This window comes from Mumia zhuanghuii, assembly GCF_042681565.1.
GTDB lineage: Bacteria > Actinomycetota > Actinomycetes > Propionibacteriales > Nocardioidaceae > Mumia.
In genome coordinates this window covers 332,462-390,132 of sequence record NZ_JBHUFT010000001.1, presented here as the reverse complement: position 1 = coordinate 390,132, position 57,671 = coordinate 332,462, and the positions used below count along the sequence as shown (strand labels likewise).

Sequence of the window (57,671 nt, the reverse complement as noted above, 5' to 3'; positions counted from 1 at the left end):
CCAGCTGTTCACGCCGTTCCTGACGATGTGAGTCGCAGACGCCCCGACCGTCGCCCACGAAATGGCGTTGACGGCGGCCGGGCCAGGGATCGATGGTGTCGCGGTGATGATCCGACGTGAGGTACCCGCCGACATCGAGGCCGTACGCATGGTGACCGCTGCGGCGTTCCGTACCGCCGAGCACAGCGCACCGCCCGTAGAGCCCGGAGGTGATCCGGGCGAGGCGACGCTGATCTCGTGGCTACGTGACGATGCCGGATGGATTCCGGAGCTGTCCCTCGTGGCTGTCGAGGGCGACCAGGTCGTGGGCCACGTCATCGCCACGCGAGCCGGGGTCGATGGCCGTCCAGCTCTGGGCCTCGGGCCCCTCAGCGTTCTCCCGCGCCTGCAGCGCACGGGTGTCGGCTCAGCGCTCATGCACGCCGTGCTCGGAGGCGCCGACGCACTCGCCGAGTCGGTGGTGGGACTGCTCGGCGAGCCTGCCTATTACCGCCGTTTCGGCTTCGTCCCCGCAGCGTCGCTCGACATCGTCGCCCCAGAGCCTGCATGGGGCGACTACTTCCAGGTCCGCACCCTCACCTCGTACGCCGGGCTCGCCGGCCACTTCCGCTACGCCAGACCCTTCGACAGGATAAGCGAATAACCTTTCACACTTGCCCTCTTGATTAAAGTTTAGATACTCTTCCTTTAATCGAGGGCCGAGCGATGAAAGGATATTCCACAGTGGCTGGCTGGTCCGAAGGGCAGTGGCAACCCACTGTCGTCGAGGGCGTTCCGCGTCGCGACCGGCGTACCGGCGCCTACCTGCGCTATATACCCGACCCGCTCGAGGCGCGCCCGCTCACTCTGGACTCGAGACTCGCGCGCACGATCGCTGACGCCGAACGTGCCGTTCGCGCTCTCAACGCCCCCGGCGCCGAGAGCCTGGCCTCGATCGCCCGGTTCCTGCTTCGGTCCGAGGCGATCGCCAGCTCCCGGATCGAGGGCGTCACACCGTCCGCGAAGCAGGTTGCCCTGGCCGAGCTCGGCCGAAGCGAGCATGTCCGCGGCGTGAGCGAGCAGGCACAGCTGGTCGCGAACAACATGACCGTCGTCCGGGAGGCCACGTCTGCCCTCGTCGACGCGAAAGAGGTGACCGTCGACGACATCATCGAGCTGCATCGCGCCCTGATGCCCGAGAACGAGCATCACCATGGCCTGCGCACCGTGCAGAACTGGATCGGCGGCTCGGACTGGCATCCGATCGACGCCGAATTCGTTCCGCCACCAGCCGAGCTCGTGAGCGACCTCATGTCTGACCTGGTCGATGACATGAACGGAGCGGCGCACTCACCCCTCGTGCAGGCCGCACTCGTGCACGCGCAGTTCGAGACGATCCACCCGTTCACCGACGGAAACGGTCGCGTGGGACGCGCTTTGATCCATACCGTTCTCGCCCGTCGCGGGCTGATGACGACCGCGATCCTCCCGATCAGCCTGGTCCTCTCCACATGGCGGGATCGATATGTCGCGGGCCTGGTCGCGTACCGGTACGACGGTGACCCCGCAGAGGCCGGGTCGATCGCTGGCGTGAGGGCCTGGATCTCGACGTTCGTCGAAGCCGCGGAGTCGGCAGCGGCCCAGTCCGCCGATCTCGCTGAGCAGGTCGAGGCACTCCGTGCCGCATGGACCGCGAGGGTCGCCTCCCATCGCGAGTCGATCGGCCGCCGAGCGACCCCGCGGGCCGACTCGGCTAGCGCACGGCTCCTGCGCCTCTTGCCCGAGGCGCCGGTGGTGACCGCGTCGACGCTCCAGCGGATCCTCGACGTCTCCTTCCCTGCGGCCAGTACTGCGCTCGACGAGCTGCGTCAGGCCGGCGTGGTGACCACGTTCACGATCGAGCGCAACGCGACGGCCTACCTCGCGACCGAGGTCCTCGATCTGATCACCGTCGCCGAACGTCGCCTGGCGAGCACCAAGGCAGACACCAGGACGTCGCCACCGAACCGGCCTGTCCCGGCACGAGCGCACCGCCGATCCTGAGTCCCTCAGGGCGGGCCGCGTCAGTTCGTCGACTCCGCCCAACCGTCGGCCACGAAGCGCGCAGCGTCGCTCGGCCGCTGGCCGTTGACCAGCACGCCGCCGCGATCCACCGCGAGCACACCGTCCACGTAGACGCCCCGCCCACGAGACGGCGTCGCGCGCAGGCCGGTGTAGGTCCACCGCACGTGCGTCGCACCCGCGGGGAGGGCAGCACCGGCCTTCAGCCACTTGCGACCTTCGAACCCGGAGAACGTGCCGTCGGTCGACCACCGCGCACCGCCCCCCGCCAGGTCGAGCGGCACCAGCTGCCACGTCGTCCCGCCGTCGACGGAGGCCTCGAGCCGCCCCACGTCGTACCCCTCCTCCGTGTCGTACCAGAGCCGGAACGACAGCCACGCCGCCTCCGACGCCGTACGGGACAGCGGCGCGGTGAGCGTGTGCGTCGTCGCGCTCGGCCGACCGGCGAACCACGCCGTACGTCCCACCGCCGGCCGTACGGGGAGGGCTCGGCCGAGGTTGCGGGCGACCGACTGCCGCGCGCCGTTGTTCGAGCCCCACGCGCGGTTGGGGTGGACGCGGTTGGTGAGCAGGACGGCGAGCGAGCCGGACAGCGGGTCCATGACGAGCGACGTGCCGGTGAAGCCGGTGTGGCCGAACGTCACGGGCGAGTCGACCGAGGCCATGTAGTACGGCTGGTTGAGCTCGAACCCGAGCCCCCGGCGGGACGTGATCGCGGGCGGGATGCCGACGTTCTGGTCGGTGATGGCCTCGCGGACGATGTCCTCGGAGAGGATGCGCTCCTTGCCGTACCGGCCGCCGTTGAGCAGCATCTGGCCGAAGATCGCGAGGTCGCCCGCGGTCGAGAACAGGCCGGCGTGGCCGGCGACGCCGCCCAGCGACCAGGCGTTCTCGTCGTGCACCTGGCCATGGACCATGCCACGACCGATCGACGACATGTCCTCGGTGGCCGCGATGCGGTGCCGCAGCGACGCGGGCGGGTTGAACATGGTGTCGGTCATGCCCAGCGGCTCGGTGACGCGCTCGGCCACGAGCTGGTCGAGGGTCTGGCCGGTGACGCGCTCGGCGAGCTTGCCGAGGGTGATCAGGCCGAGGTCGGAGTAGACGTACGCCGTGCCCGGAGGAGTCACGAGGGTCTGGGCGTAGACAGCGGCGATGCGCGCCTCCGGCGTCGGGTAGGCCGAGTAGAGGTTGATCCAGCTCCGCAGACCCGAGGTGTGCGTCAGCAGGTGCTTGACCGTGACCGCGCCCTTGCCGTTCTGGGCGAACTCGGGGAGGTAGTCGGCCACCGGGGTGTCGAGGCCGACCACGCCCTGATCCACCAGCTGCAGCGTGACGACGACGGTGAACAGCTTCGTGACCGACGCGAGGTCGAAGAGCGTGTCCTCGGTCATCGGGATCTGCTGGTCCTCGGGCAGCTCGGTGCCGTCGGCGCGTGCGTACCGCACCGCGTCGCCCACCGCGCCGTGCTCGACGACGACGCCGTCCTTGGCGACGAGCGCGACCGCCCCGGCGTACATGGGGTAGGTCGGGTTCTCGGGCGTGGTCTGCAGGTACGAGGCGAGGTCGGGCATGATCCGCGCGATGTGCTCGGGGAGCAGGCCTGCGCGCTCCGGCGTCCCGGCGCGCAAGGTGCGATGTGGGGAGAAGCGGACGTCCTCACCGGTCACGGTCGGCGGTCCGGTCTGGTGTCCTGGTGGGTCGACCGCTCCTGCCGGCGCGGCGAACGCTCCGACCACGACCGCCGCGGCCACTGCCACGATCCCGCTCGTACGACGCATGGGTCCCCTCCGTCCTACGGTCGCCGGCCTCGCATCTGGTGATAGATGAGGTACTTCTTGCGCTTCTTCCGGAACTCGGCGAGATCGTCCTGCCAGCCGGCGACGATCTCGTCGACGTCCCCGCCGGCGTCGATGACGAGCCGGGCACGGTCGGTGCCGGTGAGCTTGTCGAGCCAGAACGAGGTGACGTCCTGGGTGCGCCAGCGGTAGTCGGGGAACTCCTGGCGCTGCGTGATGATCATCGCGAGGCCGGTGGTGATCGCGTCGAAGGCGTCTCGGTCCTCGACGTACACCTGCACGCCGCCGCAGACCTTGTTGACCTGCTTGGAGATCGTCGGGGTGAAGTACGCCTCGCGGAAGCGCACGCCGGGGAGATTGCGAGCGTTGAGCGCCTCCGCCCAGCGGTGGTCGATGTTCGGTGCGCCGATCAGCTCGAACGGGCGGGTCGTGCCGCGGCCCTCAGAGAGTGCGGTGGCTTCGAACAGCGCCGTACCGGGGTAGACGATCGCCGTGTCCACCGTCGGCATGTTGGGCGACGGCAGCACCCAAGGGAGCCCGGTCTCGTCGAACCACATGTCGCGGAACCAGTTCCTCATCGGCACGACCGTGAGATCGACCTGCTTGCCGATCGCGGCGGGCAGGAACTCCCCGTTGAACAGCTGCGCCAGCTCGCCGACCGTCATGCCGTGCTGCTGGCTGATCGGCTTCAGCCCGACGAAGGTGGAGTGCTCCGGGTGAAGGACGGGCCCCTCGGCCTGGACGCCGGTGATCGGGTTGGGGCGGTCGAGGACGACGAACCGCAGGTCGAGCTCGGCGGCCGCCTCCATCGCGAGGTACATCGTCCAGATGTAGGTGTAGAAGCGCGCGCCGACGTCCTGGATGTCGAAGACGACGGTGTCGATGCCGGCTGCCGCGAACTGGTCGGACATCCGGGCGGCGTCGTTGTAGGCGTTGTAGACGGGCAGTCCGGTCTTGGCGTCGATGAAGAACTCTTGGCCCTGGCCGGCCTGAGATACGCCACGGAACCCGTGCTCCGGGCCGAACACGGCGACGATGTCGACGTCGGGGCTGGCCGCAAGGACGTCGACCTCGTGGGTGAGGTCGCGCAGGATGCCGGTCGGGTTGGAGATCATCCCGACGCGCTGGCCGCGGAGCTCGCGGAAGCCGGCGGCAGCGAGGGTTTCGAAGCCGGTACGGACCTTGGGGCCGTTGGTGGTGTTGCCTGGGCTGGCTGCGGCTGTGGCGGCGGCCCTGCCGCCGAGGACCGGCACGCTGGCCACGCCGAGCATGCCTGCCAGTACATCCCTACGTCGCATGGTTTCTCTCCCGGTCGGTGGGTGGTGAGGAAACGTTTCGTATGACGAGGATCTAGGCGGAACGAACTTCGCAATTGGCGCGACGGTAGTAGGCAGGGCAGGAGCAGGTCAAGGGGTCGAGGGCGCAGCCGCCGACGACGCCGGGACGCTGAATCGGTCGACTCGACTTACAGAAAGCCCTCGAGACGGTCGAGACGGCGAGCCGCCGCGGGGTTCTGTTCCATCGCCTGCGCCGACGCGCGGGTCAGCGTGATCATCGCGCGCAGGCGCTTCTTGTCCTTCGGTTGGAGCGCGAAGGCGGCGGTGTCATGGGCAGCCATCATGGCGGCCAGTGCAGCGAAGTCGAGACAGTGACGCTCCCGAGCGGCTCCGTTCGTCTCGATCCGAGCGGCGGCCTTCAGAATCATGGCGCTGAGCAGCATCGGTCGCCGGACCATGCCGACCCGGTGGGGAAGCCGCTCGCCGCCCTTCTCGTCGAGGACCGTTCGCCGGTGCCCTCGGGGATGAGGACGTCGAGGACGGCCACGTCACGAACCCACCGATGCTGGACCCGTCGGCGCTGGGCTCTGCGGAGAATCCCAGGTCGAGGAGGGTCGCGGTGACCGCGCGCAGCAGTCCCGGCTCTCGCGCATTGACGACAGTGTCGGCGTCGGTCGTCGGTCGTGCCGGCTCGTACCCACGCTCGGCGCAGTAGAGGTGGACCATCTGCCCACCGATGAGCGTCCACCCCTCACGGTGGGTCTCGTACAGGTCGAGCAGCGCGTGCCACCCCTGCTCCTGGGCAGCACCCATCGCAGGAAGAACGATCACGGGACGACCCCGTCCCTAGCCTTCGGCCCTGAGGCGCCTGCGACTCCTGGAGCGAGTGCGTCGATGGCTTGGTCCAGAAGCTCGCGGGCACGCTGCTCCTCACGCGGCCCGCCGTGCTCGGCGAGGTCCGCAGCGAGCAGCATGGCACCGACCCGAGGCGGGTGTACCGGCGCAACGTGGAGCACGACGTTCGGCCGCTCGTCGACCATCGGCTTCTCGAGCCAGTGGTCGACGACCACCCCGTCGACGTCATCCGCGCCGACGTACGCCTCGACGACACGCGGGTCCTCGATTGAGGAGTCAGCATGCGAGACCCCTGAGAGGACCAGCCTGCTGTCTGCGCGCAGAGCAGGCACACCAGTCGCGGCCGCCACGTATGCGACACGCGCCGCGCGGTTGCTCAACCACACGAGCAGTGCGCTGTGATCTCGCTCCTGGACCGCGTCCGCGAGCCGGCGCACCGCCCGACTGCGCGTCGACCTGCTGAGCCTCATCGCACCTGCGACGGAGACCGACTCGGCAAGCGCCAGCTCCGCCCGTCGCATGCGCGCGAGGAGGGACTCTCGCAGTGCCTCGTCACCATGCACCATCGCCTCCTCGGCACACGCCAGCGACCACCACACGGACTCCGGTGAGACCGGGCGGCCGAGCTGGGCGGGCCGTGGCCATGAGGCGTCGAGGTCCACGAGCCAGCGGCCTCCGACCTTCTCAGCGACGAGGGAGCCGTCGTCCACGCGCTGCCGGATGCGTGCTGGGGAGACTCCCAACCGCGCCGCAGCCTGCGGCACTGACAACTTGGCCATGTTCATAATGCTAGCGCTATCGTAAGCATTATGGAACGGCTGCGGCGTTTGGGCCTCGATACGCCCTCCGCTAGCGGCCCGGGCTACTCGACCATCGGTTGGGACGTTGCTGCAACCGCCACCCCGTGCCCCTGGGTCACGGACAGGATCTCCGCCATCGACGCCTCGACCGGCTGGTCCGCCGGCACCGCGCTCGCGAAGCCGGCGAAGAACCGCCCGGCGCCATCACCGGACGTGACCGCCACGAACCGCGCCGACTCCCCGACGACCCGAACGCCACAGTCATCCTGGACGGCCACCTTCGCGACGTGGTCGCCATCGATCATCGGAAAGTGCTGGCCCTCTCCCGGCGCGACGTAGACCGTGCTCATGGCTCCTCCTCCGGCTTGTACGCCCAGCGTCGGGTGGAGGAGGAGCGGCGACGCGAGTAGTCGGCCACTCGACCCCGAGGACGTCCGCCATCGCGGCGCGCTCGCGTTCACGCGCGGTCAGCGGGAGAGGACGCGCCGATGAAGGCGCTGCTGCCGGCCCGCGGGCTCGATGCGGTGTGGCGGAGCAGCCTCAGCCGTTCCCCAGCACCGCCCACGCGATGAGGCTGTCGATCCTCCGGACGTCGGCACCCTTGCTGAGCTTGATCTTGATGTGGCCCGCCCGGGTCCAAAGCTCGATCTCGGAGCTGAAGTCGAGTCGGCCCGCGTTCTCCGACGACCACATGTTGATCGCGCCGTAAGGCAGGGAGTAGATCTCCACCTTCTTGCCCGTGATTCCCTGTGCGTCACGCACGATCAGGCGCTTTGAGGTGAACACGGCGCTGTCGCGGAAGGTCTTGAACGCGGCGACCGGCTTCTCCCCAGGCGTCAGCAGCGGCGTCACGTCGTCCGGGATCGGGATCTCGTTCTGGAGGGTCCAGCTGGCGATGACAGATGCTTCCACGTGCGCGCTCCTGTTGCTCGGCATTCGGGGTCGGCCCTGAGCATTCCGCAACGAGGGGCCACCCGTCTGCGGAACCCGGATACGGCCAGTGGCCGATCGGCCGACCGTCAGAAGCCTCGCGTCCGAATTCGGTGTGAATGCCTCCGATGCCGACTCAGTCTCGATAATCGAACCTCACTCCTCGTGACATCCGATCCGTCTAGCCTTCGCGACATGACGCACTACCAACCTGGCGAGCACCCCACCCCAAGCGGCCGCGTTCCTGCATGGATGTGGGTCATGACGACCGTCTCCTGCTGCTTCCTTGGCTTCGTCCCCGCGATAGTGATCGCCGCGAAGGCCAATACGCGGAGGGCAGCGTTGTGGGCGACAGGGTTCGCCGTCGCCTATCTCGTCGGACTCGCCTTGGTCGGGTCGCAGCCGGAAGGAGCCAACAATATTTGGTCCAACGTTGGCGGCGTCCTCTTCTTTGGGACAGGCGTTGGAGCGCTTTGCTATGTCGCAGTTGTCGGTCCGAAGCTCCGCTGGGCCCGAACGACGCGACCTTCCCCTGTCCGGACGGCAGCTCCGGTAGTCGACGGCGCGCCTCCCCACGATCCCAACGCCCGCGCAGTCGCCGGCGTGCTCGCGGCACGACAGAAGCGGGCGGAAGCGCGGGCCATGGCAGCCAATGACCCGCAAATGGCTCACGATTTGTGCATCGGTCGACCCGACCTTCCCCGGCACTACGACGATGGCGGGTTGATCGACCTGAACGGTGCACCGGCGGAGGTCATCGCCAGAGGGCTCGGACTGACGCAAGCGCAGGCCGAGCACATCGTCGAAGTCCGGCGGCAACTGGGCAAGTTCGAGCGCGTCGACGACCTCCTGACGCTGGCCGACTTGGAACCGTCCGTGTACGACGCGGCACAGGAGCGCATCATCCTTCTGTGACTGCGGTGGTCGGCCGCACAGCGCATCGACCGGCATACTCGACCAGCGGAGACGCGGCAACTATCGGGAAACCTCGCGTTAGCGTTAGTATTTCCTCAAGGTGGTGGCTCTTGTGGAGATCGTTGTCTCCGAGGCGGCCGAGCGTCTCGGTGTCGGCCCATCCCGCGTACGCCAACTGCTGAACGCTGGCGACCTGCAGGGACGTCGTGCCGGTCGTGACTGGCTCGTGTCAGCAGATGATGTTGCCCGCCTGCAGGGGCAACGTCGTCGGCCGGGCCGCCCGCTGGGCCCGCTGCGCGCGTGGGGCCTCCTCGATCTCCTTGAGGGTGGCGCGGCACCGTGGCTGTCGTACTCGGCGCGCAGTCAGGTCCGCTCGTCCATGTCGCGGCTGCGGGATGTCAGCGCTGATCACTGGCGGAGCATGCTGCGGGGTCGGAGCCGAGTCGTCCGGGTCGTCGCCCACCCGGCTGCCATACCCCGCCTGCTGGCACGCCCCGAGGTCCATGCGGCGGGGGCGGTCGAGGCCGTACGCCGCGGCTTCGACTTGGTTGCCCTCGAGAGTCAGCGTGACGAGGTGTACGTCCCCAGTGAGGAGTGGCCCGCGTTGAAGAAGTCGCTCACCCTCCGAGATGCCGGTTCTGGCGAGGAGGCCAGCCTCGTCGTCCGCATGCCCGAGCGGGTCTGGCCGTTCGACTCACCTGGCGGAGTCTCCGACGCCGCGCTGGCGGCCGACCTTCTCGAGGCGGCCGAGCCGCGAGCTGTCAGTGCGGGCGACCGACGTCTGAGCGAGCTCCTGAGAGAGTGGCAGAGCAAGTGAGTGCCGTCATCACGCTCCCGCCGATGCGCACGCTGCTTGGGCAATGGTGCCGGTGGGGTGAGGGCGAGGGGACAGGTCGCGTACGGAGCCTCACCGCTACGGCAGCACCGCCACCCCGTCGATGCGGACCGGCTTCCGCTTCGTCACCACCTTGAGCGTGATCGGCCCCGCGAACGCCCGCCTCGGGAGCACGACGACCTGCCGGTGACGCATCGCCGTCGAGCGGAGGCTCACCCGCGCGACGCGCCGCGACCCGACGAGCACGTCGAGGCTGCCGCAGCCCTTGCACCGCGTGACGACCAGAGCGATCGCCCCGCCACGAGTCGCGGCGCTCCTCAGCGTCGCGCCCTTGCGGGTGCTCGTGGAGATCGTGCGCTGCATGTACGCCGCACCCTTCGTCCGCTTCCATCCGGCCGACGCCTTGAGCGCACGGTCGTCGTACGGGGCACTCGTGCACACCGCGGGGCTCCACCCGGACACGTTGCCGGCCCAGTCACGCGACCGCGTCGAGAAGCACGCCGTCGTCCCCGCCGTCACGGCACGCGCGAGTGTCGTGGCGCGCGACGCCTGCCACCCCTTCGGCACGGACCATCCGGACGTCGCTCCCGAGCGGGCGACCGTACGGACGCGGGTGTCGTACGACGCCACGCCCGACCCGACGTCCGTCCCCGCGAGCCGTACGACAGCCCGGCCGTCGAGCGTCACCGCAGCACCGCGCGCAGCCTTCGCCGACGGCGCCCGCTTGTCGACGCGCACGCCGCGTACGGGTCCGGCCGTGGCGCAGTTGCCGGCCTTGTCGCAGACGCGCCGCGTGCCGGTCGCCGCGTTCGCGCTCGCTGTCCCCCCGGCGACGGAGGTCCGCAGCGCGAACGTCGCGTCCGACGCGTTCGCGAGCCCGCTGCCGCTGTCGGTCGCGGTGCAGGTGATTGAGACGTCGGAACGCGACCAGGCCGCCGACGGTGTCGCGCACCGGACCACCGGCGCCGCGTCGTCGGGCACCACCCCCTCGCCGCGCAGCGGCACCGTCACGTCCCCGCTCGACGCCGGGACCACGAGCGTCGCCGTACGGGCACCGGCCGCCGTCGGCGTGAAACTCACCGCCACCTCCACGGACTCGCCGGCGGCGAGCGTACGGGGCAGCGTCCCGGCGTCGACCGCGAAGTCCGCCGCGGCGCCACCCTCGAGACGCGGCGCCTCGACCTCGACCGGGCCCGGCGTCCCGTTGGTCAGCGTCACCGTCTGCGCACCGGAGCTCGTCCCCACCCGGACTACACCGACGTCGACGCTGCCTGGATCCGCCGTGAGTCCCGCCGCACGCGCCCCGACACCCGGCCGTGCGATGAAATGACGGAGCTCGCCGCGATACTCGCCGACACCCAGGATCGACCCGTCGTCGGCGATATCCAGCGCGCCGTGGAGCTGGATCCAGTCCTGTCCAGGTGCAAGGAGCGACTCCAGCCGCCGCCCCTGGCCCTGCGTGTGCACGAAAGCACGCAGGTCCTGCGTGCGGCCGACGAAGTCACCGTCGGCATTCACCGACTCGGCACGACCCGGGCCCTCCTGGATGACGGTCCGCTGCCCGTTCATGACCCGTAGCGGGCGGCTCATCAGCTCACCGGCCACCGCGCCGCCGTCAGCGACGTCGAGTGCCAGCGAGACCTCACCAGGATCCATACCCATCGAGTCGATCACGCCGTTCTCCCAGCGGACCGCGTTCTCACGGCCGTACCGCGAGATCGAGTAGCCGACGATCAGCCCGTCGTCGTTGATCGCGGTCGCGACGCCGCCGGCGCTCGGGTGGGTCGGGTCGAGGTCCGCGAGGTGCGTGACCGTGCCGTCGACCCACGTGGCGGCCTTGTTGTACGAGCCGCCGACGACGGTGCCCGCGTCGTTGATCCCGGAGGCGACGAAGTGGTCGGGCAGCCGCACCGACGTGCCGGCGCGCCACACGTACGACACGTCGCCGACCCAGTACACGACCTCGCCGTGCGCGTTGACGGCCTGCACGTTGAGGTCGTCCGATGCCATCGGAAGCGTCGTCGTACGGCCCGCGTGCTCGAGCGTGATCCGCCGCATCCCGGCGCTGTCGCGGTGCAGCATTGCGAGCGTCTCGCCGTCGCGGACCGCACCGACGACGTCCTTCCGCAGCGGCTCGAGCGTGTAGACGAGCTTCGCCCGTACGGCCGCCGACGCCAGGTCGTCCTCGAGCGGGTCGGCGTTGTCCGGGACGGAGTCGCGGTCGTCCTCGCCGGCCGCGACGACCTCCGCCTCGACGTCGAGGTCCACCTCGGAGCGCGTCGGGCGTACGGCCAGGTCGAGCGTCGCGGACGAGCGCTTCGCCAGCGACGGGATCGTCCAGGTGCCCGCGCTTTGGTCGTACAACCCGTGGCTGGCCGTCGCGGACACGGGCGCGAGGCCGTCGGGCAGCCGTACCGCGATCTCGAGGTCCGTCGCCGCGAGCGGGAACGAGTTAGACGCGGTCACGCGCACCGTCGCAGGCGACCCGACCGGCGGTTCCTCCGTCGGCGCCGCCACCGCCACCGACACGTCGCGATCGGCGATGTCGTCGACGCACGCGTCGCCGATGCCGTCGCCGTCCGCGTCCTTCTGTGCCGGATCGGCCTTGAGCACGCACACGTCGGTCGCGTTGGGGACGCCGTCGTCGTCGCTGTCCGAGAGCGACGACAGCGCCGCCGCGTCCTGGACGTCCTGCCCCGCCCGTTCGGCGCCGGCACGCGCGGCGACCTGCGCGGAGACACCCTCGGTCCGGTATCCGCCCGAGCTGCGCAGGTCGTACCGGATGTTCTCCCAGTCGTTGTGCCCCTCCAGCGCGATCGACCGGATCGTCTGGCACGCGGTGCCGCCGCGCCCGTCGGCGGCGATGCCGGCCCGGACACCGGTCTGTGCCGCGCCGCCGACCTGGTTCCAGTCGATGGCCCAGACCGGCGACCCGCTGCGCCAGACGCACTTGCCCTGCGCGGCGTCGTACCAGCTGAACGCGGTGGCCGACCAGCGCCTCGTGATCTCTGCCTTCGTCGCGGCCGACTCGTTCGCGGCGATCCCGGCGGCCTCGTCGAGGCTGTTCTCGTGCAGCGTCGGGAGCTTCCACCGCGAGTAGTCGAGCGGCCGGGTGGGCGTCGAGGCGAGGAACTGGAACGTGTAGTTCATGACGCTCAGATAGTTCGGCTTGTTCTGGACGTCGTCCGCGCCGCCGTGGTCGAGCCCCATCCCGTGGCCGAGCTCGTGCATGAACGTGCCGGCCTCGATCTCGCTCTTGCAGTGCTCGACGGTGACGCAGCGGCTGAGTGTGCCGCCGACCCTGGTGAGGAGGTCGTCGCTCCAGCTGCCGAGGCTGATGAGGACGTCCTGTCCGCCGAGGTCCGCGACACCGGAGGTCTTCGGAGCCTCGTCGAAGCGGTGGGTGAACAGCGCGTACCGGTAGATCAGCCGCTTCGCCCCGAGCACCGCGTGGCAGCGCGGGCTCGACCGGTCCGCCTTGGTCCCGAACGCGCCGTCGCAGAGGTCGCCCGGCGTGCCGTCCTTGAGGTCCCAGTAGTCATCATCGTCGCCCGACCCTCGCGCCATCACCTTGATGTCACCGCTGTGCTCGACGGCGTCGTCGACGCGACCGGCGGAGCCCGGCGAGAGGTGGAGGGCGAGGCCGCCGTTCGGCGCGAACTCGTACGCCTTGATGACCCGCTCCATCGCCAGCGCGGCCGGGCGGTCGCTGTGCAGCGCGCCGTCCATGTAGTCGACGTCCACGTAGACGTCGGGCTTGGTCGGGTCGGCGTTGTACGGCGCAGCGTTGAGCGGCAGGTCGACGAAGCGGTCGCCGTCGTAGTCGATGCCGCTCGTCTCCCAGCTGTCGCAGATCGCGTCGTCGTCGTCGTCCAGCGTGCCGTCGCCGTCGGTGTCGAGGCAGACCATCGAGATCTCGGAGGTGGAGCCGTCGGCGCCGGTCGCGGTCGCCGAGTAGGTGGCGTTCCTCGTCTGGTCGCCGGGCAGCTCGAGGACGAAGTGCGCGCCGGCTGCGGTCGGGTGGAGGGTCGCCGTGCCGACCCACTCCTTCGCCGCGCCGAACCCGCTGACCGGCCCGGGGCCCGCCGCCTTGTAGACGTCGACGACGGTGCCCTTCGGGTCGGGGGTCGTGAGGACGCCGGTGACGAACGTCTTCGTCTTGACCTTGTCGTACGAGGCGGAGACGCCGACCGGGAAGTTGACCAGACCGTTGGGGCCGGTGTCGGCGTCCTGGGCGTCGTTCGGGGTGGGGTCGCTCGCGCCGAGGTCGATCGGGATGCCGGTGTTCTTGTCGACCACGTTGCCGCGGATCGTGACGCCCGTGGTGGCCGCGCCGTCGACGCCGATGCCGGCTCCGGCGTTGGCGCTGACCGTGTTGCAGGCTCCGGTACAGCTGCCGGCGGGGATCGCGTCGGCGGGCTTGAAGCCGATCGTCACCTGCGTCGCGCCGCCGTCGACCTTGATGCCCTGGTTGCGGTTGGGGGCGTTGCCTCCGCCCGGGAGGACGCCGACGGTGTTGGCCGCGACGGAGACGCTCGACGCGCCGCGTACGAGGATGCCGTTGCTGTTGGCGACCACCAGGTTGCCGTGGCCCGGGGTGCCGACGACGTGGCCGCTGCCCTTCTCGACCCAGATGCCGACGCCCTGGTTGCGGAGGGCGCCAGTCCTGGCGAGGTTCGCGCCGACGGTGTTGTCGGTGACGGTGCTCGCCGCGACGCCGTGCGCGACCACGATGCCGTCGCCGTCGTTGCCGGAGACGACGTTGCTGCGGACGTCCCCGTACGCGCCGGCGGTCGGCGCTGACGGCTCGGCGGTGAGCTTGATGCCCCCGACCTTGTTCGGGACGGCCCACACGCCGGTGCTGTCGGTGCCGACCTTGTTGCTGAGGAGCTCGAGCGGCTCGCCCGCGTGGCCCCCGACGGCGAAGATGCCGCCGCCGTCGTTGCCGGAGACGACGTTGTGGCGCACCGACGACCGCTTGTCGCGGGAGAGGAGGATGCCGACGCCCTTGTTGGCGATGCGGGTGGCGCCGCCGCCCTTGGCGAGGCCGATGGTGTTGGTGCTGATGTCGTTGCGGCCGCTCTCGGCCGTACGGATGCCGTCGCGCCCGTTGCCGGAGACCGTGTTGCCGGTGATCTTCGCGTACGCGGCGGGGGTGCTGAAGTCGGTCGGCCCCGACAGGCGGATCCCGTCGGAGGTGTTGCCGAGGGCGGCGGTGCCGGCCGCGTTCGTCCCGATCAGGTTGTCGGTGATCTCGTGGCCGTCGGAGCCCGTGATGCCGTACGCCCACACGCCGGTCTCGCCGTTCCCGGAGATGACGTTGGCGTGAAGGGTCGTCTTGGCGGCGCTGATGGTGACGACGCCTTGCATGCGGTTCGGCAGCGCGGCGGTGCCCGCGGCGTCGGTGCCGATGCGGTTGCGGGAGACGACGGTGCCCTTCGCGGCTTGGGCGACCTCGACGCCGTGGCTGACGTTGCCCGAGAGGAGGTTGCCGTCGGCGTCGGTGGTGCCGCCGATGCGGGTGTCGAGGGCGCCGTCGAGGACGGTGATGCCGAGGAGGTTCGCGACGGTCGCGGTCCCCGCAGCGTTGGTGCCGATGCGGTTGCCGGCGATCTCGTTGCCCTTCGCCGCGGCACCGGTGACCGTGATGCCGGCCTTGGCGTTGCCGGAGATCACGTTGCGGCTGGCGGAGGTGCCGATGACGTTGTCGGGCGACTTCTCGATGACGATCCCGTACGAGTTGCCGCGCCCGGTCGTGCCGTCCGCGGCGATGCCGACGTAGTTGCCGGTGACGAGGTTGCCGCCCGGGCCGGAGATGAAGATGCCGACCTCGAAGTGCGTGAGGACGAGGCCGGACACCGAGCTGGTGCCGCTCGCGAGGCGCAGGCCGTCGCCGCCCGCGCCGACGGTGTCGCCGGCGAGGTGCACGATCGGGGTGCTGCCGGCGCCGGGCTGGGTGAAGCCGTCGATCGTGACTGGCTCGGTGATCAGCGGGAGCTCGGACGTCGGCGAGATCGTGACAGGGCCGGAGCCGATGGCGAAGCGGACCGTGTCCGCGCCGGGGCTTGCGTTGGCTTCCTGGATCGCGGCGCGCAGGGTGCACACCGCGCCGGTCGCTGCGCTCGTACGGCACTGGCCGTCGCCTGGTGTCGCGTCCGTGTGGTCGGCGGCTGAGGTGACGACGTACGGGCTCGCGGCGGCGGCCGGTGCGGTCGTGGCCGCGAGCGTGCCGGCGACGACAGCGGTCGTGGTGGCGAGCATGAGCGCAGCAGTGCGCGCAGCGCGAAGCATCGTGGTGTTCCCCCGTGTGTGCGATCCGCCGAGCGCGGATTGGTCAGCCCGGGCCGTTCCGAGAGGCCGGGCGTTGGACGACCGTACGAGGGCGGAGGTTCAGCGGGGTGTGAGTTTGTGGAGTGGTGCGCGACCGCCGGTCCGCGGTCGCCGACCGGCGTGGCGCCGATGCTGACCTGCATTGCGTGTTCTGACGCGGGCCGATGAGCATCCGCCATCACGAAACTCAATCTGGCTCTCGACCGAGGATGGACATCCCTGCACGAGCAACTCTTTCGCAGGACGATTCTGAACGCCGCATCTCATCCATTCGCGGGACAGGTGCCCGTTCCGTTCCGTAGTTTTGTACGCGCGAGTCGCGACTACTCTTGGAGCCGAGGTCTGTGGACACCGTTGAAGCGCTGGCTAGGAAACTGCGTCCCGAGCACACGATACTTCTTCTGGGGGCGGGTGCCACGGTGCCTTCCGGGGCCCCTACGGGTGCCGAACTAGCAAAGTTCCTGGCGGGGAAACTGTACCCGCGTCCTGAAGTCGACAGCCTGTCCGAGGTTGCGACGATCTTCGAGCACCGCGCGTCGCGACGTGAGTTGGTCGAGGCACTTCGGGAACGTCTGAGTTCGCTTCGGCCCACCGGCGGGCTATTGCTACTTCCTGAGTACGACTGGGTGTCGATTTATTCGACAAACTTTGACCAACTAATTGAGCGCGCGTACCGCGAGGCCACCCGTCAATTGAAAGTTATCCGGTCAAACTATGACTGGACGAAGGAACAAACTACCGCCACTCCGCTGTATAAGATACACGGATGTATCACGCAGGACGTCGGCGTGGGCAACAAGCATCGCATGGTCATCACCGAGCGTGACTACGACCAGGTCGAGGAATACCATCAGACGGTCTTCACGTCTCTCGAGCATCAAATGTACATCTGCGACACACTCATCATCGGACAATCACTCGCGGACCGGCACCTTAAGGAACTGGCCAAGAAGGCGTGCAAGCTAAACGATAAGGCAGGTACGCCGGGCCGAGTCTACTTACTCGCATACAACGCGACGAAAGACAGCGCGCTGATTTACGAGCAATGGGGCATCGACATCACAGTAGGCAGTCTGGACAGCCTTCTCCACGCGTTCGCCGCGGTTCGTCCGCCTGCAACCGACCGCGCTTCGGGGTCTGACGGAGAAAGCGGGGTTCCACTATTGCCAGTGCCCATCCGGGCCGCGACGATCGACTGCGCCCACGCGACCGGCCTTCGGGCCGACGCGCGCAGGCTCTACAACGGTGGCGCGGCCCAGTACCCAGATATCGCCGCCGGGTACACGATCGAACGCGCCGTTGAACAGCGACTGCTCGACTCTCAGGTCGACGCACGAATGTTGTGCACCGTCATTGTAGGCGCCGCCGGTGTTGGCAAGACCAGCACTGCACGCCGCCTTCTCGCCGCACGAATGAAGCAGGACTTTGCATGTTGGGAGCACCGAAACGCGTTTCCGCTCGACATCGCCGCCTGGCTTGAAGTCGAACACAGTTTGCGAACCCAGAATCGCCAAGGCTTCCTATTTGTCGATGATTGCACGGACATCCTGATTGACGTAAATCGGCTTATTGACGGCCTCGCAGTACTTGACCGCTCACATCTAAGGTTGGTTCTAACAGGCAACGCGGGGCAGTGGCAGTCACGCCGAAAGAGTCCAGCGCTGTTCAAACGTGGACACACTGAAAAGATGTCCCGGCTAACCACGATCGACATCGAACGTCTGGTCAATCTGGTCGAACAGCAACCCGACATCCACGACCTCGTCGATGAGACCTTCCTCACCCTCAATCACACGAACCGCATACGCCACTTACGGGACCGCTGCAGCGCCGACATGTATGTATGCCTGAAGAACATCTTCGGAGCGGAAGAGCTCGACGACATCCTCCTTGGGGAGTTTAAGGACCTCGACGACGCGCCCCAAGATGTCTACCGACACGTGTGCGCCATTCAGGCGATGGGCGGGAAGGTCCATCGCCAATTGATTGTGCGTTTGCTTGGGATCGACGGCGGGTTGATCAAGTCCATGCTTGGTCAGCTCGACGGCATCGTCTTCGAGGAGGACATTGACGCCCGGCGCGGGACCTTCGGCTGGTCAGCCCGCCACGACGTAATCGCGGATGTCATCGCTACGTACAAGTTCGGCGACCCGGAGGAGCAGAAGGCGTTGCTTCGTAACCTGATCGACGGACTGAACCCGAGCGTGTCACTGGAGCTCGCGACGGCCAATGCGATGGCGGCCTCAGAAATGGGAATCGGCCGACTCCCTTCGCGCGATGACCAGATCGACCTCCTTACGCGACTCATCGCAGTCGTCCCTGCCGCCAGGACTCCGCAGCGACGCCTGGTCCGCAAGTACCTTGACGCCGAGGACGCCTCGGGCGCGAAGCTCGCAATTGATGCCGCCACGCGTAATCTTGGCCAGGACGATATTATCGACCGATATAAAGTCCGCGTGATCGTACTTCGGTCGGGCAACACCGAGAACCTAATGCTCGAGGACCGCGTCTCCCTTCTCCACGAAGCAAGGTCCCAAGCGGCGAAACTTCTGCTTCGACGGCCTGATGATCGTCACAACTATCGCCTATTGTGCGATGTCGGGGTGGAATTGATGCGAATTAACGGGGACTCAGCGGTTCTCGAGGACGGCATCGATAAGTTTCGTGCCGTGGAGGACGACATCCCTGACCCTGACTTCATTGAAGATCGCAAGCGTTACGAGCAGATGCTTCGGGTCGCGCGCCAGCGACCCTAAGGTCCACGATCGTCTCAGAGCAGAGGATCGGCAATCCGGACACTGGCGACCACGCGGCGTGCCCGTGAGTCGAGCTCCCCACCCGCGGCGAAATGACGCACACAGTCGGGAGGTGGTGATCGGGCGGGTCGACCGGGCAGCTCTGGAAGAATAGCGCGGTGTGGTGCGCCCCCGAGGACGAGGCGGACACGCTCCTACAGGCGACTCGGGAGTGGCAGGGGCGCGGATGGGACATCAGTAGTCCGCTCCGCGGCTCGCGCGGCCGAGTCGGCTTCGTCAGGATGAGCGCTCGGCGCGTCATGGGGAGGAGCGGTCCAGCTCGTTCCGGCGCGGGCGCGAAGAGGGCTCCTCGTTATGCTCTGCGGCTGGAGGACTAATGGGCGGCGCGAATGCGTCGAGCCCGGAGAAATCTTGGTACCGGAGGGTCCGCGCTGGCTCTGCCGTTACACGGGCGGCACCGGAGCGACTCCGGGAGCGGTGTCGTCGTGAGGCGCGCGAGTGGCTCGGCTTCGCGGAGAAGGCTCGCGCTCGTGCGGCTCGGCCGCACGAGCGGTCTGACCCCTCGGCGTCGTGGGAGATCCCGGCACGCGTCCCGGCTACAGCTTTCCGGTGGAGGTCGCCATTCCCCAAGGGCAAATCACTCCTCATCGCCGCCCGAGAGGTGGCGGTAGACAACGGCCCCAATCATGTAGGCCCACGTCGCCGGAGTGACCGCGTCGAGGATCAGGTTCGCTGCCGCCGGATGCTCGAGATAGAAGGCGGCACAGAGCGAGAACGCCATGACCGCGCAGTAGACCGCGATCGCGTATCGGGCGGCCTCTGGGAGCGAGGTCGAGCCAGGGACCGTCGTGTGGACCCGCTCGACGAAGTCGTCGAAGGCGGGCTCGACCCCTTCTCCCAGGTCAAGGTCTGCGACGAGATCTGCGACCTGACCCGCCACATCGATGCCTGCGAGCATCTCGTCCACGGCACTGGTGAGGTCGACTGACTCGATCATCTTCTTGAAGACCGCGTTCGTATCGATCGAGCTCAGGGCTGCGTTAATCGACTTGGAAACGTCGAACGATTCGAAGGCGGTGGCGTACACCCGCGAGACGTCCAAGTTGTCCAGCACGTCCCGCAGGCCTGCCGTTACGTCGATGCTCTCAATGACCGACTGGTACGACGAGGTCACGTCGACGGTCGCGAGCGCCTTCGAGACTGAGTCGTACTGGCTGATGTTCTGGAGCACGCGACTGTAGGTCTTGGAGACGTCCAGGTTGGCGAACATCGCCTCGTACACGCGCGATGTGTCGAGCGCGGCGAACGTGTCGGCGTAGACCTTGCTGAAGTCAGTCGCCACTAACACTCGCTGCATCATGTGAGTCGTGTCGATGGACTGGAGCACTCGCCGCAACGATTCCGTCGGATCGGTGTTGGCGAGCGCCTTACGGATCGGCTCGTACGGGTCGAACGACTTCGTCATGCCACGACCGTATACGCGAAACCGACGCTCCGGCTCCCTGCTCCGGAGGAATCGTGTCGCGGTGAGCAGACTTGGGACTCCCCTCCGCGTACGCGCGGGCGAACTTCCGCAGGGCCGCGATGTCGGAACCCGATTGCCGCGCCGTGATGTAGCGGTCGAGTCGCGTCTTCATTGAGCGACCGGTGGCTCGTCTTCGCCCCTCCGGCGTGTGCGAGGCGTGATCATAGACCTTCCGATTGAGACCTCGGTGACGTGAACGCAGTCGTTGCCGACCGCCGGATAATCCTGCGGCGTGCCGGCTGTTCGGAAGTGCCGTCGGAGTTCACCGATCTCCGTGTCGATCTCTGACCAGCCGAGCTGTCGCGTCGTGAGTTCGCTTCGACGAGGGTGGATTCCCGAGCGCCCTCCTGAGCACTCACTGAGGCAATGCAGTGCTCGTCGAACACTCCGCTCAGGAGGTCGCGCCAACTCGTGTGGTCACGAAAGGGCAACTTGAACTCGTGTCCGGTCCGCGCGGTCGCGCTCCGGAGCCACGCGCGTCGAGGCGCAGGTCGTCGTCGTTCAGGCTCCCCTTCCCGCTACCTTCGGTGCCCGACGTCGTGAGGTCGTCGCGCACCAGATCCATCAGCGCGAGAGCGACATCTAGAGTTGGGTGTGCCGGGTCCGGACGCTTGAGTAGTGGGTCAGCCGGTCCCGGTCAAGTATTCCGTGGCGGTATCCCAGGCGCAGCGTGCAGACGAAGGACGAAGACGAAGACGCTTCGCTCGTCATGGCCACCCCGCGACCTAATCCAGCTGACGGACGATCCGGGGCAAAGGCTTGGCGAGGACATAGGCCAATTCGTCAAATCCCTCGATCCGACGAACTCGACACGGCCGACCGCGATCTCGGCGATGTACTCGACGTGTCGCCAGGCGAAGAGCGGGATCGCATTCCGAAAACCCTCGGAGTTGCCAAGATCGGTCATCAGGTGATGAGTCGCTCGGCCAGCCCAGAGGATCGATGGGCGATTGTCTGCACCGCCTCCGCGATCGCATCGCGGCTGCCGACGATCGTCAGGTGGCCTGCCGCACGAGTGACCGCGGTGTAGAGCATCTCGCGGGTGAGCAGCCGTGAACGCGGTGGCGGGACGATGACGACGACGTTCTCGGCCTGGCTGCCCTGAGCCTTGTGAACGGTCATCGCGTGCATCGTCTCGATGTCCGACAGACGCCAGGGCGAGAGCGGCAGCGGGCCGGACGCGGTCTGGAGGACAGCAATCGGGCCGTCGTCGGTTCGGACGATGACACCGGTGTCGCCGTTGCGGACGCCGAGCCCGTAGTCGTTGCGGGTCACCAGGATCGGGCGGCCGACGTACATCGTCTGCAGCGCCACCTCGGGAGCGCGCTCGGCGAGTGCGCGTTCGACGAGCTGGTTCCAGTGGCGGGTGCCGAACGGGCCCGTGCGGTGTGCGCACAGCAGGCGGAGCGTGTCGAGGTGGGCGAGTGCTTCGTCCGCGTCGCCGCGAAGGGCGAGTTCTCGGAGTCGTACTGCGTGGTCGATGACCTGTGGGAGCAGGTGGAGGGAGGGGGTGTTGGTTTCGACAAGCTCAACCGACGAACTGTCGACTTCGACCCCCTGACGGGCGGCGTGGGTCTCGACAGGCTCGACCGGCGGGGTGGTCTCGACAGGCTCGACCGGCTGGGTGGTCTCGACAGGCTCGACCGGCTGAGTGGTCTCGACAGGCTCGACCGACGAACGGGCCGCGGCGGTGTCGAGCGCGGTGAGGACTGCCGCGGGGTCTCCATTCCGGAACGCCGCGGCGAGGTCAGCGCGGTCGCCTTGCACGCGGTGGTCCTTTGTCAGGCGGACGACGCTCCCGTCGGGCTCGAGGCCACGTACGAGGTCGGCGAGCACCGAGCCGGCCTCGACGGACGCCAGCTGGTCAGGGTCTCCGACGAGCAGGAGCCGGGTCGCCGGCGCCAACGCATCGATCAGCCGCGCCATCATGCTCAGCGAGACCATCGAAGCCTCGTCGACGATGACGAGGTCGTGGGGCAGCGGGTTGCGGGCGTCGTGGCGGAACCGCAGGTTGCTCCCAGGGAGGCTGCCCAGCAGACGGTGCAGCGTCACCGCCGGGCTGATCGACGCGTCTCCGCCGTCGCCGGCCTCGATCATCTCGTTCATCCGCGCCGCGGCCTTGCCGGTCGGCGCGGCCAGCCCGATGCGGAGGCTCCCCCCGCTGCCCGCGCTGAGCGCCCGCAGCACGCTCGCGATGGTGTGCGTCTTTCCCATCCCGGGCCCGCCGGTCAGGACTGTCGTCGCACGCTCGGCGACACTGCGTACGGCGGCCTGCTGCGCCGCGTCCAGCTCTGACCTGGTCGCGAGCATGACCTCCTCGACCGCCGCGAGGTCCACCGGCGGCACCGCTACCTCACGCCTCGCCCGCAGCGCGTCGGCGATGAGCCGCTCGTCCGCGTGGTAGCGGTCGAGATACACCAGCCCGAGATCGACGCGCAGGACACCGGCGGCGACCAGGGCGCTAGAACGTACGGTCTCCAGCCACGACCCCGGCTCGGGCAGCTCGACCGCCTCATCCACGGTCGGCGGCTCGCTGTCGAGGTCCTCGTCGTCCACGTCCGCGGTCAGCCCATCCACGGACTCGAGCGACAACGCCGTCGATCCGTCACGCACCGCGCGTACGGCGAACGCCAGCGCGAGCGCAGCATCGCTGCCGACCTCCTCGCCGACCTGGCGACAGATCCGCGTGGCGACGACGCAGTCGCTGCCGTCCAAGAAGCCCGCCTCGTTGAGGGTCGCCAGCCGTCCCGCGGCGACGACGCTGACCGCCGGGTCGCCAGTCGTCGCCGTCATCGCGCCCCCTCCTGCGTACGACCGTCGAGCACGGCCGACAGGTCCTCGAGCATCGCCACCGGCGGACGCCACGAGAACACCCCGCACGGGTGCCCGTCGACCAGCGGGGTGTCGGGTCCGGCCATGCCGCGCAGGTACAGGTACATCACGCCGCCCAGGTGCTTGTCGGGGTCATACCCGGGGAGCCGCCAGCGCAGATAGCGGTGGAGCACGACGGAGTACAGGATCGCCTGCAGCGGGTACGTCGAGTGCGTCATCGCCTCTGCCAGCCGCGCCGGTGCGTACTCGGCGAGGGTCAGGTCGGCGTCGCGCGCTCCGAGCCAGTTGGTCTTGTAGTCGACGACGTAGAACTTGCCGTCGTGCCGGAAGGTCAGGTCGATTGAGCCGGTCAGATAGCCCAGCAACGCCTGACCGCCGAGCTCCTCTCCGTCGAGGGCGTCGGCGTACGCACGCAGAGGATCGGCAGCCGGCAAGTGCTCGCGCAAGACCGGCGCCATCGCCCCCAACCGCGCGTTCGCGTGCGGGCGGTCGCCGCCAGCCAAGGGCAGCTCGAAGTCCATCTCCGCGAACCGGTCCGTACGCGGCAGATCGACCAACGTCACGCCGCCGGCCAGCGGCCCCATCGGCGTCGTACACACGGCTTCGAGCGCTGTCGCCAGCGCGTCCGGGTCCACGTCGACCGGCCACCACGCGAGGTGCTCGCGGATCCGCTCGACGAACTCACCACGCAGGTCGTCGGCCTGGAAGTCCGCGTCCTCCAGCACCGCGTGCACCAACGAGCCGAAAGTGGTGCCCACGGGCATCTGCGCCATCGGCGAGGGGACCTCAGCGCCGACACCGGCGCCGTTCGCAGCGACGGCGACGGTGAGCGGCTCCTCGTCGTCACGCCCCACCGCATCGGGCTCCGGTTCAGACGTGGCGGCGCCCACGTCGTGGGAGGCGGCAGTCAGCGACGAGTACGACGTCCGCCGCCACAGCTGGTCGACCCATGAACGGTCGAACCGTCGTACGGTCAGCGGTGTGGTCGCCCGTTCGGCCACCACCTCGGGGGCGCTGCGGTCGCCATCGACCTCCGTGAGGCTGAACGCGCCGTGCGCGGCCCACGCCTGAAGGAGGTGCTCGGAGACGGCGGCGTCCTCCAGCGGCACCCGCTCAGCAGGGAGGACCACGTCGCCACCACCCTCGACGCGCGTCGCGAGCAGCGCCGAGAGCTCGTCACCAGAACCGGCCTGCCCGAACAAGAGCCGGTGCAGGGCCGAGTTGGCGGTGTTCCAGGTGGGAGCCCACCAGACGACGACCTGCGACTGAGCCCGCGTCATCGCGACGTACGCCAGCCGCATGTTCTCGCCGAGCGCCTCCGACCGGTGCTCCGGCTGATTCACCTCGCCGGCGTCGAAGGACAGCACCCGGTGCCCGTCGCGGTGGATGATCGCGGGCGTCGGGTCGTCCTTCATCCAGTGGTCGAAGAGGAACGGCGCATAGACGATCGGATACTGCAGGCCCTTGCTGCCGTGGATCGTCGACAAGGTGACCGCCAGGGCATCGGAGTCGAGCCGCATGATCCGCGACGCCGCGGTGGTCGCCGTACCGTCGGCGCTCTGCTGCCTCAGCCAGGCGACCAGGCTCGGCAGCGCACGGGTGCCCTCGAGGACGTGCTCCTGCAGGAGCTGGGCGCAGTGCTCGATGTCGGTCAGGTCGCGCTCGCCACCCACCTGCAACAGCAGGCGCGCGTCGAGACCCTGGCTGCGCGCGACGTCCAGGACGGCGGCGATCGCGCCCCGGTGGAACGCCGCGACCAGCGACCGTACCTGCGCAGAGATCGCCTCCGTCGCCTGCTCGCCGCGGGCATCCAGCTCCTCCGCCGTCCACCCGAGGAACGGCGTGAGCGCCGCCAGGCGGAGGCGTTCGGGCCGGTGCGGCTGCTCGAGCGCCATCATCAGGTGCAGCCACCACTCGGCGGCCGTCGTACGGAGGACCGACTCGCTGGAGACGAGGACGGACGGGATCCCGTGGGTACGCAGCGCCTTCCGGATGCCGTGCAGGTCACGGTTCGCGTACGCGAGAACGGCGATGTGCTGCGGCCGTACGGGCGAGCCGTCGAACGTGGCCCCAGAGGTGAGCAGGCGCGCGATGTCGGCGGCAGCGTCGGCGTAGACGTTCTCTCGTACGGACCCGATCGCCAGCTTCTTGTCGCTCAGCATCGCGCGCAGCCGTACCGGGCTGTTGTCGGGCGCTCCCTGCAGGCGGTGCGCCGTGCGGTGGGCGGTGATCGGGTGGGCGACGATGCCGGGCGAGAGCTGGACGTTCGCCATCAGCAGCTGCAGCGCGTTCACCAACGGCGCATCGCTGCGGTAGTTCGTCGGCAGCGACGTGCGCGTCGCCGCCGTCTGGGCGGCGAGCAGGTACGTGGCGACGTCCCCCCCGCGGAACGCATAGATCGCCTGCTTCGGATCGCCGATCAGCACGAGGGTCTTGTCCTCGGTCGCGAACGCGCGCGAGAACACCTGCCACTGCACCGGATCGGTGTCCTGGAACTCGTCGACCAGCACGACCGACCAGCGTTCGCGCATCCGCCGCCGCGCCGGGCTGTCGTCGGCCTCCAACGCGTCGGCGAGCTCGGTGAGGAGGTCGTCGTAGCCGAGCAGGGCGGCCCGGCGCTTGCGTCGTACGACCTCGGCGCGGACCTTCTCGACGAACGCCAGCCGCGCCGCGACGGGCCCGGTCGCGTCGGTGGGCGACAGCACCGCGCTCGGGTTGTCGAGCGCGATCTGCGCGTCGGCCTTCGCCTGCGCGTAGTCGAGGGCCGAGCCCGCGACGTGCCCGGCCAGGTAGAGGTCGTCGACGACGTCGGTGCGCAGGTCGGTCAGATCCTCCGCCAGCGTGGCGTACGAGTCGGAGTCACCGGCGACGCCCAGCCCTTTCAGCACGTAGTGGCAGAACTGGTGGATGGTCGCGATCGTCGCCGTGTCGAAGTCGGCCACGGCGGTGGCGAGCCGGTCGATGCGCGCGGCGAGCTCGTCGTCGGAGCAGTCGCGCAGGTGGTTGACCAGGACGTCCGCGGTGACGTCGCCGCGTTGGAGAGCGGTGAGGGTCTCGGCCATGCGCTCCCGGACGCGTTCGCGCAGCTCCTGGCTGGCGGCGCGGCTGAAGGTGACGATCAGCAGCTCGGAGAGCGGCCGGCCTGGCTCCGCCACGTACCGGACGACGAGCGCCGACAGCGTCCACGTCTTGCCCGTACCGGCGCTCGCCTCGATGAGCGTTGTCCCCGACGGGAGGGGCGCGGTGATGTCGAAGCTGGTCATCCCAGGGGCGTTCGTCGGGCTCATGCGTCGCCCCCGTGCTCGTGGATGGGGTTCCAGATGCGCGGCGCGAAGTAGACGAGACCGTCGCGCCGGTTGAGCCCTTCGACGCACGACTGCGGTCCGAGGACGAATCGCCACCACGGGTCGACGTTCTCGCCCGGGAAGCGGTTGTCGCCCTCCCAGCTCTTGCGGGCGCGATCGAGTGCCTGCCGCACGCCGTACGGGTCGCCGGGGCGGGTCTTGCGGTACGCGGCGGCGAACGCGCTCGCGGTCTTCGGCGGGACGCCCATCGGGAACCGCATCCCGGACTGCCGGACCCGTACGAGGTCGGCGAGCAGCGCCACAGCCTCCGCCGGGTCGGGTGAGGACAGCCGGAGGCCGCCCCTCTTGCCGAGCAGCTCGGCGCGGTGCTCGCGCTCGGGTTCGGCCGCCGCGAGCGCCAGGAGGCGTACCCACGCGGCCGCGACGTGCTTCGCGCTGATCGTCGAGTACGTCCGTAACCACACCGTGTCGTCATGGATCGCAGTGACCACACCCGTCAGCCGTACGGCGCCGCTGCCCTCGGGTGCGGGCAGGTCGAGCCGGATGTCGACGGACCTGGGCTGGCCGGTGCCGCGGTCGGCGGCGATCGCCGTCACGTTCGCCGCGATCTCGTCGCGTACGACCCGGCCGCGCGCGCCCGGCGGGAAGCTTCCTCGTACGACCTCCCGGTCGAGCGCGTCCTCGAGCGCCATCCCGTCGAGCACCTCGTGCAGCACCCGCTCCCCGATGTCCCACTGCTCCAGCCCGTCGAGGGCGATCGGCAGCGAGTCGTTCGCCTCGTCCACCTGCCGCGGGACAGTCACGTCGAGGCGGTGCCGCAGGAACTCGCGTGCCGGGTTCTGCAGGAACGCCACCAGCTCGTCGACCGTGACGGCAGAGACGGGCTGTATGGGGAGCGGCTGGTCGAGGAAGTCCTTCTTGGCAGGCGGGTCCGCCCGGAACGCGCGCAGCGCCTCGGCTCCCGCGAGCGCGGCGGCGTCGAACGTGCCGCCGGGCACCGGTCCGTCGGGCTGGAAGTTGCGTTCGTCGAACGCCTGCAGCGGGTGGTGCCGTACGAAGCTCGGTCCGGCGTCGCCGGCAGCATCTCCCGGCACCGTCGCCGTACGGAATGCTGCGGCGATCAGCTCTTGCAGCGGTACGGCCGGTGGGCGGCGCGCACCGTTGTGCTCGTCGAAGCCGGAGTAGATCGCCACGAATTGCTCGCTGGCCGCCATCACGGCGTCGAGCAGGAGCTGGCGATCCTCGCTGCGCGCGTCACGCTCGCCGACCTGCGGACAGCGGGCCATGACGTCGTCCCCATCGACCACGAGCGAGCGCGGGTAGACACCGTCGTCGACGCCGAGCACCACCACGGCCTTGTGCGGCACCGAGCGCATCGGCACCATCGTGCACACCGTGATCGCGCCGCTGCGGAAGTTCGCACGGGTGGGCCGCGCGCCCCACCGCTGGTCGAGCATCACCCGGATGTCGTTGAGCCGCAGCGTCGTCCCCTCGCCGGCCGTCTCGCCGATCGCGTCGAGGTCCCGCGCGAGCTGAGCGAACTGCCACCGCTCGTCCGGGGGTGTGTCGGCGAGCGCCTCGATGGTGTCGTTCAGCCAGCGCATCCACTCACGCGCCGAGAGGGTGCCGCGTACGGTGTCGGCGGCGCGCTTGAGCCGCTCCATCAGCTCCAAGAACCGGCCGACGAGCTCGATGTCGCGGCTGCCGATGTCGTCGACGGGTACGCGCGCGGCGGATGGGCCGTCGGTGTCGGCGGCGACCGCGACGCCGAGGGCGATCCGGTCCATGCCCCGCGTCCAGGTGTTCGCGTCGAGGCCGGCCAGCTGGTACTCGCCGCGGTGACCCGCGTCGTACCCCCACCGCACGCCCGCGTCGGTGACCCACCGGCCGACCCGTTCCAGGTCCTCCTCGTCGAACCCGAACCTTGCCCGTACGGCCTCATGGCTCGCGAGGTCGAGCACCTCGGAGACGGTCATCCGCCCGGCGACCAGCGCGACGACGCGGTGGGCCAGGTCGATCAGCGCGTTGGTCGCGCCCAGGGAGCGGTCGGCGAGCTGCACGCGAAGCTGCTGACCGGGGTGGTACGAGTCTTGGCCCGTGTCGGGCGTGCGGACAAGGCTGAGGCCGAACGTGGCCTGGATGAGCGGCGCGAACGTCTCGATGTCCGGGCACATCACGAGGATGTCGCGTGGTTGCAGCGCGCCCTGGGCGTCGGCAAGCAGGGAGGTCAGGACCTCGCGGAGCACCTCGACCTGGCGGGCCGGGCCGTGGCAGGCGTGCACCTGGATCGAGAAGTCGTCGGTCGTGGTGATGCGCGTTTCATCGGGGGCGCGATTGGCGCGGATGTCTGCTTGGAGCAGCGCGAGGCGGTTCGTGCCGGTCGTGGGCGTGGCCGGATCGAGCGGGGCGTGGACGGTGACGCCGTCGGTGCTCAGGACCGCTTGGAGCTCGCGGACGTCGCGGCCGAGCGTGGCCAGCAGCGGGTGCTTGGCGTGGCGGGCCGTACGGTCGTCGGCGCGCGCTCCCACGGAGGTGCGGCCGTCGAGGTCGGCCCACAGCTGCGGTGAGGGGTGGGGCAGCCAGAGGTGGAGGTCGCGGCAGGCGCCCAGGGCGACGACCAGCTCGCGCTCGGCTGCGGCGAGGCGGGTGTAGCCGAAGAAGGAGAGGCGTTGCGGAAGATCGATCGCTGCCTGGCTCGACGACAGCTCGTCCACGACTCGCCGGTGGCGTTCGGTGACCGACTCGGTCAGGTCGTGCCGTTCGCGGACGAGCTCGACCGTGCGCCGCCACAGGATCGGCTGCCAGAGGAAGTCGTCGGGCAGGGTGTCGCCCACGCCGTCGGAGGGGACGCCGGCCTCCCAGTCGGCGAGCATGTGGGGGCGCTCTCGCGCGTACGAGGCGAACAGCCCGGCGATGCGGCGCGCCACGGCGTACCGGCGCGACTGGCGCGCCTTGCGCTCCCACTCGGCGCGTGGGTTGTCGGTGATCTCCTGGCCCGCGCCGAGGTGGTGGGTGAGTGCGTCGAAATGAGGGGATCCGGTGAGCTCGTCGATCGCCTCGAGGGTGGGCCAGACAAGTCGATCTGCTTGCCACGGGTCGTCGCGGTCGCGACCGAGCAGCATGCTGATGAGCGACTGCGGCGCCATGATCTGCAGGCCCGCGCAGACGCCATCGTCGCCTGCTGTGGTGCCGAGCGCGTGGGAGAGCTGCTGCGCCAACCACCGCTCAACGCCGCGGGCCGGGACGACCACGACCTCGGGGGTGAAGACGTCCGCGGGGTCGTCGCGCAGCATCGCGGCGAACTCGCGCACGAGCGTCTCCGGCTGGTCGCCCCGGTGCACGTTGATCCCCACGCCGCGACCCTAGCCAACCCGCACCGCAAACGACCTCGACGTCGAGGCGGAATGTCGCCCTAACATGGCGCGATGTCCGCGTGTCAGTCTCCGACGCCCTCTGAGGACCAGAGCGTCGCCCTGGTCGAGAGGATCCTCGAGGAGGCCGCCTTCCGGTCGGGTGTCGAGCAGCCGCCGCCAGGCGAGCGGGTCACAGCGACGCACGCGATCTGGCTCTGTGCCTGCGAAACGATGGACGATTCGCCGGTCTGGCTCATCTACGCGACCGGGGACGGCGGCATCGGGTGGCGACGACTCGGTGAGAGCGACCTCTCTGCAGTCGTCGATGCCACGCACCTCACGGGCTGTCACCCCGATCCAGCCGGGGTGCTGAAGTGGTTGCACGGCGAGTGGCCGTATCCGTGGCCGGCCCATGGCCGTGGAGACTTCCCGGATCACGCCTTCATCTACGACGAGATTCGTCGTCGGGTCCTGTCGGAGTAGTCCTCCTGGTTGAGCCTTCACCAGGAACCCGCCCATAGGGTGGCCCAATGCCGAAAGTGAAGGGAACTCTCGTTGACCCTCGGTCCGTCCTGACGGGGAGTATCGCGGACAACCAAGGTTTCGTCGTAACGATCTGGGACGGCCCGGCCGAGACCTACACCGTGCCCACCGACGATGTCCGCGAGGTCGTCATCTGGGCCGACGAACAGTCCAATGGTCGGGCATACGAGATCTTCGCGACCGTCAAGACAACCGGCCAGCGGGAGCTGGTCCGGATCGCCGGCTTCGACCCGACAGACCCTGACAATCTCTAACAGCGCCGGAGGGGCACCACTTCAGTCAGGGAAGCAGGTCCCAGTACTGTCGACGGGCAGGCATCGCGTGTATCACCATCTCCTCGCCGCTCTCGAAGACGAGGACGACCGTCTCCAGCAGTCGCGCATGAGTGTCGAACCCGAGCCGGAGTTCACGATGGGGCCAGTCGTCCTCATCGAGTGGCTCGATCCATTGCGACCAATCGGCTGCCTGGATGGCATCCTCCGGCAGGACGCCGTGCTTGAGCGCGCTGCGATGAACCCTCACGCCGACAGGGCTGACACCGCGCGACGAATCGTCTCCGAACGGGAGAGATGCTCCCGCTCAGCAACGGCGTCAAGCGCGGCGATCTCCTCGGCAGTGAGACGAACGGCCACCACCTGCATAGGCTCAGCCCCACGCCCTGGCCGGCCTCGCCCGCGTCGCTTCAGCTGGTCGACATCGTAGCCGGCCTCGGCTTCGTCGGCCCATGCCTCGATCTGTTCGTCTGTCGCCATAAGAAAATCGTATAACGAAAAAGGTTGTGCCGGTAGCGTCCCGTCAGCCGATCACGTGAGCCTCGGCGTCGGCGAGCCATATGTTCACCGCAGCGAACATATGTATGGCGCGGCATACACCGGCGAGCATCTCTCGCCTGTCGTCGGCACCGGGTGTTCGTACATCCCCGACGATTTTCGACAGGGAGGTCTCGATACGCCCTCCGCTGGCGCTCCGGGCTACTCGACCGGCTATGCCTGGCGGCGGCTGCGGTGGAGGAGCCAGAAGAAGTACGGGGGCACCCGCCAACGCGGCCCGCATCCCGACGCGCTAGCCACTGCCTCGACATCCACTCCAGCGGGCTCAGAGATCGAGGTCGAACGCAGCGCGGATCGCATGCGCGAGGTCGCCCTCCTGCGACTCGAGCAGGAAGCCGAGCTGTCGGCCCACACTTTCCACGGGCACAGTCACGATGTTGTCGCAGCTCACCACGCTGTCGCGGTCAAGGCCATTGATCGGACCGACAGGAACTTCGGTGGAGAGCCCGCGGATCGTACTCGTAATCGGCGCGACGATGACCCGATTCAGATACGGACGAACGACCTCACGGGTAAGAACCAGCACCGGCCGCGCCTTGTCGAGACGGGCCACGTGGATCGGTCGCATCAGTCGAGGTCGTCCATCGACACGCCGGCCGCGAACTCCGCCAGCCCGTCCATGTCAGTGTCTTCCCGTTCAGCGGCAAGAATCGCAGCGTCGCGTTCAGCAACCGTGCGTCGCTGCTCCCGCTGGAGCGCCTGCGTCACGACGGCAGCGCGACTCGGGGCCTCGCCCGCTTTGACCAGCTCGTCCACGAACGTCACGAGATCGTCGTCCAGACGCACAGCGATCTGAGTGCTCATACCAAAACGGTACCACTCTGGGATCCGCCACCCGCTCCGTTGCTCGATGTCGCGATGACGATCCGCAGCGACGGGTTTTCACGCGGGGACCAGTCAGGAATCCATGCACCCGGTCCTCCCTTCTGTCAGAACAGCCGCCAGCGCGACGTACAGGAGCCACGCGTGAAACTCCTCCTCACCTCCGCAGGCGTCACGAATCCGAGCATCCGCGAGGCGCTGGTCGATCTGCTGGGCAAGCCGATCGCCGACGCGAACGCCCTCTGCCTTCCGACGGCCACGTACGCCATGGGAGGGCCACCGTCGGCGTGGCGTTTCATCACCGGCCAGACACCGCTCCCCATGTGTGGCCTGGGGTGGAAGTCGCTGGGCGTCCTCGAGCTGACCGCACTTCCCAGCGTCGGCGAGCAGAAGTGGGGCCCCTGGGTCCGTGGAGCCGAGGTCATCCTCGCGGGCGGCGGCGACGCGACCTACCTGTCCCACTGGATACGGCAATCCGGTCTCGCGGACGTCATGCCGTTGCTGCGGGACACCGTCTGGGTCGGGCTGAGCGCGGGGAGCATGGCGCTGACGCCACGGATCGGTGCGGAGTTCGTCGAGTGGGAGTCCGCTCCCGACGACCGTACGCTCGGGGTCGTCGACTTCTCGATCTTCCCGCACCTCGGCATGGAGCCCGACAACACCATGGCCTGTGCCGAGAAGTGGGCAGCCGAGATCGTGGGTCCGGCGTACGCGATCGACGACCAGACGGCCATCGCGGTGGTCGACGGCGCCGTCGAGGTCGTCTCCGAGGGGCAGTGGAAGCACTTCCCCGTGGAGACGAGCTCCGCACGCGGGCGTTGAAGGCGACCTTTCTCGTACCGGCCTACGGGGTCATGCTCAACTGATGAGCCTTGATCCAGCCGAGACGAACCCCGATCACTACAAGGTCATCTTCGAGAACGAACGTGTCCGCGTTCTCGAGTACCTCGATGAGCCGGGCACAGTCACCAACCCGCACGAACACCCGGACAGCGTGATGTACACCCTGTCCTCGTTCCGGCGTCGACTCGTCCAAGGGGACGAGCAGCGCGAGGTGGAGCTCGAAGCAGGCACGGTCATCTGGCTTCCGGCGCAGCAGCACCACGGGGAGAACATCGGTGACACCCCGACGCACGCGATCTTTGTGGAGCTCAAGGACTCGACGGCACCGATCGGGGAGGGGACGCTCGGCCCGAGCGCGTGACGCTGTCAGGGGCCGCCTCGCCAGTGCTCGATCCGGCGCTTGTCGGGCAGGAACCCATGGTCCACACCCCAGAGAACTGCTTGGGTCCGGCTCTCGACGTCGATCTTGCGGTAGAGCCCGCGGATGTAGGACTTCACGGTGTTGGGACTGAGGTAGGTCAATGCTGCAACCTCAGCGTTGTTCTTGCCCTGCGTGATGAGGGCGAGGATCTCCGCCTCACGATCGGTCAGGCCTTCGCCGCGCCCGGGCCAGTCACCACCCTGAGTGCGGACCTTGGCCGCTGGAGGGCTGACCACGATCTCGCCCGCGTGCACGGACTCGAGGGCGGTGACGAGTTCTCGGGCCGTGAGCGCCTTGGACAGATAGCCGTGGACTCCAAGATCGCGGGCTGCCGCGAGGAGGTCCGGGTGGAAGCTCCAGGTATAGACCACGACTCGCCGGGCACGTGGGTTGTCGATGAGGGCCTTGATCTCCTCGCGATCGGACTCCGGCTGGGCGAAAGAGTCGTACAGCGCGATGTCGACGCCGTCCTCGACGGGCAGGTTCGTGTCCAGCTCGGCGACCACGACACGGTCGCGGTACGGCTCAAGCATGTTGGCGACCCCGATGACGACGACGTCGTAGTCGTCCACCAGGGCGACCTGGATGGGGCGGCCTCGATTGCTCATGACCACACGCTAACCCACCTAGGGGTGTGCCACACCCCTCCTAGGGGTGGTTGCGTAGTGGGCAGAGGGCGCAACAGTCGGCCTCTCGAAGAAAGGGAGACTCATGCTCGGACTCATCATCACCATCCTCATCGTCGGCGCCATCGCCGGCTTCGTTGCCCGACTCCTCGTGCCCGGTCGTCAAGACCTCTCCATCGTCGCGACCATCGTGCTCGGCATCATCGGCTCGTTCATCGGCGGCATGCTCGGCTACCTGTTGTTCCACAAGGACGCAGACGACGGCTTCTTCCAGCCGGCGGGCATCATCGGCTCGATCATCGGCGCAGTCATCGCTCTGCTGATCTGGCAGTGGTCGAAGCGCCGCAGCTCCGCCCACTCCTGATCGACCGACCAGCCCGGCGCCGGGGCCATCGCCAGGTGGCCCCGCCCGGGTGTGCCGGGTTTCGACAGGCTCAACCAGCGGTGGTGCGGCGGCTGCGGTGGAGGAGCCAGAAGAAGTACGGGGCGCCGACCAGCGCAGCCAGCAGCCCCGCCGACAGCTGCGTCGGCGCGGCGACCGTACGCCCGAGCATGTCCGCCAGCACCAGCAGGATCGCACCCAGCAGCGCCGCCACCGGGATCACCAGCTTGTGCCGCCGCCCGACGAGCGAACGCGCAGCGTGCGGCGCGACCAGACCCACGAACCCGACCAGCCCGATCGCCGCCACGGCCGTCGCCGTCAGCAGCACCGCACAGCCCAGCAACGCGAACCGCGCACGCGCCGGCCGCACCCCCAGCACCCGCGGCGTGTCCTCGTCGACGGACAACAGATCCATATAGCGATACCCGCACACGATCGCAGGCACCAGCACCACCAGCGCGATCATCAACGGCACCAGGTGCTCGTACGACCGCCCGTACGTCGAACCCGCCAACCACGTCAACGCCTTCGTGGCATTCCACGGGTCGGTGGTCACGATCATCAGCTTCACCAACGCCTCGGACGCGAACGAGACGCCCACGCCGATCAGCACCAGCCGGTCCGTCGCGAACCCACCCTTCGCCGCCAGCCCGAACACGATCGCCGCCGCGATCAGCGCGCCCACGCCGGACGCCCCGGCGAGCACCCAGAACGACGCCATCGGCACGAACGTCACGATGACGACCGCACCCACCGACGCGCCACCGGCGACGCCGATGATCGTCGGGTCCGCGAGCGGGTTGCGCGTCACCGCCTGGATCGCCGTACCCGCGACCGCCAGCGCGACGCCCGCCAGCAGCGCCGCCAGCACTCGCGGCACCCGCGCGCCCATGACGTTGGAGACGATCGGCCCCGCCTGCCCGGTCGCCCAGTTCATGAAGTCGCCGAGCAGGAAGACCCGGTCACCGACCAGCACCGCGGCGATCACGAGCGCGAGGAGCACCAGCGCGAGCACGACGATCAGCGCGATCGGATGCTTCGTCCCGACCCCTCGTACGTCGAGCGCGTTGCTCGCGTCGTCCAGCCGCGACGCACGCAGCCGAAACGCGAACCACACCAGCACGACGGCGCCGAGCAGCGACGTCACGACCCCGGTCGGCACCTCGACCGCCCGCTGCGCACCGAGCAGCGCACGGATCAGGACGTCCGCGCCGAGCACGATCGCGACACCGGCAAGCCCCGAGACGGGGATCAGCGCGCGGTGCCGGTGCAGGCCCGGCACGTGCGGCGCCGCCAGCCGGGTCAGCGCCGGAGCGGCGAGACCGATGAACCCGATTGGCCCCGTCACCGTCACCGCAGCCGCCGACAGGACGACGGCGATGACCAGCACGATCAGCTGCGTCTGCCGTACGGGGATGCCGACCGAGCGCGCGGCGTCGTCACCGAGCACCATCACGTCGAGCCGGCGCCCGTACAGGAGGACCACCAGCAGGCCCGCGGCGATCACGGGCACCATCGCGCGTACGCCGCCGAGGCCGTTCTGGCTCAGCATCCCCGACTCCCAGGCCTGCAGGCCCTGGCCCTCGATCGGGTTGAGGATGATCAGCGTCGTCGCGAGGGACATGAGCACCATCGCGACGACGGTGCCGGCGAGGACGAGCCGTACGGTCCCGTAGTCCGTCCCCGCCAGCAGGAACACGACCCCCGCCGCGGCCAGACCGCCGACGAACGCGAGCACGAGGTCACCGAAGATCAGCCCCGGCAGCCCGACCGTGGCCGCGACCGTCAGCGCGAGGAACGCGCCCGCGTTGACCGCGAGCGTGTCCGGCGACGCCAGCACGTTGCGCGAGATCGACTGCAGGACGCAGCCGGCGGCGCCCAGCGCGATACCGACCACGAGCGCGGCGGCGACGCGCGGGAGGCGCGAGTCGACGACGACCGCCGAGACCTGCTGGTCTGCGGACCCGGTGACCCAGGCCCACAGGTCGCCGAGCCCGACCGCCGCGGTCCCCTGCACCACATTGATCGCGGCGAGGACGACGATCAGCGCGAGCAACCCGGTGACCACGAGCGCGAGGCTCCAGGTCAGGCGGCGCCCGTCGTCCTGTCCGGGTGAAGCGGAGGGGCCCTCGGTGGCGGGCTCGGCGGTGAGTGTCATGCGAGTGTCAGGAGACCGTCTTGACGACCGCGTCGGTGAAGTCCAGCATCGACGCAGGTCCGCCGAACATCCAGATCCCGTCCGGGAAGCGCTCGACGTTGCCGGCCTTGACGAACGGCAGCGAGTTCCAGACCTTGTTGTCCTTCAGCGAGCCGGCGTAGACGTCGACGTCGGTGTCGTTGGCGATGTACCAGTAGAGCGTGTCGGCGGGGAGCTTCGTCAGACCCTCGATGTCAGTCGTCCCCAGGCCGTACACGGCGTCGCCCTCGACACCCTCGACCGAGGTCCAGGCGTCCTCGAAGCCGAGCTCCTTGAGGACCGCACCGATCTGCGAGCCCTCGAGGTACGGACGCACGGAGACCGCGCCGCCCTGCTCCCACGCGTCGTTGAACGCGACCGGCGCACCGGCGGCATCGGTGGCTGCGATGGTCTCCTTGGCCTCGGCGATCTTGTCGTCGAAGTCCTTCTTGAGATCGGCGGCCTCGTCCTCGGTGCCGGTGGCCTGCGCGACGAGGTCGACGTTCTTCCACATCTGGCCGAACGGGTCGCTGGAGTCGCCGCCGGGCATCACGATGACCGGGGTGGTCTCCTCGATCTGCTTGATCGCGTCACCGGCAAGGGTGTCGGTCACGAAGACGACGTCGAGGCCCAGGCCCGCCAGGGTGTCGATGCTGGGCTCGCCGCGGGTGCCGATGTCGGTGGCGCTGTCGTCGAGCTCGACCGACTGGTCCCAGGCCTTGAAGCCCTTGATGTCGGAGACGGCGGTCGGCTGGATGCCGAGCGAGATCAGGTACTCGACGGTGTTCCACTCGGTGGAGGCGACCTTCTCGGCCGGTCCGTCGAGCGTCACCTTCTCGCCGCGGGCGTCGGTGATCGTGATCTTCTCGTTGCTGTCCGACGATGAGTTGTCGGCGTCGTCCTCGGTGGTGCCGCACGCGCTGAGCGCGAGGGCGAGGGCTGCCGCGGACGCGACGAGCAGGGTACGGGTGGGCTTCACGGCCTGGGTTCTCCTTGTGATGGTGCGCCGTCAGTGCGCGACGGCGTCGGTGGTGGGACGAGCGTGGTGGCGCGCACGGGCGCGGGTACGGAGGTGTCCGTCGTGCGGATCGACGTGGACGTCGACCGTGACCCCGTACGCGGGTGAGAGCAGCTCGGTGGTCAGCACCTCCTGCGGGGTGCCGACCGCGGTGATCTTGCCCTCGACGAGCAGCACGACCTCGTCGGCGACCGCGGCCGCCTGGTCGAGGTCGTGCAGGACGATGCCGACGGCGATGCCGTGGTCGTCGGCGAGGTCGCGGACGATGTCGAGGAGCTCGACCTGGTAGCGCAGGTCGAGGTACGTCGTCGGCTCATCCAGCAGCAGCACCGGCGTGTCCTGCGCGAGGCAGCTCGCGAGCCAGACGCGCTGCGCCTGACCACCCGAGAGGGTGTCGACGCCGCGCCCCGCGAGCTCGGTGACCCCGGTCATCGCCATCGCGCGCTCGACGATCGCGTGGCCGTCGGGATCGCCGCCGCCCCACCGCGAACGGTGCGGGTGACGGCCGTACGCGACGACCTCCCGTACGGTCACGCCGCCGGGAGCCGACCGCGACTGCGAGAGCAGGGTCAGGCGGGTGGCGAGCTCCTTGGCCTTGAGATCGGTGATCGACTCGCCCTCACGCAGCGCGATGCGACCGTCTGCCGCCTTGTGCAGGTGGGCGAGGGTCCGCAGGAGCGTGGACTTGCCACTGCCGTTGGGACCGATCAGCGCGGTGACGCGGCCGGGCATGAGCGCGATGCTCACGTCGTCGACCACGACCGCCGAGCCGTACGCCGCGCGGACCCGCTCGGCGGTCAGCTCGGGAGGGCGCTGGATGCTGTTCACCTGACAAAGGTAAGGCATACCTTCCTCAGACTGAAAGCGAAGTCTGAAAGAACACGTTCGGCGGCCGTGTCGAAACGGCGACGCCGCGTTCGGCGTAAGGGTGAAAAGCCGCTGCGGCACTAGGGTCGAAGCGGTCCCGTACCCCACTGGAGGAACGCCATGCGCACCCTGATCGTCACCGCATTCGTCTCGCTCGACGGCGTCATGGAGGGTCCCGGCGGCGAGCCTGGCTATCGCAACTCCGGATGGACGTTCAAGGACGTCGAGTTCGACGAGGCCGCGTACGAGCTCAAGGGCCGCGAGCAGCAGGAGACCACCGCGCTACTGCTCGGGCGTACGTCGTACGAGGCGTTCGCGCCCGTGTGGCCGACGATGGACGAGTTCAAGGAGTACAACGAGATGCCGCGCTACGTGGTGTCGACGACGCTCGAGTCCGACGACGAGCGGTGGCCCGCGACGATCCTGCACTCGCTCGACGAGGTCGCCGCGCTCAAGGAGACCGAGGGCGGGCCGATCGCCGTCCACGGCAGCTCGACGCTCGGACGCAACCTCGCCGACGCGGGGCTCGTCGACCGCTATCACCTGCTCGTCTTCCCGCTGCTGCTCGGCGCCGGCAAGCGCCTGTGGAGCGACAGCGACAAGGACACGACCAAGCTGAAGCTCGTCGAGCACGAGGCCTACCCGAACGGGATCCAGAAGCAGGTCTTCGACGTCGTGAAGTGACGGCGCCGCTGGTCGAGTAGGCCGGAGCGCTCGCGGAGGACGTATCGAGACCCCTCCCGTACCCCAGTTGTCCACAGGCAGGCCGCGGCGTACGTTTTTTGTCGAGCACAAGGTGCAGGTGAGAAACCTGGACGAAGAGGAGGGCGAGCGGATCGCCGCCCGAGGCCGACCGTCCCTGTCCGGCGGGTCTGCTCACTCACCTCAGATCGGCGTCCGGCTCTCACCCGACCTGCACGGCCGACTCCGTTCGCGCGCCGAGCGGGAGAACAAGAGTCCCTCGGAGATCGTGCGGGAAGCACTCGAGCGCTACGTCTGAACTCCGCCCGGCTCTGTCACCACCCCGCGCGACACTGCAGAGATGGCGTACGACGAAGAGCTGACGGAGCGGATCCGCGAGGTGGTGGAGTCCGACGCGCTGCCAAGGGCGGGTGAGCGCGGACTGCACCCTCAGAGCCCGTACGCAGCGAGGAAGTCGGCGACCACGCGGTTGAACTCCTGCGGCCGCTCCATGTTGGGATAGTGCGCCGCGTCGTCGATCACCGCCAGCTCGCCCTGCGGCACGATCGCGGCCAGGCGCTCGGCCATGTTCCGGTGGTCGTCACCGTCGGCCGCGCCGACGACGGCGAGCACGTGACGCCACACTGCGCGTGCTGCGCGCGATGCTCGCCGGCCTGGAAGACGTCGAGGCGCAAGGCTGATCAGCCGGCGTCGAGCACCTCGCGCAGCCGTACGGCGAACGCCTCCGGGTCGCCGTCATGCCCGAACTCACCCCCGGCGAATCCGGCATGCCCACCGGGGAACACGGTTGCCTCCTGCCCGAGCGCCTCGGCGAGCGCGACCGACGTACGACCGGTGATGAGGCCGTCGGAGTCGGCGCCGACAGCGACGACGATCCGCGCCGATGTCGCCTTGAGGGCATCGACGTCGAGCTGCGGAGCGGTGCCGTCGTCGGAGACGCCGGACAGCAGCGGGTCGTCGCGAGACCCGTCGTCCTCGGCAGGCAACCCGAACGCCGCCGGGTCCGGAGGCGAGGCAGTGAGCGCGTCGTCGGTGAACTCGCCCTTCCGCGAGACCATCGCGAAGAACGCCGCCATCCCGTGACCCCACCCCTTCTCCTGATAGACCGCGTGCACCGCGCGACCCGCGGCGGCGACCTTGTCGGCATCGGGGAGCAGCTCCGTGAGCGGGGGTTCGTGCGCCACCAGCACCGACACGTCGTCCGGGTGCGCGGTGACGAGCGCGAGGCCGCTGATCGCGCCGCCGCTGCTCCCGAACAGCTCGACCGGAGCGGTCCCGAGATCGGCGATGATCTGGTGGAGGTCGTCGGCGTGCTGCTCCGCCGTATGGACGGTCGAGCCGTCGCGGCTGGTGCTGCGCCCGACCCCGCGCGGGTCGTACGTGACGACCGTGCGGTCGCCGAACTGCGAGGCGAGCGACGCGAACCCGCTCGCGTCCATCGGAGCTCCGACCATCATCAGTACGGGGCGGTCGGTCGGCGGCAGCGCCCCCCGTACGTCGTACGCGAGCGTGGCCTCGGGTGTCTCGAGCATGTGTGTCTCGGTCATGTCCTGTGGACCGGCGGCCGCCGCCGGACTCATCGCAGTGCGCTCCAAGCCGTCTAGCCTGACCGGATGCAGGTCGACCTCTTCGCCGGGATCTACGTCAGCGACCTCGACGTCGCCAAGGACTGGTACGCCCGTCTGCTCGGCACCGACGAGGCGTTCCGGCCGAACGACACCGAGATCGTCTGGGAGCTCGCCGAGCACCGCTACCTCTACATCGAGGTCAATCCCGAGCATGCCGGGCATGCGCTGCAGACGGTGTTCGTCGAGGACTTCGAGGCGTTCGTCGCCGGGGTCAGCGCACGCGGCATCGAGCCAGCGACGCGCGAGACGTACGAGAACGGCGTCCACAAGTGGACCTACCGCGACCCGGACGGCAACGAGATCGGCCTCGGCGGCGCACCTGTCGAGGCGGAGTCGGAGTGGCGGGACTAATCCGTACGGCCTTGCAGTTGCACGTCGCCATGACGACACCCACGCTTGCCGACGTCCAGCACGACACCTTCACCGTGACGCTCGACGTCGCCGCCACGCCGGAGCGCGTGTACGAAGGCTTCGCCGACCCGGTCGTACGGCACCACTGGTTCTGGCTACCCGGAGGCGAGGCGACGTACGAGCACGACTTCCGCGTCGGCGGTGGCGAGTCGGCACGGAGCACGTTCCGCGCTCTTGACGGGACGAGCGAGCGACTCGCGTACGACTCCCGGTTCGTCGACCTCGTCCCCGCGCAACGGATCGTCCTCACCTACGAGACGCACGTGAACGACGTGCTTCGCTGGACGTCGCTCGTCACCGTCGTGCTCGACCCGACCGACGACGGCACGCGCCTGCGCTGGACCGAGCAGGTCACCTTCGTGACGCCGACCGGCAGCGGCGAGCAGGACCTCCCGCACGTCCACGGCGGGGCCCGCCTGCAGCTCAACGGCCTCCCCGGCGCGCTGGGCCTGTGAGGACAGACATTTGAGGGTCTTGAGTCGCCGCCCGCGTTACATGTAACGTTGACCCATGAGCGTTCGTGACCGTGTTGCCGAGCACCGCCGGCGCATGCGTGAGCGCGGATACCGGCCGATCCAGGTGTGGGTCCCCGACGTGCGGACCGAGCAGTTCCGCGACGAGGCGCACCGCCAGGCCGCGGCCCTCGCACGTGCGGATCGTCGCGCCGACGACCAGGACTTCGTCGACGAGATCTCCGACAGTTGGGACGAGTGAACCGCGGCGAGCTGTGGGCGGTCGCCGGCGGCACGTACGCGTCAAAGCCACGACCAGTTCTGATCCTTCAAGAGGATCTCTTCGACGCCACGGAGTCGGTCACCGTCGTTCCGCTGACCACGGCGGTTGTCGACGCCCCGTTGATCCGCATTCCCGTTCCGGCTACGCGCACGACGGGGATCGACCGGCCGAGCTTCGCCATGGTCGACAAGATCACGACCGTACGCCGCAGCAACGTCGGCGCGCGCATCGGACGACTCCCCACCTCGCTGCTGGTCGATATCGAACGAGCGGCCTTGCTGTTCCTCGGCCTCGCGCGCTGACCGACCGCGGTCACGTGCCGTCGCGGGCGAGAAGTCCGAGCAGCAGCGCGACCCGGTCCTCAGCGACGTCGAGCCGCGCGCCGGTCAGCTCCTCGACGCGCGCCATCCGGTTGCGCAACGTGTGGCGGTGCACGCCGAGCGCCCGTGACGCCGTCTCCCACGAGCCGTTGTGGCGCAAGAACACCTCGAGCGACTCCAGCAGCACGCGCTCACGCTCCGAGTCACCGTCGAGCAACGGCGCCAACGGCGACGCAGCCAGGGTCGCCACCCGCGCCCGTACGACGTCGTCAGCGAGGATCGCCTCCAGCGTCAGCGTGCCGTACCAGCCGACCTGCTGATGCGACGCCCGCGCCGACGCGGCTGCGTGGAGAGCCGCCGCCCGGCCCGACGCCGCTCGCCCGATCGGCAGCGCACCGCTCACCCCGACGACCACGTCGTGGCGTCCGGCGCGGGCCAGCCCCTCAGCCACGGCGTCCGCGCTGCCGTGCACGTCCTCGTCGCGGACCAGGACGAGCACGCCGTCGGTCGCGTCGGTCTCCACGTGCGCCACCGACGCGGCGTCGAGCGCGTGCGCGACGAGATCGAGCGGCGACGTACGGCCCTTGCCGGGGACTGCGATCAGCATCCGTACGCGGTCGCCGGGCTCGAACCCGAAGTGCTCGAGGTGCCGGACGACCGACGGAGCGACCACGTCGTCGTCGAGCAGCAGCTCCAGCACGGTCGCGCCGAGCCGGTGCCGCGCGTCGACGAGCTCGCGCGGGCGCTCGCGCTGGAGGGTGAGGAGCGAGACCGCCTGGTTGAGCAGGAGGCGGTCGCCGACGGACAGCGCACCCGGCACTTCGACGGCGAGCCAGCCGCTCGGACGCTCCAGGCCGCCGAGACGCTGAACGGCGAGCGTGCCGGTGCCGGAGACGACCGCGATGCTCGCGCGACCGGGCCAGGCCGCGAGGCCGGCGAGCTCGGCGACGACGCGGTCGCGCAGGTCAGGCGCCTCGCCCGCTGACGCGACCGGGTGCTCGAGCTCGTCGAGGACCAGGACGGTCGCGTGCAGCTCGTGGGCCAGCGCAGCGGACAGTCCCGCGACGCCGCCGTCGAGAGCGGCGCGCGTCATCTGCCGCTGGAACGTGACCGCGCGATGCATCACCGCGTTCTCCTGCTCCGCACGCCGTGCCGCGACCGCCTGCGCGATCGCCACGAACGGCGTCGGCAGCGGCACCTCGAGGAGGGGCAGGCCCGTCCGACGGCACGCGTCGCGCAGCCCGACCGGGATCGTCGCGAACCGCACGCCGACGCCGAAGGCCAGGCCGACCACGCCGGCCGCCACCAGGCGTACGACGTACGCCTCCTGCTCGGCATGTGCCCTCGGCATCCGCAGGCCCGTCGTGAGGACGAGCTCGCCGCCCCCGAGGAAGGGCGTGGGGTCGAGCACCTCGATCGCATGGGCCCAGCCGAGCCGGACCTCAGGTGCCTCCGCGGGCTCGACGAGCCGCAGTCCGAGCGCGTCCTGGTCGAGCAGCCACGCCAGCGAGACCCCGTACGGGTCGTCAGGCGGCACGGCGGGCGGCACGGCGGTCATGGACACAGTGTCCATGCCATGCAGCATCCGCGCACCGTTTCGGCAGGGACCCACGAGCAGCCGTCGCTCCTAGCCTGCTTGACACCCCCGTGTGCGACGAGGTCGCCGCGCACTGCCCGGCTTGCTCCGAGGGAGATTCCCGTGACGACTTCGCCGCTCGATCCCACTGCGTCCCACGAACCCGCGTCCCACACCGCCGACGACGCCCACCTCGCCTCGCTCGGCTACACCTCCGACTTCAAGCGCGACATGAACTTCTGGGGCAACTTCGCCCTCGGGTTCACCTATCTCTCGCCGGTCGTCGGCGTCTACTCCCTGTTCGGTACGTCGCTCGCGCAGGGCGGGCCGCCGATGATCTGGGCGATCGTGCTCGCGGCTCTCGGACAGCTGCTGGTCGCGCTCGTCTTCGGCGAGGTCGTCGCGCAGTACCCGGTCGCCGGCGGCGTCTACCCGTGGGCGCGTCGCCTGTGGGGCCGTCGCTGGGCGTGGATGACCGGCTGGGTCTACATGATCGCGCTGACCGTGACGATCGCCGCCGTCTCGTACGGCGCGGGACCCTTCGTCGCGATCGTGCTCGGCATCGACGGGACCACCGCCGTCACCGTCTGGTGCGCGATCGGCCTGATCGTGCTCACGACCCTCCTCAACCTCGGGGGCACCAGGCTGCTCGCCAGGATCGCGTTCTTCGGTTTCGCCGCCGAGCTCGTCGGCGCCCTCGTCGTCGGCATCTGGGTGCTGCTCACCGAGCGGCACCACAGCGTCGGCGCGCTGTTCGACACGTACGACGTCCAGGGCGACGGCTCGTACTTCCCGGCGTTCGCCGCCGCCGCGCTCATCGGCCTCTATCTCTTCTACGGCTTCGAGGCCTGCGGCGACGTGGCCGAGGAGGTCAAGGATCCGGGTCGCCAGATCCCCAAGGCGATGCGGATGACGATCTACATCGGCGGCGCAGCGGCCTTCTTCATCACCTTCGCGCTCATCCTCGGAGTCCCCAGCTTCGCGGCCGTGTTCGCCAGCGAAGAGCCCAGCGCGGTGGTGTCGACCGTCCTCGAGAACGCCTTCGGGTCGGTCGGCTTCCGCATCGTCCTCGTGATCGTGCTGATCTCGTTCTTGTCGTGCGTGCTCAGCCTGCAGGCCGCGGCGAGCCGCATGATCTATGCGTATGCACGCGACGACATGATGCCCGGCAGCGCACTGCTCAAGCGGTTCTCGAGCGCCCGACACGTGCCCCCGTACGCGCTGTCGCTCGCGGCGCTGATCCCGATCGTCATCATCCTCGGCTCCCAGGTCTCCGACAACGCGCTCATACGGATCATCTCGTTCGCCTCGTTCGGCATCTATCTCGCGTTCATGATGGTCGTCGCCGCTGCCCTGCGCGCGCGCCTGAAGGGCTGGAAGCCGTCCGGCACGTTCACCCTCGGCCGGTGGGGCCTGCTCGTCACGATCGCCGCGCTCGCCTACCAGCTGATGGCCTCGCTCAACATGATCTGGCCCCGTACGCCTGACGTGCCCTGGTACGACAACTGGATCGTCGCCGTGGGTGCGGCGATCGTGCTCGGCGTCGGGCTCGTCTACATGCTGCTCGCCCGCCCGTACCGCCACTCCGACGCCGCCCACGGCGACGCGCTCAACATCGTCACGCCGTATCCGGGGGAGTCGGGTTTCGACAGGCTCAACCAACGGGATTAGCCCAACCAACGGGGTTTCGACAGGCTCAACCAACGAGATGACACAGGAGATCGAGGATGACCGACACCGTGCACGTCCAGAACTTCGTCGACGGCGCGCTCGTCGACACGCGGGACGGACGCCGTACCGACCTCGTCGACCCGACCACCGGGGAGACGTACGGCGACGCGCCGCTGTCCGGCCAGGCTGACGTCGACCTCGCGTACGAGTCGGCGGCCAAGGCGTTCGACACCTGGCGGCGCACGACGCCGTCGGAGCGCCAGCAGGCCCTCCTCAAGATCGCCGACGCGATCGAGGCGCGCGCCGACGAGCTCGTCGCGGCGGAGAGCCGCAACACCGGCAAGGTGATCCCGGTGACCATGGCGGAGGAGATCCCGCCGATGGTCGACCAGATCCGCTTCTTCGCCGGCGCGGCGCGCGTGCTCGAGGGGCGCGCCACCGCCGAGTACATGGCCGGCCACACCTCGTGGATCCGCCGCGAGCCGGTCGGCGTGGTCGGCCAGGTGGCGCCGTGGAACTACCCGATGATGATGGCCGTCTGGAAGTTCGCCCCGGCGCTGGCCGCGGGCAACACCGTCGTCCTCAAGCCGAGCGACACGACGCCGGTGTCGACGGTGCTGATGGCGCAGATCGCCGCGGAGTTCCTCCCCGCGGGCGCGCTCAACGTCGTGTGCGGCGACCGTACGACCGGTGCCGCCGTGGTCTCGCACCCGACGCCGGCGATGGTGTCGATCACCGGCTCGGTGGGGGCGGGCAAGCAGGTCGCCGAGGCGGCGTCTCACGACCTCAAGCGCGTGCACCTCGAGCTCGGCGGCAAGGCGCCGGTCGTGGTGTTCGACGACGCGGACATCGCGGCGGCGGCCGAGGGCATCGCAGTCGCGGGCTACTTCAACGCCGGGCAGGACTGCACCGCCGCGACGCGCGTGCTCGTCCACCCGCGCGTCCACGACGACTTCGTCGCGGCGCTCACCGAGCAGGCGAAGGCCGCCACCACCTCGTACGGGCGCGGCAGCAACGACGAAGACGCGTGGGTGCCGCCGGTCAACAACGCGAACCAACTCGAGCGTGTCCTCGGCTTCCTCTCGCGCGTCCCCGACCACGCCACTGTCACGACCGGGGGCGGCCGGCAGGGCGATCGCGGCTTCTACATCGAGCCCACGGTCATCGACGGCCTGCAGCAGGAGGACGAGCTCATCCAGAGCGAGGTCTTCGGCCCCGTCATCACCGTGCAGACCTTCGAGCACGAGGACGAGGCCATCGCGAAGGCCAACGGCGTGCCGTACGCGCTCGCCTCGTCGGTGTGGACCAAGGACCTCGGGCGCGGCCTGCGGATGTCCAACGCGCTCGACTTCGGCTGCGTCTGGATCAACACGCACATCCCGCTCGTCGCCGAGATGCCGCATGGTGGGTTCAAGAGCTCCGGATACGGCAAGGACCTGTCCATGTACGGCCTGGAGGACTACACGCGGATCAAGCACGTGATGGCGAACCTCGAAGGATGACGATGATGACCGACCAGGCACGACTCCTCAAGACCGAGATCCCGGGGCCGCGCTCGGTCGAGCTGCACAAGGCCCGGGCGAAGCAGGTGGCGCGCGGCTTCGGCATCACGCTGCCGGTGTTCGTCGATCACGCGGACGGTGCGCTCCTCGTCGATGTCGACGGCAACCGGCTCATCGACATGGGCTCGGGCATCGCCGTCACGAGCATCGGGGCCGCAGCGCCGAAGGTCGTGGCGCGGATCGCCGAGCAGGCCGCGAAGATGACGCACACCTGCTTCATGGTCACCGAGTACGAGGGCTTCACCGAGGTCGCCGAGGCGCTCAACCGCCTCACGCCCGGCGACCACGAGAAGCGGACGGCGCTCTTCTCCACCGGCGCCGAGGCGGTCGAGAACGCGGTGAAGATCGCGCGCGCGGCCACGGGCCGTCCGGCGATCGTCGTGCTCGACCACGCCTACCACGGGCGCACGCTGATGACGATGACGATGACGGCCAAGAACGTGCCCTACAAGGAGGGCTTCGGGCCGTACGCGCCGGAGGTCTATCGCGCGCCGATGGCATACCCGTACCGCTACGACGGCGACGAGAAGGCGTGCGCCGCCGACGCCCTGGCTACGCTCAAGGACATCGTGCTCACGCAGATCGGCGCGCACAACGTCGCCGCGATTGTCGCCGAGCCGATCCAGGGCGAGGGCGGGTTCATCGTGCCGGCCGAGGGGTTCTTGCCGGGCGTGGTCGAGTTTGCGCGCGAGCACGGCATCCTGTTCGTCGCGGACGAGATCCAGACCGGGTTCGCGCGGACGGGCCGCATGTTCGCGAGCGAGCACGAGGGCATCGTCCCGGACCTCATCACGACCGCGAAGGCGCTGGCCGGCGGCATGCCGTTGTCCGCGGTGACGGGGCGCGCCGAGATCATGGACGCGGTCGCGCCCGGCGGGCTCGGCGGCACGTACGCCGGCAACCCGGTCGCGTGTGCGGCGGCGCTCGGTGCGATCGAGACCATCGAGAGCGAGGGGCTCGTCGCGCGGGCGGCGCAGATCGAGCAGCGGGTCACGCCACGGCTCGAGGAGATGCGCGCGGAGTCCGGTGGGCGGATCGGCGACGTACGGGGCCGCGGGGCGATGCTCGCGATCGAGCTCGTCGAGCCCGGCACGAAGGACCCGGCGCCGCGCTTCGCCCAGGCCCTCGCCGCACACTGTCATGCGGCGGGAGTGCTCGTGCTGGTGTGCGGGACGTACGGCAACGTGATCCGGCTGCTCCCGCCGCTGGTGATCAGCGACGCGCTGCTCGACGACGCGCTCGGCGTGCTCGAGGCCGGCGTGCAGGGCCTCCCCGCATGACCGCGGCCACCGACGTCTCGTACGACCCGCGCACCGGCGGCGTGAACGGTGAGGTCGCCGCGACTCCACCGGACGAGGTGGACGCGATCGTCGCCGCGGCCGCCGCGTGCGCGACGGAGGTGGCCGCCATGCCACCGACCGAGCGCGCCCGCTGGTCCGGCGCGATCGCCGACGCCCTCGAGGCCGCGCGCGACGAGCTCGTGGACCTCGCGGACAAAGAGACCGCGCTCGGGCGACCTCGTCTGGAGGGCGAGGTCGTCCGAGCGGCAGGACAGCTGCGGTTCTATGCCGATGTCGCGATCGAGGGCTCGTACCTCGGTGCCACGATCGACCACGCGGCCGGAGCCAACCCCGCGCTCGCCCGCGTGAACGTGCCGCGCGGACCGGTTGCGGTGTTCGGCGCGAGCAACTTCCCGTTCGCGTTCAGCGTCCTCGGCAACGACACCGCGTCCGCGCTCGCCGCGGGTTGCCCGGTCGTCGTCAAGGGCCACCCCGCGCACCCACTGCTCAGCCAGCGGCTCGGCGCGCTCGCGACCGACGCGCTGCGCGAGGCCGGTGCGCCCGACGGCGTCTTCGGGATCGTGCACGGCTTCGACGCCGGCGTACGGCTCGTCGAGGAGCCGCAGATCACCGCCGTCGCGTTCACGGGCTCGCAGCGCGCAGGCATGGCGCTGCGCGACGCGGCCGAGCGGCGTACGGCCCCGATCCCGGTCTTCGCCGAGATGGGCACCGTCAACCCCGTGGTGGTGACTGCCGCTGCGGCCGACGCACGCCTCGACGAGATCGCGTCGGGCTTCGTCGGCTCGTTCACGCTGGGCACCGGCCAGTTCTGCACGAAGCCCGGCCTCATGCTCGCCCCGCACGGCTCAGGCGCCGCCGCCGCCGTCGCCGACGCGCTCCGCGACGCCGCACCCCAGGGCTGGTCGCTCACCGAGGGCATCGCCGCAGCAGCCCGTACGGGCGTCGGCGAGCTCGTCGACGCCGGTGCGGAGGTCGTCGCGTCCGTCGACGGCCCCGAGGCCGGATGGTCCGTCGCGTCCACCGTCCTCTCCGTCCCGCTCGACGCGCTGGAGCCGGGGAGCCGGCTGCTGGAAGAGTGCTTCGGACCGGTCGCGCTCGTCGCGGAGTACGGCGACGACGAGGACCTCGCCCGTACGATCAACGCCCTGCAGGGCACGCTCGCTGCGGCGATCATGGCCGACGGCGAGTCCGACCCGGACCTGCCCGGCCTCCTCGCCCAGCTCTCCACCAAGGCCGGGCGCGTCACCGTCGGCGACTTCCCGACCGGCGTCGCGTACACATGGGCGCAGCACCACGGCGGCCCCTGGCCTGCGACCTCCGACCCGACCGCGACGTCGGTCGGAGCCTCCGCGCTGAGCCGCTTCACGCGGCCCGTCACCTACCAGTCGGTGCCGGAGTCAGCGCTTCCTGCGCCGCTGCGCGACGACAACCCGTGGCGCATCCCGCGCCGCGTCGACGGCCGGCTCGCGCTGCCCTGACGGCGCTGAGCGAACGACCGAGGCCCCCGATCCCGGAGGGAGGGACCGAGGGCCTCGGGTGCGGTGCGCCACGTCGTCCTGGCGAGCCGCCGGACGCCGTGCCGTCCCAAAGGGCGGCGGTCCCCGGTCTCGTGAGGGTGAGACCAGGGACCGCCTCGTACGACACCGCCCGTCCGATCACGGGCGGCGCCGACGTCTCATCAGCGGCGCTTCTTGACCGCGACCTTGATCGTCTTGGTCGCCGCACCGGTGGTCGCGCTGCCGAGGTAGCGGACCTTCAGGGTGACCTTGCCGGCCTTCGGCAACTTCTTGAGCGTGACCGTCGCGATGCCGGAGGAACCGACCTTCGCCGTCCCGATCTTCTTGCCCTTGGCATAGATCGCGACGGTGCCACCGGGCTTCACACCCGGCGCCTTCACCGTGACGCGCACCTTGGCGCGGGTCTTCTTGGCCACGACCTTCTTGGTCGTCACCTTCGCCGTCAGCGAGGCCTTGGCCTTGGTCACCGACACCCGCACCGACCCCGTGGAGGCCTTCGTCCGCACGTCACCGGAGTACCGCACCGACAGCGTGTGCGCGCCAGGCTTCAGCGCCGTAGGAGGCAGGGTCACCGACGCCTTGCCGCCCGCGACCTTAGCCTTGCCCAGAACCGTCGTGCCCTTGCGGACCTCGACCGTGCCCGTCGCACCGGCAGGCGCCACCGACACATTCACCTTCGGAGCGGCCACGCCGTAGCGCACGGTCGACGCCGACGCCGCCACCTTCGAGGCGACCGGGTCCACGATCGGCGCGCTTGCGATGACGAGGCTCTCGCCCTCCATCGCCGTGCAGTCGAGCCCCACCTTCTTGATCATCCCGCCGAGCACGCCCGGGTTGAGGATCGAGTTGATGAAGAACTTCTTCGGCATCGACACCGAGAGCTCGCCCGACCTGGGCGCGGTCAGCTCGGGAAGTCCGCCCATGACGGGGATCCTGACCCCGTCGGACGGGATCGGGAGCGACATCGGCACCATCGCGGACCGCAGCCCGGACATCGGCACCTCGTACGACTTGCCCGTCGCCGACTCCGTGAACACCGCCGTCGCCGTCGCAGCACCGCCGACCTCGATCTGGCCGAAGCCTGCCTCGTCGAGCGGCGGCGGGGCGTCGACCGGCGCTGCGGTGATGTCGCTCCCGGCGAGCAGCTCGGCCATCGGCTGCGCCATCTTCAGGTCGATCGCGGTGTCGCGCACCTTGAACTTCTCGCCCGGCGCGAGCGTGGTGGGCATGTGGGCCCTCACGTCCACGCGGAACGTGACGTCACCGCCCATGACCATGTTGACGAGGTTGCTCGTCCCCGGGTCGACGGGATCGTTCTCGTTGCCGATCTCGCCCGTTTCCATGTTGGCGCGGATGGCGAACGCACAGCGGTAGCGGACGTCGTTCAGGACGCCGCGCGCCGTGGTCCCCGGGTCGACGACGTCGACGGTGATCGAGCCGGTCGACTCGTCGCCGTCTCCATCGGTCAGCGTGTAGGTGAACGAGTCCGTGCCGACGAAGCCCGGGTCGGGGACGTAGGTGATCTTGTGCTGGATCGCCGCGAAGTTCGACGCGACGGAGTCGCTCGGGTCCTCCGGCGGCGTGAAGAACTTGACGAGCTCGCCGTGTTCGGGCTCGCCGTAACTGAACGAGTTCTCCGTCCACGTCCACGGGAACGGCCCGCCGGTCTCCGGATCGCGGGCGTACGGCCACGCGTCGAACGGCTTGTCCTTGCTGGTCGTGAAGCGCAGGTCGCGGACGTTCGCCAGCAGGTTCTCGATGCTGAACCGCACCGTCGACGTGCTGGACTCGCCGGCACTATCCGTCGCGGTGTAGGGGAACGAGTACTCGCCGACCGGGTCCTGCTGGTTCATGTTGATCTTGGCGGTGTCGCCGACGATCTCGATGTTGCCCCCGGTGTCCCCGTTCGGGCCGGTGATCGCGCCCGCGGAGTACGTGATCTCGCCGGACCCGCCGCTCGCCGCGAGCGTCGCGGTGGCGATCGGGAAGAATGGCGTCCGGTACACCGGTTTGTCGAGCGTGATGTCCTGCGTGACAGGCGCGTCCGCCGCGACGGCGCCGATCGCCGCGTTCGCTGGTGAGGCCGCTCCGAGAGCGGTGGTCGTTCCGAGCACGAGTGCGCCGGCGGCGATCGCCGCAATCGTCCGGCTCATGGCAGCGCGGCTGCGCTGACGGTGGTCCATCTGGTCTCCCTCCAGAGGTCGACGCGATTCACGCCGTACCGAATAACTCACTGTGACACAGTGAGATACGTCACGTGAATAAGATTTGAGAACTTCCTCGAATAAACGCCGACGCCGCCGCGCCTGGACACACGTGACGCGACCGCAACCTCGACGCCATACCCTCGAAGAGTGAGCAGATCCCCGCTGGTCCGCTGGGCCGACTACGACGCCGTGCTGTTCGATCTCGACGGCGTGCTGACACCGACTGCCGAGGTCCACATGCGTGCCTGGGCCGCGCTGTTCACCTCGTATCTCGACGAGCACCACATCACTCCCGCATACACCGACGCCGACTACTTCGCGTACGTCGACGGCAAGCCCCGCTACGACGGTGTCCGCACGATGCTCGCCTCCCGTGGCGCCACGCTGCCCGAGGGCGATCCCAGCGACCCGCCGACGGCTGAGACGGTCTGCGGCCTCGGCAACCGCAAGAACGCCGAGTTCGAGCGCGAGCTCGCCGCGAACGGCGTCGCCGCGTACCCGGGCTCCGTAGCCCTCCTCGACCACCTCGCGACCCTCCCGATCGGCCTCGCCGTCGTCTCGAGCTCGGTCAACGCGCCCGCCGTACTGGCAGCCGCGGGCCTGGCCGACCGCTTCTCGGTAGTCATCGACGGCGCCGTCGCGCGGGCGCACGGGCTGCCGGGCAAGCCCGCCCCGGACACGTACGCGTTCGCCGCCAAGGAGCTCGGCACGGACGACGCGCACTCGGTCGTCGTCGAGGACGCGGTCTCCGGCGTCCAGGCGGGCGCCGCGGGCGACTTCGCCCTCGTGATCGGCGTCGACCGCGGCGCAGGCCACCAGGTGCTGCTCGACAACGGCGCGGACATCGTCGTCTCCGACCTAGGGGAGCTCGCATGACCCCCGTCCCGCGCGACACCCCGCGCCCCGTCTCCGACTACCTCGACCGTCACCGCTGGCCGATCGACGAGTGGCGCCTCTCGGAGCGGTTCTTCAGCGCCGACGACCTCGGTCGCACGGAGACGCTGTTCGCCCTCGGCAACGGCTATCTCGGCCTGCGCGGCAACGTCGAGGAGGGGCGCGAGTCCCACAGCCACGGCACGTTCGTCAACGGGTTCCACGAGACGTGGAAGATCAACCACGCCGAGGAGGCGTTCGGGTTCGCCCGGGTCGGGCAGACGATCGTCAACGCGCCGGACGCGAAGGTCATCCGGCTCTACGTCGACGACGAGCCGTTGCTGCTGCCGGTCGCCGACCTCATCGAGTACGAGCGCACCCTCGACCTCCGTACGGGGGTGCTGTGCCGCGAGATCGTCTGGCGCACGCCCGCCGGCAAGCGTGTCCGCATCAAGGCGCAGCGCATGGTGTCGTTCACGCAGCGCCACCTGGCGGTGATGACGTTCGAGGTCACGCTGCTCGACGCCGCCGCGCCGATCACGCTGTCGTCGCAGATCCTCAACCGCCAAGATGGCGAGGACGAGTACCACGTCCGCTCCGCCGCGATGGGCGAAGGCGCCGACCCGCGCAAGGCCGAGCGGTTCGGCCGGCGCGTGCTGCTGCCGCAGCTCCAGCACGCCGACGAGGAGACCGGGCGGGTGATGCTCGGCTACAAGGCCGCCGAGTCCGGCATGACGCTCGGTGTCGGGGCCGACCACTCCATCGAGACCGTCGACCCGGTGCAGCGCCAGATGCAGGTCGACGACGACATGGCCAAGGTCGTCTACCAGATCGACGCGCAGCCCGGCCACACCGTACGCCTCACCAAGGTCGCCTCGTACCACACCTCGCGCGGCGTCCCCGCCCGCGAGCTCCTCGACCGGTGCCGCCGCACGCTCGACCGGGTCGAGGCCGAAGGGCTCCGTCGGCAGTTCGACGACCAGAAGGCGTGGCTCGCCGACTACTGGGCGAAGGCCGACGTCACCATCGGCGGCCAGCCCGCGCTGCAGCAAGCGATGCGCTGGAACCTGTTCCAGGTCGCGCAGGCCTCCGCCCGCGCCGAGGGGGCCGGCATCCCCGCGAAGGGCGTCACCGGCTCCGGGTACGGCGGCCACTACTTCTGGGACACCGAGATCTACGTGCTCCCGTTCCTCACGTACGTCTATCCCCAGCTCGCCCGGTCCGCGCTGCGGTTCCGCTACAACATGCTGCCCGCCGCGCGGCGCCGCGCCCGCGACCTCTCGAACCGCGGCGCGCTCTTCCCATGGCGCACGATCAACGGCGAGGAGGCGTCGGCGTACTACGCCGCAGGCACCGCGCAGTACCACATCGACGCCGACATCTCGTACGCCCTGAGCCGCTACGTCGACGCGACCGGCGACACCGACTTCCTCATGCGCGAGGCTGTCGACATCCTTGTGGAGACCGCGCGCCTGTGGACCGATCTCGGCTTCTGGCGCAGCGAGGGACGCGGCTCGTTCCACATCCACGGCGTGACCGGACCCGACGAGTACACGACGGTCGTCAACGACAACTTGTTCACGAACGTCATGGCGCGCTTCAACCTGCGCCGGGCCGCGCGGGCGGTGCGCGAGCTCGAGCGCGCGTGGCCGCAGGCGTACGGGCGGATGGTCGCGCGGCTGCACCTCGACAGCGACGAGGTCGAGGAGTGGGAGCGGGCCGCCGAGGCGATGGCGATCCCGTACGACGAGCACCTCGGCATCCACCCGCAGGACTCGCACTTCCTCGAGCGCGAGGTGTGGGACCTCGCGCACACGCCGGCGGACAAGCGGCCGCTGCTGCTGCACTACCACCCGCTGGTGATCTATCGGTTCCAGGTGCTCAAGCAGGCCGACGTGGTGCTCGCGCTCTATCTGCAGGGCGACCAGTTCACGACCGAGCAGAAGCGCAGCGACTTCGAGTACTACGACCCGATCACGACCGGCGACTCCACGCTGTCGGCGGTCGTGCAGGCGTTGATCGCGGCCGAGGTCGGCTACTCGGACATGGCAGTGCGCTATTTCACCGAGGCGCTCTACGTCGACCTCGCGGACCTGCACGGCAACGCCTCCGACGGCGTCCACGTCGCGTCCACCGGCGGCGTGTGGGGCACGCTAGCCAACGGGTTCGGCGGATTCCGCGACTACAACGGCGAGTTCTCGATCGATCCACGGCTGCCTGTGAGCTGGGACGAGCTGGTCTATCGGCTGACGATCAAGAAGAGCCGGATCCGCGTGCGCGTCACGGCCGATGCCGTCGAGCTCACCGTCGAGGAGGGGCCGGGCGCGAAGTTCTCCGTACGGGGCAAGATCGTGCACGTCACCGCCGCGGAGCCCGTCGTGGTGCCGCTGGAGGACCAGGGCCCCGTCCTCGCCGGAACACCCGGCCCCGGCCCGCTCGAGGGCGTACGCCGCGCCGACGGCTCCATCATCACCGCCACCGTCCCGCACCCCTAGGGCGCGCTGCACGACCTCGGAGGCGCCTCGGTTCGAGCGAGTGCCCGGGCCCTCCGCTCTCTCGGTTCGTTGGGGTACCCCAACGAACCGACGCCGCCCCTACTGGGCCGGTTGGGGTAGGTCGGGCCTCGGTCGGGTACCCCAATGAATGGCCTGGCGGAACGGTCCCCGACCCCGAAACGAGCGAGTGCCCCGACCCGTGGGCGGGCCGGGGCACTCGTCCCCTCGGAGGATCCGTACGGCGCTATCGCCGATGACGTGCTCGCGAGATGGTGCGGGTCGTTACTTCCTGACCTTCACCTTGATCGTCTTCGTCGAGCCCTTGGCGTACGCCGACCCGCCGTAGGTCACCTTGATCTTGTAGGTGCCCTTCTTCTTGAACTTCTTGAGCTTGATCGTCGCCTTGCCGTTCTTGACGGTGCCCTTGCCGACGGTCTTCTTGCCGATCTTGGCGGTGACCTTGCCGGACGCCTTCGGCGAACCGGCCGAGACGGTGACGGCGATCTTGGCCTTGGTCTTCTTGGCCTTGATCTTCTTGGGCGAGACCTTCGCGGCGACCTTCGAGGCGTTCTTGTTGATCGCGACCGAGCCGATGACGCGGCTACCTGCCGTCTTGCACGCCAGCGTGACGCCGATGCGGACATCGTCCACGTTGATGACGGTCGCGGCGATGCTGAAGGCGGCGGGCATGCTGAACGAGGCCCGAGTGTGGGCAGTTGCCGGGACCTTGATCGCGGGCACGTCGCCCACGGTCGCGATGTTCCACGGGGCGCCAGCCGTTGCGGGAACAGCGGCCTGCGCAGCCCTCAGGTTCGCGATGCCGACCGTCAGCGTCGACGAGCCGGGCGCCGAGAGGCTGACCTTGGCGTCCTTGGACTCGCCGCCGGCCGTGCGCCCGCGAAGGATGTCGTACGTCGCCTCACGCAGCGTCTCGGGGAGCGTCAGCGTGATGGTCGTCTTGCGGGTGGGCAGCGTCTGGTTGCGGTTGACGACACTCGGGACCTGGACCTGCGCACGCACACCCAGGACGTGGTTGCCGAGCGGAAGCGCGCCGGCATCGACCTTGCAGGTGTAGTTGAAGCGCTTGTCGAGGTTCACGTTGGCGGCGTTGGCTGCCGGTGCACCGGCGAGCACCAGGCCTCCGACTCCCGCGACCAGTGCAGTGCTTGTCGCGGCCGCTGCGAATCGCGTACGACGCTTGCCCGTACGGGCAGGCTTCGACTGAAGCATGATCGGTCTCCCTCCGAAGGAACGGTGCGATCTGCACCACATGCGAAAGAGAGTTCAACACCCGGTTACCACGAAGGGAACACGCGAATGACTTCCGTTACCTAACCGTGACATTTGTCCGTACGGCACGCGCGGTCGCATGCCCAGCCACGTCCTCAGCGGGGCACGCGGACCAGCAGAACGCCGGGCTCGACGGTCGCGCGGAGCTCGGTGTGGTCGCCGATCGGGTCCCCGTCGAGCTGCATCGGGGTCGGTCGGTCCGTCCGCAGCGTCACCGTACGGCCGGTCATCCGGTCGAGCCGCTCGTCGGTGCGCTTGCGACGGGCGAACAACCGCAGCCCCACCGACAGGAACGCAAACTTGTGCGGCGGCGCGATCGCCACGACGTCGATCTCACCGTCGTCGATCTGCGCGTCCGGCAGCAGCGGCAGGCCGCCCTGCAGGAACCCCACGTTGCCCACGACCACGGTCAGCGCGCGGCGGCGTACGAACGGCCCGTCGTCGATCGAGATCTGCACCCGCGTCCTGGGGAACCGGAACAGCTGCTTGACCCCCGAGACCACGTACGCGAGCCAGCCGACGCGCTTCTTGAGGTCCTCGTTGGTGCCCGTCATGATGGCCGCGTCGAAGCCGAGCCCCGCCATGACGAGGAACGTCGTCGAATCCTCCGAGCCGTCGATCGACAGCCGCACGATGTCGATCGCTCGGTCCTGGCCGACGAACGCGTTGTCGATCGCGTCGCCGGTGTGCAGCGGCAGCGAGAGGTTGCGTGCGAGCAGGTTGCCGGTGCCGAGCGGGATCACGCCGACCCCGATGCCCGTACGGGCGAGCTCGCCGCACGCCTCGCGTACGGTGCCGTCGCCGCCGGCCACGATGATCAGGTCGGCCTCACCCTCGAGCGCCTCGACGGCCTGCGACGCCCCCGGATCCTCGACGGTGGTCTCGAAGAACCGCGGCTCCGCCCAGCCGTGCCGGGCCGCAGCGTCGCGCACCTTCGTACGGAAGGCCTCCGGGTCGCCGACCTTGACCGGGTTGAGCACGACGCCGACCTGCCGGCGCCCCGTACCCGCGACGGCAGGGTGGGTGGGCTCCTCCACGGCGTACGCCGTACGGGTGAACAGCCACCAGAGGAACAGTGCGATCGCCGTCCCCAGCGCCCATCCGGCGACGACGTCGGACAGGTAGTGGACGCCGAGGAAGATGCGGTCGAGCCCGACGAGCACCCCGCAGGCGATCCACAGCACGCTCAACAGCGAGCGCAGCCCGCCTCGGCGTACGACCAGCAGCGTGACGATGACCATGATCGTCGAGAAGGTGGCGCCCGCCGTCGCGTGCCCGCTGGGGAAGGAGAAGGTGTCCAGCA

The 57,671-nt window shown here is 69.3% G+C and carries 48 protein-coding genes (2 of these 48 running past the window's edge); 23 read left to right on the top strand and 25 right to left on the bottom strand.

Annotated elements, in window-relative coordinates:
- The 3 genes from ACFSDF_RS01925 to ACFSDF_RS01915 all read left to right on the top strand — a co-directional run.
- Window positions 1–31, top strand: partial view of a putative quinol monooxygenase gene (locus ACFSDF_RS01925; protein ID WP_208322223.1) — the 3' end only. It extends 317 nt beyond the left edge of the window; only the last 31 of its 348 coding nucleotides appear in the window; its start codon lies off the left edge, out of view; the stop codon is at window positions 29–31.
- 75 nt (window positions 32–106) lie between these two features.
- Window positions 107–643 carry a GNAT family N-acetyltransferase gene (locus ACFSDF_RS01920; protein WP_377155906.1) on the top strand — a complete coding sequence of 179 codons (537 nt, stop codon included), beginning with the start codon at window positions 107–109 and terminating at the stop codon, window positions 641–643.
- 80 nt (window positions 644–723) lie between these two features.
- Window positions 724–2,022 (top strand): Fic family protein, encoded by a 1,299-nt coding sequence (locus ACFSDF_RS01915; RefSeq protein ID WP_167249430.1) that lies wholly within the window; start codon window positions 724–726, stop codon window positions 2,020–2,022.
- 20 nt (window positions 2,023–2,042) lie between these two features.
- Here the strand turns inward: ACFSDF_RS01915 and ACFSDF_RS01910 are convergent, their stop codons facing one another.
- The 6 genes from ACFSDF_RS01910 to ACFSDF_RS01885 form a co-directional block, all read right to left on the bottom strand.
- On the bottom strand, window positions 2,043–3,821 hold the full coding sequence (locus ACFSDF_RS01910) for a serine hydrolase (protein ID WP_377155904.1): 1,779 nt from the start codon (window positions 3,819–3,821) through the stop codon (window positions 2,043–2,045).
- Between the two features lie 14 nt (window positions 3,822–3,835).
- Window positions 3,836–5,137 carry an exo-beta-N-acetylmuramidase NamZ family protein gene (locus tag ACFSDF_RS01905; protein ID WP_377155902.1) on the bottom strand — a complete coding sequence of 434 codons (1,302 nt, stop codon included), beginning with the start codon at window positions 5,135–5,137 and terminating at the stop codon, window positions 3,836–3,838.
- A gap of 167 nt (window positions 5,138–5,304) precedes the next feature.
- Window positions 5,305–5,559 (bottom strand): hypothetical protein, encoded by a 255-nt coding sequence (locus tag ACFSDF_RS01900; RefSeq protein WP_377155900.1) that lies wholly within the window; start codon window positions 5,557–5,559, stop codon window positions 5,305–5,307.
- Between the two features lie 384 nt (window positions 5,560–5,943).
- Complete coding sequence (locus ACFSDF_RS01895; RefSeq protein WP_167001020.1) at window positions 5,944–6,750, bottom strand: helix-turn-helix domain-containing protein; 807 nt, start codon at window positions 6,748–6,750, stop codon at window positions 5,944–5,946.
- Between the two features lie 83 nt (window positions 6,751–6,833).
- Window positions 6,834–7,121 carry a hypothetical protein gene (locus ACFSDF_RS01890; RefSeq protein WP_167001018.1) on the bottom strand — a complete coding sequence of 96 codons (288 nt, stop codon included), beginning with the start codon at window positions 7,119–7,121 and terminating at the stop codon, window positions 6,834–6,836.
- Window positions 7,122–7,311: 190 nt separating this feature from the next.
- Window positions 7,312–7,683 (bottom strand): PH domain-containing protein, encoded by a 372-nt coding sequence (locus ACFSDF_RS01885; RefSeq protein ID WP_167001016.1) that lies wholly within the window; start codon window positions 7,681–7,683, stop codon window positions 7,312–7,314.
- A gap of 213 nt (window positions 7,684–7,896) precedes the next feature.
- Here ACFSDF_RS01885 and ACFSDF_RS01880 point away from each other — a divergent pair, with 213 nt between their 5' ends.
- Together ACFSDF_RS01880 and ACFSDF_RS01875 are read left to right on the top strand one after the other, a co-directional pair.
- The gene (locus ACFSDF_RS01880) at window positions 7,897–8,616 is read left to right on the top strand and encodes a ComEA family DNA-binding protein (protein WP_377155897.1); all 720 of its coding nucleotides are present in this window, start codon (window positions 7,897–7,899) and stop codon (window positions 8,614–8,616) included.
- Between the two features lie 112 nt (window positions 8,617–8,728).
- Window positions 8,729–9,433, top strand: a complete 705-nt coding sequence (locus tag ACFSDF_RS01875; RefSeq protein ID WP_377155895.1) for a helix-turn-helix domain-containing protein — start codon at window positions 8,729–8,731, stop codon at window positions 9,431–9,433.
- Window positions 9,434–9,529: 96 nt separating this feature from the next.
- On the opposite strand, the gene ACFSDF_RS01870 is transcribed toward ACFSDF_RS01875, so the two are convergent.
- Window positions 9,530–15,742, bottom strand: a complete 6,213-nt coding sequence (locus ACFSDF_RS01870; RefSeq protein ID WP_377155893.1) for a choice-of-anchor D domain-containing protein — start codon at window positions 15,740–15,742, stop codon at window positions 9,530–9,532.
- A 383-nt stretch (window positions 15,743–16,125) separates the two neighbouring features.
- Between ACFSDF_RS01870 and ACFSDF_RS01865 the strand changes: the two genes are divergently transcribed.
- Window positions 16,126–18,537 carry an SIR2 family protein gene (locus ACFSDF_RS01865; RefSeq protein WP_377155891.1) on the top strand — a complete coding sequence of 804 codons (2,412 nt, stop codon included), beginning with the start codon at window positions 16,126–16,128 and terminating at the stop codon, window positions 18,535–18,537.
- Window positions 18,538–19,174: 637 nt separating this feature from the next.
- Here ACFSDF_RS01865 and ACFSDF_RS01860 read toward each other — a convergent pair.
- The 4 genes from ACFSDF_RS01860 to recC form a co-directional block, all read right to left on the bottom strand.
- On the bottom strand, window positions 19,175–19,924 hold the full coding sequence (locus ACFSDF_RS01860; protein WP_377155889.1) for a hypothetical protein: 750 nt from the start codon (window positions 19,922–19,924) through the stop codon (window positions 19,175–19,177).
- Between the two features lie 1,044 nt (window positions 19,925–20,968).
- The gene (recD, locus tag ACFSDF_RS01855; protein ID WP_377155887.1) at window positions 20,969–22,855 is read right to left on the bottom strand and encodes an exodeoxyribonuclease V subunit alpha; all 1,887 of its coding nucleotides are present in this window, start codon (window positions 22,853–22,855) and stop codon (window positions 20,969–20,971) included.
- Entirely contained in the window at window positions 22,852–26,181 is a 3,330-nt protein-coding gene (locus tag ACFSDF_RS01850) for a UvrD-helicase domain-containing protein (protein ID WP_377155885.1), read from the bottom strand. Before ACFSDF_RS01850 ends, recD begins: the two co-directional genes overlap by 4 nt.
- Window positions 26,178–29,552 carry an exodeoxyribonuclease V subunit gamma gene (recC, locus tag ACFSDF_RS01845; protein WP_377155883.1) on the bottom strand — a complete coding sequence of 1,125 codons (3,375 nt, stop codon included), beginning with the start codon at window positions 29,550–29,552 and terminating at the stop codon, window positions 26,178–26,180. The genes ACFSDF_RS01850 and recC overlap by 4 nt, the downstream gene beginning before the upstream one ends.
- Window positions 29,553–29,624: 72 nt before the next feature.
- Between recC and ACFSDF_RS01840 the strand changes: the two genes are divergently transcribed.
- On the top strand, window positions 29,625–30,035 hold the full coding sequence (locus ACFSDF_RS01840) for a hypothetical protein (protein WP_167001001.1): 411 nt from the start codon (window positions 29,625–29,627) through the stop codon (window positions 30,033–30,035).
- Window positions 30,036–30,082: 47 nt separating this feature from the next.
- Window positions 30,083–30,349, top strand: a complete 267-nt coding sequence (locus tag ACFSDF_RS01835; protein ID WP_167000999.1) for a hypothetical protein — start codon at window positions 30,083–30,085, stop codon at window positions 30,347–30,349.
- A 25-nt stretch (window positions 30,350–30,374) separates the two neighbouring features.
- Here the strand turns inward: ACFSDF_RS01835 and ACFSDF_RS01830 are convergent, their stop codons facing one another.
- The 4 genes from ACFSDF_RS01830 to ACFSDF_RS01815 form a co-directional block, all read right to left on the bottom strand.
- The gene (locus ACFSDF_RS01830) at window positions 30,375–30,617 is read right to left on the bottom strand and encodes a toxin (protein ID WP_167249461.1); all 243 of its coding nucleotides are present in this window, start codon (window positions 30,615–30,617) and stop codon (window positions 30,375–30,377) included.
- Window positions 30,614–30,847 carry a ribbon-helix-helix protein, CopG family gene (locus ACFSDF_RS01825; protein WP_167000996.1) on the bottom strand — a complete coding sequence of 78 codons (234 nt, stop codon included), beginning with the start codon at window positions 30,845–30,847 and terminating at the stop codon, window positions 30,614–30,616. Before ACFSDF_RS01825 ends, ACFSDF_RS01830 begins: the two co-directional genes overlap by 4 nt.
- A gap of 343 nt (window positions 30,848–31,190) precedes the next feature.
- Window positions 31,191–31,493 (bottom strand): type II toxin-antitoxin system PemK/MazF family toxin, encoded by a 303-nt coding sequence (locus ACFSDF_RS01820; RefSeq protein WP_377155880.1) that lies wholly within the window; start codon window positions 31,491–31,493, stop codon window positions 31,191–31,193.
- A complete protein-coding gene (locus ACFSDF_RS01815; RefSeq protein WP_167000992.1) occupies window positions 31,493–31,729 on the bottom strand; it encodes a ribbon-helix-helix domain-containing protein in 237 nt (78 codons plus the stop codon). Before ACFSDF_RS01815 ends, ACFSDF_RS01820 begins: the two co-directional genes overlap by 1 nt.
- A gap of 162 nt (window positions 31,730–31,891) precedes the next feature.
- Between ACFSDF_RS01815 and ACFSDF_RS01810 the strand changes: the two genes are divergently transcribed.
- Window positions 31,892–32,569 carry a Type 1 glutamine amidotransferase-like domain-containing protein gene (locus ACFSDF_RS01810; RefSeq protein WP_377155878.1) on the top strand — a complete coding sequence of 226 codons (678 nt, stop codon included), beginning with the start codon at window positions 31,892–31,894 and terminating at the stop codon, window positions 32,567–32,569.
- A 43-nt stretch (window positions 32,570–32,612) separates the two neighbouring features.
- Window positions 32,613–32,951 carry a cupin domain-containing protein gene (locus tag ACFSDF_RS01805; protein ID WP_167249467.1) on the top strand — a complete coding sequence of 113 codons (339 nt, stop codon included), beginning with the start codon at window positions 32,613–32,615 and terminating at the stop codon, window positions 32,949–32,951.
- A gap of 5 nt (window positions 32,952–32,956) precedes the next feature.
- Here the strand turns inward: ACFSDF_RS01805 and ACFSDF_RS01800 are convergent, their stop codons facing one another.
- Entirely contained in the window at window positions 32,957–33,619 is a 663-nt protein-coding gene (locus ACFSDF_RS01800) for a response regulator transcription factor (RefSeq protein WP_167000987.1), read from the bottom strand.
- Window positions 33,620–33,722: 103 nt separating this feature from the next.
- Here ACFSDF_RS01800 and ACFSDF_RS01795 point away from each other — a divergent pair, with 103 nt between their 5' ends.
- Window positions 33,723–34,001 carry a GlsB/YeaQ/YmgE family stress response membrane protein gene (locus ACFSDF_RS01795; protein ID WP_377155875.1) on the top strand — a complete coding sequence of 93 codons (279 nt, stop codon included), beginning with the start codon at window positions 33,723–33,725 and terminating at the stop codon, window positions 33,999–34,001.
- Window positions 34,002–34,071: 70 nt separating this feature from the next.
- Here ACFSDF_RS01795 and ACFSDF_RS01790 read toward each other — a convergent pair whose 3' ends face one another.
- Genes ACFSDF_RS01790 through ACFSDF_RS01780 form a run of 3 tightly spaced genes read right to left on the bottom strand, consistent with a single transcriptional unit; the run spans window position 34,072 to window position 38,041 of the window.
- A complete protein-coding gene (locus ACFSDF_RS01790; protein ID WP_377155873.1) occupies window positions 34,072–36,177 on the bottom strand; it encodes an iron ABC transporter permease in 2,106 nt (701 codons plus the stop codon).
- A gap of 7 nt (window positions 36,178–36,184) precedes the next feature.
- On the bottom strand, window positions 36,185–37,174 hold the full coding sequence (locus tag ACFSDF_RS01785) for an iron-siderophore ABC transporter substrate-binding protein (protein ID WP_377155870.1): 990 nt from the start codon (window positions 37,172–37,174) through the stop codon (window positions 36,185–36,187).
- A 30-nt stretch (window positions 37,175–37,204) separates the two neighbouring features.
- Complete coding sequence (locus ACFSDF_RS01780; RefSeq protein ID WP_279587720.1) at window positions 37,205–38,041, bottom strand: ABC transporter ATP-binding protein; 837 nt, start codon at window positions 38,039–38,041, stop codon at window positions 37,205–37,207.
- Window positions 38,042–38,200: 159 nt separating this feature from the next.
- Between ACFSDF_RS01780 and ACFSDF_RS01775 the strand changes: the two genes are divergently transcribed.
- Window positions 38,201–38,764: a dihydrofolate reductase family protein gene (locus tag ACFSDF_RS01775; protein WP_377155868.1), complete on the top strand. Its 564-nt coding sequence runs from the start codon at window positions 38,201–38,203 to the stop codon at window positions 38,762–38,764.
- Window positions 38,765–38,882: 118 nt separating this feature from the next.
- Window positions 38,883–39,080, top strand: a complete 198-nt coding sequence (locus tag ACFSDF_RS01770) for a CopG family ribbon-helix-helix protein (protein ID WP_167000978.1) — start codon at window positions 38,883–38,885, stop codon at window positions 39,078–39,080.
- Between the two features lie 131 nt (window positions 39,081–39,211).
- Here the strand turns inward: ACFSDF_RS01770 and ACFSDF_RS01765 are convergent, their stop codons facing one another.
- Together ACFSDF_RS01765 and ACFSDF_RS01760 are read right to left on the bottom strand one after the other, a co-directional pair.
- On the bottom strand, window positions 39,212–39,394 hold the full coding sequence (locus tag ACFSDF_RS01765) for an alpha/beta fold hydrolase (RefSeq protein WP_377155865.1): 183 nt from the start codon (window positions 39,392–39,394) through the stop codon (window positions 39,212–39,214).
- Window positions 39,395–39,462: 68 nt separating this feature from the next.
- On the bottom strand, window positions 39,463–40,329 hold the full coding sequence (locus tag ACFSDF_RS01760; RefSeq protein ID WP_167000974.1) for an alpha/beta fold hydrolase: 867 nt from the start codon (window positions 40,327–40,329) through the stop codon (window positions 39,463–39,465).
- Window positions 40,330–40,395: 66 nt separating this feature from the next.
- On the opposite strand from ACFSDF_RS01760, the gene ACFSDF_RS01755 reads away from it, so the two are divergent.
- From ACFSDF_RS01755 to ACFSDF_RS01740, 4 genes are read left to right on the top strand one after another with little or no spacing between them, the layout of a single operon-like run.
- A complete protein-coding gene (locus ACFSDF_RS01755) occupies window positions 40,396–40,761 on the top strand; it encodes a VOC family protein (RefSeq protein WP_167249473.1) in 366 nt (121 codons plus the stop codon).
- A 29-nt stretch (window positions 40,762–40,790) separates the two neighbouring features.
- The gene (locus ACFSDF_RS01750) at window positions 40,791–41,276 is read left to right on the top strand and encodes an SRPBCC domain-containing protein (RefSeq protein ID WP_167249475.1); all 486 of its coding nucleotides are present in this window, start codon (window positions 40,791–40,793) and stop codon (window positions 41,274–41,276) included.
- Between the two features lie 55 nt (window positions 41,277–41,331).
- Window positions 41,332–41,535, top strand: coding sequence for an antitoxin MazE-like protein (locus ACFSDF_RS01745; protein ID WP_167249477.1), 204 nt, complete (start codon window positions 41,332–41,334; stop codon window positions 41,533–41,535).
- Entirely contained in the window at window positions 41,532–41,858 is a 327-nt protein-coding gene (locus tag ACFSDF_RS01740; RefSeq protein WP_167249479.1) for a type II toxin-antitoxin system PemK/MazF family toxin, read from the top strand. The genes ACFSDF_RS01745 and ACFSDF_RS01740 overlap by 4 nt, the downstream gene beginning before the upstream one ends.
- A gap of 10 nt (window positions 41,859–41,868) precedes the next feature.
- On the opposite strand, the gene ACFSDF_RS01735 is transcribed toward ACFSDF_RS01740, so the two are convergent.
- The gene (locus tag ACFSDF_RS01735; protein WP_377155861.1) at window positions 41,869–43,434 is read right to left on the bottom strand and encodes a PucR family transcriptional regulator; all 1,566 of its coding nucleotides are present in this window, start codon (window positions 43,432–43,434) and stop codon (window positions 41,869–41,871) included.
- Window positions 43,435–43,575: 141 nt separating this feature from the next.
- On the opposite strand from ACFSDF_RS01735, the gene ACFSDF_RS01730 reads away from it, so the two are divergent.
- Genes ACFSDF_RS01730 through ACFSDF_RS01715 form a run of 4 tightly spaced genes read left to right on the top strand, consistent with a single transcriptional unit; the run spans window position 43,576 to window position 49,464 of the window.
- Window positions 43,576–45,123, top strand: coding sequence for an APC family permease (locus ACFSDF_RS01730; protein WP_377155859.1), 1,548 nt, complete (start codon window positions 43,576–43,578; stop codon window positions 45,121–45,123).
- 56 nt (window positions 45,124–45,179) lie between these two features.
- Window positions 45,180–46,625: a gamma-aminobutyraldehyde dehydrogenase gene (locus ACFSDF_RS01725; RefSeq protein ID WP_167000963.1), complete on the top strand. Its 1,446-nt coding sequence runs from the start codon at window positions 45,180–45,182 to the stop codon at window positions 46,623–46,625.
- Entirely contained in the window at window positions 46,622–47,965 is a 1,344-nt protein-coding gene (gabT, locus tag ACFSDF_RS01720) for a 4-aminobutyrate--2-oxoglutarate transaminase (RefSeq protein WP_377155856.1), read from the top strand. The genes ACFSDF_RS01725 and gabT overlap by 4 nt, the downstream gene beginning before the upstream one ends.
- Window positions 47,962–49,464 (top strand): aldehyde dehydrogenase family protein, encoded by a 1,503-nt coding sequence (locus ACFSDF_RS01715; RefSeq protein WP_167000960.1) that lies wholly within the window; start codon window positions 47,962–47,964, stop codon window positions 49,462–49,464. Before gabT ends, ACFSDF_RS01715 begins: the two co-directional genes overlap by 4 nt.
- Window positions 49,465–49,664: 200 nt before the next feature.
- Here ACFSDF_RS01715 and ACFSDF_RS01710 read toward each other — a convergent pair whose 3' ends face one another.
- On the bottom strand, window positions 49,665–51,686 hold the full coding sequence (locus ACFSDF_RS01710; protein WP_377155853.1) for an Ig-like domain repeat protein: 2,022 nt from the start codon (window positions 51,684–51,686) through the stop codon (window positions 49,665–49,667).
- A 171-nt stretch (window positions 51,687–51,857) separates the two neighbouring features.
- Between ACFSDF_RS01710 and ACFSDF_RS01705 the strand changes: the two genes are divergently transcribed.
- On the top strand, window positions 51,858–52,586 hold the full coding sequence (locus ACFSDF_RS01705) for an HAD family hydrolase (protein ID WP_167000957.1): 729 nt from the start codon (window positions 51,858–51,860) through the stop codon (window positions 52,584–52,586).
- The gene (locus tag ACFSDF_RS01700; protein WP_167249489.1) at window positions 52,583–55,078 is read left to right on the top strand and encodes a glycoside hydrolase family 65 protein; all 2,496 of its coding nucleotides are present in this window, start codon (window positions 52,583–52,585) and stop codon (window positions 55,076–55,078) included. Before ACFSDF_RS01705 ends, ACFSDF_RS01700 begins: the two co-directional genes overlap by 4 nt.
- Before the next feature lie 282 nt (window positions 55,079–55,360).
- Here the strand turns inward: ACFSDF_RS01700 and ACFSDF_RS01695 are convergent, their stop codons facing one another.
- A complete protein-coding gene (locus ACFSDF_RS01695; protein ID WP_167249491.1) occupies window positions 55,361–56,308 on the bottom strand; it encodes a DUF6801 domain-containing protein in 948 nt (315 codons plus the stop codon).
- A 155-nt stretch (window positions 56,309–56,463) separates the two neighbouring features.
- A protein-coding gene (locus ACFSDF_RS01690) for a bifunctional phosphatase PAP2/diacylglycerol kinase family protein (RefSeq protein WP_167000954.1) crosses the window boundary here: on the bottom strand, window positions 56,464–57,671 show its 3' portion. It continues 394 nt past the right edge of the window; only the last 1,208 of its 1,602 coding nucleotides appear in the window; its start codon lies off the right edge, out of view — the gene reads right to left on this strand; the stop codon is at window positions 56,464–56,466.

What these genes read in the sequence shown, in the direction of transcription:
- ACFSDF_RS01920 (WP_377155906.1), top strand. Translation starts at nt 107, where the DNA reads ATGATCCGACGTGAGGTACCCGCCGACATCGAGGCCGTACGCATGGTG.
- ACFSDF_RS01910 (WP_377155904.1), bottom strand. Translation starts at nt 3,821, where the DNA reads ATGCGTCGTACGAGCGGGATCGTGGCAGTGGCCGCGGCGGTCGTGGTC.
- ACFSDF_RS01905 (WP_377155902.1), bottom strand. Translation starts at nt 5,137, where the DNA reads ATGCGACGTAGGGATGTACTGGCAGGCATGCTCGGCGTGGCCAGCGTG.
- ACFSDF_RS01900 (WP_377155900.1), bottom strand. Translation starts at nt 5,559, where the DNA reads ATGCTGCTCAGCGCCATGATTCTGAAGGCCGCCGCTCGGATCGAGACG.
- ACFSDF_RS01895 (WP_167001020.1), bottom strand. Translation starts at nt 6,750, where the DNA reads ATGGCCAAGTTGTCAGTGCCGCAGGCTGCGGCGCGGTTGGGAGTCTCC.
- ACFSDF_RS01890 (WP_167001018.1), bottom strand. Translation starts at nt 7,121, where the DNA reads ATGAGCACGGTCTACGTCGCGCCGGGAGAGGGCCAGCACTTTCCGATG.
- ACFSDF_RS01880 (WP_377155897.1), top strand. Translation starts at nt 7,897, where the DNA reads ATGACGCACTACCAACCTGGCGAGCACCCCACCCCAAGCGGCCGCGTT.
- ACFSDF_RS01870 (WP_377155893.1), bottom strand. Translation starts at nt 15,742, where the DNA reads ATGCTTCGCGCTGCGCGCACTGCTGCGCTCATGCTCGCCACCACGACC.
- recD (WP_377155887.1), bottom strand. Translation starts at nt 22,855, where the DNA reads ATGACGGCGACGACTGGCGACCCGGCGGTCAGCGTCGTCGCCGCGGGA.
- ACFSDF_RS01850 (WP_377155885.1), bottom strand. Translation starts at nt 26,181, where the DNA reads ATGAGCCCGACGAACGCCCCTGGGATGACCAGCTTCGACATCACCGCG.
- ACFSDF_RS01840 (WP_167001001.1), top strand. Translation starts at nt 29,625, where the DNA reads ATGTCCGCGTGTCAGTCTCCGACGCCCTCTGAGGACCAGAGCGTCGCC.
- ACFSDF_RS01835 (WP_167000999.1), top strand. Translation starts at nt 30,083, where the DNA reads ATGCCGAAAGTGAAGGGAACTCTCGTTGACCCTCGGTCCGTCCTGACG.
- ACFSDF_RS01825 (WP_167000996.1), bottom strand. Translation starts at nt 30,847, where the DNA reads ATGGCGACAGACGAACAGATCGAGGCATGGGCCGACGAAGCCGAGGCC.
- ACFSDF_RS01820 (WP_377155880.1), bottom strand. Translation starts at nt 31,493, where the DNA reads ATGCGACCGATCCACGTGGCCCGTCTCGACAAGGCGCGGCCGGTGCTG.
- ACFSDF_RS01815 (WP_167000992.1), bottom strand. Translation starts at nt 31,729, where the DNA reads ATGAGCACTCAGATCGCTGTGCGTCTGGACGACGATCTCGTGACGTTC.
- ACFSDF_RS01805 (WP_167249467.1), top strand. Translation starts at nt 32,613, where the DNA reads ATGAGCCTTGATCCAGCCGAGACGAACCCCGATCACTACAAGGTCATC.
- ACFSDF_RS01800 (WP_167000987.1), bottom strand. Translation starts at nt 33,619, where the DNA reads ATGAGCAATCGAGGCCGCCCCATCCAGGTCGCCCTGGTGGACGACTAC.
- ACFSDF_RS01795 (WP_377155875.1), top strand. Translation starts at nt 33,723, where the DNA reads ATGCTCGGACTCATCATCACCATCCTCATCGTCGGCGCCATCGCCGGC.
- ACFSDF_RS01790 (WP_377155873.1), bottom strand. Translation starts at nt 36,177, where the DNA reads ATGACACTCACCGCCGAGCCCGCCACCGAGGGCCCCTCCGCTTCACCC.
- ACFSDF_RS01775 (WP_377155868.1), top strand. Translation starts at nt 38,201, where the DNA reads ATGCGCACCCTGATCGTCACCGCATTCGTCTCGCTCGACGGCGTCATG.
- ACFSDF_RS01760 (WP_167000974.1), bottom strand. Translation starts at nt 40,329, where the DNA reads ATGACCGAGACACACATGCTCGAGACACCCGAGGCCACGCTCGCGTAC.
- ACFSDF_RS01755 (WP_167249473.1), top strand. Translation starts at nt 40,396, where the DNA reads ATGCAGGTCGACCTCTTCGCCGGGATCTACGTCAGCGACCTCGACGTC.
- ACFSDF_RS01750 (WP_167249475.1), top strand. Translation starts at nt 40,791, where the DNA reads ATGACGACACCCACGCTTGCCGACGTCCAGCACGACACCTTCACCGTG.
- ACFSDF_RS01745 (WP_167249477.1), top strand. Translation starts at nt 41,332, where the DNA reads ATGAGCGTTCGTGACCGTGTTGCCGAGCACCGCCGGCGCATGCGTGAG.
- ACFSDF_RS01735 (WP_377155861.1), bottom strand. Translation starts at nt 43,434, where the DNA reads ATGACCGCCGTGCCGCCCGCCGTGCCGCCTGACGACCCGTACGGGGTC.
- ACFSDF_RS01725 (WP_167000963.1), top strand. Translation starts at nt 45,180, where the DNA reads ATGACCGACACCGTGCACGTCCAGAACTTCGTCGACGGCGCGCTCGTC.
- gabT (WP_377155856.1), top strand. Translation starts at nt 46,622, where the DNA reads ATGACGATGATGACCGACCAGGCACGACTCCTCAAGACCGAGATCCCG.
- ACFSDF_RS01715 (WP_167000960.1), top strand. Translation starts at nt 47,962, where the DNA reads ATGACCGCGGCCACCGACGTCTCGTACGACCCGCGCACCGGCGGCGTG.
- ACFSDF_RS01710 (WP_377155853.1), bottom strand. Translation starts at nt 51,686, where the DNA reads ATGGACCACCGTCAGCGCAGCCGCGCTGCCATGAGCCGGACGATTGCG.
- ACFSDF_RS01700 (WP_167249489.1), top strand. Translation starts at nt 52,583, where the DNA reads ATGACCCCCGTCCCGCGCGACACCCCGCGCCCCGTCTCCGACTACCTC.
- ACFSDF_RS01695 (WP_167249491.1), bottom strand. Translation starts at nt 56,308, where the DNA reads ATGCTTCAGTCGAAGCCTGCCCGTACGGGCAAGCGTCGTACGCGATTC.